The organism is Flagellimonas iocasae (assembly GCF_042682725.1).
GTDB lineage: Bacteria > Bacteroidota > Bacteroidia > Flavobacteriales > Flavobacteriaceae > Flagellimonas > Flagellimonas iocasae.
On the sequence record NZ_JBHUHU010000002.1, the window covers coordinates 1 to 57,671 of the forward strand.

Below are 57,671 nucleotides of genomic sequence, written 5' to 3' on the forward strand. Positions count from 1 at the left end.
GAGCTGACCAATGTGGTCAATGCCACGCTGACTGACGGTTCTGGGCTCGGGACGATCAACAACGACGATGGGGCAGTTGCTACCATTACAGCCAATGATGCCGCCGCGGCAGAGAGTCCTGTTAATACAGGACAGTTTACCGTTAATCTTGGTGCTATTAATAGTACAGGATCTCCAATTACAGTTGGATATACAGTTACGGGCGATGCAACCCCAGTCGATGATTATGAGGCTCTTTCAGGTACTGTCAACATACTTGATGGAGATCAGACAGCCACAATTACAGTGACCCCGGATGACGATGGATTAACCGAATTGGATGAAACCGTAATCGTAACGCTGGACCCTGGTGCAGGTTATACGGTTGGAGCTCCAGATAATGCCACGGTGACCATTGCCAGCGATGATGATGTGCAACCATCGGGCTATATTGTAACGATTGACGATGATCCTATCAATGCGGCTAATCAAAATAATATAAGCTTCTCATTCATAGGGGCGCCTACTTTTTTAACAACATTTGACTATACCTTTTCCAGTAGTGGTGACGGAGATGTCACTACGGTAACGGGTAGTGGCGCAGTGCTTATCGCAAATAGGACAGTGAACAATATCAATTTGAGTAGTTTGCCTGATGGTGTTATTACCCTTCGAGTAACGGTATCCAATGTTTTGGGAACAGAAGGACCAGAAACTACGGACACGGCTTTGAAGCTTACCACTCTTCCAACGGGTTATACAGTCGATATAGACCAAGACCCTATAGACCAAACGAACCAGAATATGGTTAGTTTCACATTTGCCAATGCGGAGGTAGATGCTGATTTCAGTTATTCGTTTACCAGCAGCGGAGGAGGTACTCCTGTGAATGGAACAGGCACAATAGCAACACCTACAGACCAAATAACAGGTGTCAATTTAAGCGGATTGACTAATGGCACCATAACACTAACGGCGTCCTTATCGAACACCAATGGTGATGGTCCCGATGTAACGGATACGGTTCAAAAGGAAACCTGCTTTGCGGGCTCCACCGCACCTGTTGGCAATAGCACGGCCACAGCATTTTGTGATGTGATCAACCAAGATTTAAATGATTATACTGCAAGTGTGGCTCCAGTTGGTTCTACCTTACGGTGGAGTACGAATGCAGATACTTCAGTAACAGGAGCCTTTTTAGGAGGAACTGTGGTTACTTCAGCAGGTACGTATTATGGTTTCTTCTACGATTCAGTCAATAACTGTGCAAGTCCAACTTTGGCGGTGACCTTAATCCAAGGCTCTACCCCTGACCCGGGAACCACCACCAACGCGGCTCGATGTAGCAACTCAGCAGATGGGAACAGTATCTTGGACTTGGATGATACACTTTCGGGTGCGGATCCTGGAACGTGGGCTTTGACCACCGCTCCAGGCGGGGCTTCTATTTCTATTGATGGTAGTAACATTGTCAATTTTAATGGACAACCTATAGGTGCCTATACCTTTACCTATACCACCACTGGCGCTGTTGCACCTTGTACGGATCAAAGCGTTAGTCTTACTGTAACTATACAAGATTGTTCCCTTCCTTGTGATGCGGGAGATACCGCTCCTTTATTGGACACCAGCGAACCTACCATTTTCTGTGACGAGGTTATCGCAGACTTGAACGATTATGTCACCAATACCCCACCTCCCGGAGCAGTATTAACATGGAGCACCGACCCTGATCCGCTGCAAACGGATCAGCACCGAGATAGTGAAGTGACCAACGCGGCATCCTACTTTGGCTTCTTTTATGATGAAGTCAACGGATGTGCCAGTCCAGTACTCACCGTAACCTTGGAGTTGTTCACGAGGCCAGCCATTACAAACACTACTGGCGCTGAACGCTGTGGTGAAGGAACATTGACGCTAACGGCAACTGCCAGCAATGGCGTTTTAAATTGGTACGATGCACCAACAGGTGGAGCCATGTTGGGCAGTGGAGGAACGTTTATTACACCATCCATTTCAACAACAACATCATTCTACGTGTCATCAACGGCCAACGGATGTGTTTCTGACCGGGTAGAAGTAGTAGCAACGATAAACGATACACCTTCCGCAGGAACTCCTTCTGATACGGTAGCTTGTAATACCGTGGGCAATGGAGGCCCAAACAGCATTGATTTGGATGGTACGTTGACCCGCGCGGATGCTGGAACGTGGGCCATTATAACCGACCCATCCGGAGGTTTATTGACTATTGGAAGTGGAAACACTGTTGATTTTGATGGATTACCCGTTGGAGATTATGTGTTTGAATTTACCACTACTGGAGCGGTAGCACCATGTACCAATGACGCAGTGCAAGTGACTATTTCTGTTGGTGCTTGTAATGTGGACACCGATGGCGACGGACTTACCGATGCCGAAGAAAATATATTGGGTACGGATATCAATAATCCCGATACGGATGGAGACGGATTAACCGATGGAGAGGAAGTATTGGTTGTTGATGACCCCAGCACCACTGCTGTCCCTGAAAGTGCTACAGACCCTTTGGATGCATGTGATCCTTTCTTGACCGTGGATTGTAATCCGGCTGATATTGATTTGGGTATTACCAAAACAGTGAATGAGGAGTCACCACTTTTAGGAGAGCAAATCGAATTTGTCATTACCCTTGAAAATGTTGAAATGGCCAGGGTCTTGGATATTGTTGTGACTGATATTTTGGATGATGCTTTTGAATTTGTTTCCAGTGATGCTTCATTGGGAACATATGATGAGGCTATTGGGGAATGGTCCATTCCCGAATTGACGGCAACAACTGCGGAGGCAACACTGAGAATCAGGGTTAATGTCAATACCTCAGGTACTTTCCAGAATACAGTAACATTGACTTCATCGTTGCCCGCTGATGGCGTAGTAACCGATAACAATTCAGATTCGGTTTCCATTCAAGTGAACCGAAGTGCCTGCGAGGATCCAGGAACCATTTGCAACATTTTTTCACCCAATGGGGATGGCAAGAATGATAGGTTGGTACTGGTTGGTCACGAACAATATTCAAATAATACCTTAGAGGTTTTTGATCGCTACGGTAACAGTGTCTTCCAAATGGATGGCTATGATAGTTCATGGGATGGAACAGGAAAGAATGGGGATTTGCCCAAAGGAACCTATTTCTATATCCTGGACCTTAATGGGGATGGAACGGACGTGGTAAAAGGATGGATTCAAATCGTAAGGAACAATTAAAATGCCAAATAAAACAGGTTTGCCCAAATACAGAATTGTTCTCTTCGTGCTTTTTATGGCCATCATAACCGTCAAAGCACAGAAAGAACCGCAATATACCCAGTACATGTACAATATCGGTAGCTTTAATTCGGCCTACGTAGGTACGGTGGAAAGCCCGGAAATCATCGGTTTATACAGGGCGCAGTGGGTGGATATTGAAGGAGCACCTACTACCATTAGGGCAGGGGCAAATATTCCCTTTAGCGATAAAAAAATGGGATTGGGAATCAATATTGTGAGCGATCAACTCGGTCCTTCCACACAAACCTATTTTGATGTGGCCTATTCGTATCAAATTCAATTATCGGATGACACCAAACTTTCATTCGGATTGAATGCGGGAGGTTCTTCGTTGAACATCGATTACTCCAAGGGGACATTCGTAAATCCATCGGATGAGTCGATTTTAGGAGGAAAGTATACCAACTTCTATCCCACCGTAGGTGCAGGTCTTTTTATGTATCATGAAGAGGATTGGTATTTAGGGGTTTCCGTGCCCAATTTTTTAACGAATGCTCTGTACAATGATGAAGTAGCCACGATTGTGGAAGACAATATGCAGTTCAATGCCATAGGCGGGTATGTGTTCCAGATTTCGGACAGGACCAAGTTCAAGCCGGCCTTTTTGGTGAATTACCTGCAGGGTTCCCCGGTAAATGTGAACCTATCAGCCAACTTTCAATTTATTGATGCCCTTACCATTGGTGCTTCCTACAGATTTGACAATGCCGTAAGTGGATTGGCGGGTTTTCAGATATCCAATGCCATGTTTATTGGATATTCCTACGATTACAACACCAATGGCTTGGGCGAGTACAGTGGAGGCTCGCACGAGGCCATCTTAAAGTTTTACATAGGGCGTGGAGGTTTTGGTTCTGGAGGTTCCAAAACAAGGACCAAGGATAAAAAGACAAACAACAAAGGAAAACAGATAGATTCCCCAAGATTCTTTTAATATGAACAAGGCACAAAAAATACAGTTAACGCTTTTGTCAACCCTTTTGGGCGTAGTGTTCTGCTTTGGTCAAAAGAAGTCCAAAGGAGACGATTTGTTTTTTCAGTACCAGTACCAGCAGGCCATAAATGCCTATGAGACCCAATTGCGGGAGGGGACTTTAACGGAACAACAGTTTTTGAACCTGGCCGATTCGTATTTCGAAACCAATAACTTTGAGAAGGCTTCTGAAACGTATTTGGACTTGTACAAAAAAGATACCTTGATGGAAGGGCACCACTTTAATAAAATGTTGCAGAGCTTTTCCAAAACCACCAACAAAGAACGGAAGGATGCCTTTTTATCCACCATGTCCTCAAGCTTTTCAAAAGAACTCATGGAGAATATGGAGTTCAATCAGCAGTTGCTGCAAAACAGTGCGGCTGAACCTGCTTTGGACTATCAAATCTTTAATCTTTCAGGAAATAGCCCTCAAACAGATTTTGCCCCAGCCTTCTACAAGGACCAACTTTTGTTCACCAGTGGGCGTTTACAGCAAAAAGGTAACCGATATGAACCCGGAAACGAGGATTACTTCAATATCTATTCAGCTAGCGTGCAACCCGACGGTGAAATTTCAGGCATCGCACCTTTTACGGAAATAACCAGTTCAAAATATCACAAGGCCACGCCCTATTATTCCCAAGGATTAAAGAGTATTTTTTATGTGCTCTCCAATACCCAGAATGGCGAGCTCTCCTTCGATGATCAGGGTAAAAACGCACTGGCCATAGCCAAGCAGTCGATTGGAGGTTCGTTTCAATTGTTGCTAAAGGATTTAAGCATATCGTTTTACTATCCCTTTTACGATGAGGCCAGTGGCAAACTCTATTTTTCTGCAAATTTTGAGGATGGCTACGGTGGCACGGATATTTATTATGTGTACACCAACAGCGGGCAGGTGATGTCAGCACCCATTAATCTGGGCCCTCGCATCAATACTCCTGGAAACGAGATTGCACCTTTTATTTTTGAAGGTAGTTTTTATTTTGCTTCTGATATATTCTATGGATTGGGGGGGATGGATATCTACAAATCCAATATGGAGGATGGTGGCTTTAGTATCCCCATCAACCTGGGAACAGGCATCAATTCACCTGAAGATGATTTTGGATTGATCATGCGTAACGAGGGTGAAGGTCTATTGGGCTATTTTGCATCCAACAGAGCAGGTGGAAAGGGAAAGGACGACGTGTATGGATTTAAATTGGACGAAAAACCGGGGTTAAAGACCATCACGTTTAAGGGAGTTGTGCAAAAACCGTATGATGCATCCGAAATAGTGGATAAGGCCGTGGTTCGTTTAAAGAGCCCAAGCGGAGCACTTTTGGCAGAGACCTATTCTGATGAGAATGGAAATTACAGATTGGAAATTCCTTGGCAAAATGAAGTGGTTTTGGAATCCACCAAGGACCATTATTCAACATTCTCCAAGGAATTTACGGAAGCCGATTTTGAAGGAGCCGAAAGCAAAAATTTTGATATTGGACTTTCCCTTTACGAAGATTTGGTTGAGGAAAAAGAAGGGCAGGTAGTAGTAAAACTGAAGAAGTTTTTCTTTGGAAACAGCCAAACCCAATTGACTCCGGAAATTGAAACCGAATTGGACAAAGTGGTCGATTTTGTGAAAAGTTTCCCATCAGCCCAACTTCGGGTTGAAACCTATACGGACAGTAGGGGAGGAAGCTCCACCAATTTTAAGTTGACGCAGGATCGCTCCGATGCCATCAAGCGCTATTTGGTTCAGCATGGGGTTCCTGCCGCTAATGTGTTGTATTCCATAGGTTATGGCGAGGATAAAATTTTGAACAATTGTACCAATGGGGTTTTCTGTTTGGAGATGCTCCACAAACAAAATCAAAGATCATTGATTGTTGTGCTTAATGACAACGTTCTTTTTGATTAACTCCAGATCATCCAGCAGTAGTATAGCGCAAAAAGAGATAGGAAAACCATTCCGCACCAAGTAAGTATCTGTAGCCCAATTTTGGGCTGATGGATTTCGGGAATATCCTTGCTCATAACAGTTTTCAGATTCATCCACCCCAACAATGGAGCCAATACAAAAGAGACAAAGGTGGCCAGTGACACCAAATTGGTCATGTTGGCGCTAAAAACGGTGATGACCAGCCAATTGATGACTGCCATAATGATTACGGTAATAGCGAATGCATTCTTACTCTTGAACGCTCCTTGTTCAGGATAGAGCTTGGCTAGAACATCGATACTGACTCTTGAAACCGCATCGTGGGCAGTCATGCAGGTGCTGAACATGGTGGCAAAAGCCGCAACTGCAATAAAAAGATAGGCCCAGTCCCCGATATGCACGGTGAACAGGGTTACCAATTGGTCGGCAAACACTGCGGCCCGGCCACTGAGTTCTGTTCCAGTACCATAGAGGGTCATCCAGCCAATGATCAAAAAGAAAACCGCAAGTAAAGCCGTTAAAAAATACCCTACATTGAATTCTTGAAGCGCTAATTTAAGCGTAGGCTTCTTCTTCATGGATTTTAAATTTTCCATGTTCCACATACTTACCCAGCCGGAGGCTTCAACAGCGGTGGGCATCCATCCTACAAGTTGTATTAAAAAGAATATACCTACTTTGTTGAAAATTTCTGGACGCTGGTAAGAATCTGCATCGGGAACAGGTCCTTTCTGTATGACGAGTATGGTTGTCACCAAAAGTGCCACAAATAGAATGGCAATGACGGCCTTTAAGGAATTTTCCAAAAAGCGGTATTTTCCAATGATGAGCAGAAGACTTATAAACACAAAAAGACACAAAGCAACTCCCCCTGCACCCATGCTGGAAATCTGGAAAAGGTTCATAAAAAGCCCAGCTGTGACTACATAAAGCGCGGCCAAAATGGTGAAAGTGGAAATCAAGGTGACAAAAGCGTAAATCCATAGATAGGTTTTGCCTAAATTCAGATAGCCTTCAACCAAGCTTTTTTCCGTGACTGTGGTATATCGCACCCCAAACTCAAAAAATGGATATTTTAGAAGATTGGCCAATATAATGGGGATGACCATAATCCATCCATATTGGGCACCGGCTTTGGTGGATAATACCAAATGCGAAGTTCCAATGGCCATACTCGCAAAGAGCAAACCTGGGCCCAAAGCTTTGAGAAGCGTTTTCAGTTGTGTCATGTGTAGTCAATAGTGCACAGCACTAAAAGTAGTATTTTTATGGCATTCCATAAAAAGTGGGGGTAACCATTCATTTTTTCGGATTTGCTTAATTATTTCACAATACACATGGCTGGGAAAACTCTTTTTCACAGCTTTGCATAGCCTTGATAATCTCGCTTATTAATGACCGTTTGGATACTTTTTATTGCTGCCGTAGCCCTGTTATTGACTTTTGATTTAGGAGTCCTCAATAGGAGGGCCCATGCCATTTCATTAAAGGAAGCTACCGTTTGGAGTACATTTTGGATAGGCTTGGGACTGGGATTCTCAGTCTTGATCTATTTTATCTACCAAAACCAATGGATAGCCAACCCAAATGGTTTAACGGCTTGGAACGCAACCCTAAAATACATCACGGGATATTTGGTGGAAATGTCGTTGAGCATGGACAATATTTTTGTCATTGCTGTGATATTTTCATCCTTCGCCATACCCGAAAAATACCAACACCGGGTACTTTTTTGGGGGATAGTGGGTGCCATCCTATTTCGGATTACAGCCATTTATTTGGGTGTGGCCCTACTGAATAAGTTTATATGGATCACCTATGTTTTTGGTGGATTTTTGGTCATAACAGCATTGCGATTACTGCGGTCACATAAAAAAGTCTATGAACCAAAAGATTCCATTGTATTCAGATGGGTGAATATGATTATTCCTGTTTCGCACACCATTGATTCGCAGAAATTTTTTGTTCGAAAAGATAAGGTGTTGATGGCCACTCCTCTGTTATTGGCCTTGGTGGTGATAGAATTTACCGATATTCTTTTTGCATTGGACAGTATTCCCGCGGTTTTGGGGATTACTTCGGATACTTTTTTGGTGTTCAGTTCCAACATTTTGGCAGTGATGGGTCTTCGCTCCATTTACTTCTTTTTGAGCCACATGGTATCCCGATTCAAATATTTAAAATACAGTCTTTCCGCTATTCTGTTCTTTGTGGGGGTAAAGTTGATTTTATCACATCATATAGAATTGCCAGAGTGGGTTTCGTTGGCGTTCATTGCTTTGTCCTTGACTTTGGGCGTACTTTTTTCATTGCGAAGTAAAGAAGAGGAGGATGCCCAAGGCAGCTAACCCTTTAATCCAAGCCCGTACCGTTCATTAGGGCGAAGAATGCCATTTTTTAAATGGAACAAGCCGGAAAACGGGTCATTTTTGAATTCCAAGTGGCCATCCAAATCAGCGTATTTTACATTGGACCGAGACAATGCAAAATGCAACCCTGCCGAAATTCCCAGACTGCATTCATCCAAGCAACCTACCATGGCTTCAAGATTAGCGGCTTTGGCCACGGCATTTACCCGCAACCCTTCATGGATGCCTCCAACCTTCATCAATTTAATGTTCACCATGTCTATCCGCTGATTTTTGGCCAACCGGAACGCATCTTTTACCGATTTAAGGCTTTCATCGGCCATGATAGGCATATGGATGCTATCCCTGACTTCGCCCAGATGTTTATCGAATCCCGGCTTAGTGGGCTGTTCCAAGATTTCAATATTCACTTCTTTTACGGCTTTGTTAAAAGCGATGGTTTCTTCAACCGAGTAGCCTTGATTACCATCAAACCGAAGCTGGATATGGGGAAAACATTCCCGTATTTTTTTCAGTTTTTCGATATCCTCCTGCAAAGAGTGGCCGCCCTTAATTTTTAAAATAAAGAAGCCTTGTTTGATGTAATCCGAAGCCAATTTCAAGGTTTCTTCCAAAGGAAGAATGCCAATGGTGATACTAGTGGCAATTTCTGTGCGATAACCTCCCAACAATTGATAGAGCGGTACTTGCATTTTCTTGGCGGAAATATCCAAAAGCGCCATATCCACCATCGCCAAAGCCGACGACTTTTGAGGTAATTGATGTGAAAGTTCCTCCAAAATCAACGAACCCATAAACGGATTTCTTCCTTTAAGAATGGGGATGATGATATTTTGAATGGCATGCTCCACATCCGCTGCAGATTCATGGGTCACTGTAATATCCGGAGCCGCACAGCCAAAACCAACAATTCCACTGTCGGTCTCTATTTTAAGGATGAAATTGGTAGCTTGGGAGATTTCCTCGTAAGCGATGGTATACGGAATCAGGAGTTCCAGTTCCAGACGCTCATAACCCACATTGGTGATAGTCATGACCTCAATTTTGTTTTAAGCAATTCCACGAGGTCTTGAGCACCATAGGCCAAAACATCAAAGGTGGGCAAACCGGTTTCTTTTTCCAAAGCTTTGCAGGCAGGTAGAATTTCAGAAGGCTCCATATTTTCATGATTCACGGTGATGGCAATGACTTTTTTTCCAGAAATGACCTCAATGGCGTTAATTTGCTCTTGGATGGGATGCATTTTGTAGCCTGGAAATCCGTCGTATTCCAATCGTTTGGGAGCATGTTGAAGAATGACATAATCAGGTCGGCCTGCAGCCAAAATCTCAAAACCACCGGGATAGGCAGGGTTCATCAAACTCCCTTGTCCTTCTATGACAATCACATCTGGATTTTCATTTTTGTAGGCGCTTACCACAGCGTGTTCAATCTCCCCTGAAACAAAATCATTGATACAGCTGTCCATGATCATGCTGTATTTGGCGCCCTGCATCCAAGCGGTCTGTCCCGTTCCAATCATTTCAGCTTTAAAGCCGGCATCCCGGAACCCATGGACCACAAACCACGAAGTGGTTCGCTTTCCCAAAGCAGAATCGGTTCCCAAAACTGCCAATTTAAGGCAATCCACTTTTTCAATATCACCTGTAAAAAAGTGCAGCTTATCCCGGTCTGGGGTTTTTCGAACATCTCGAATTGTACAATCGTTTTCTTTGGCCAGTTGTACCAATTCTGGGTCATTGGAAAGAAAATCGTGCAGACCACTATCCACGTTCCAGCCCAGTTGCAGGGCTTTTTTTATGGATTCCTTAGCAATTTTTGGCAGGCGACCACCATCTGGAGCCAATCCAATGACCAAATACGATGGGGTCTGGTTGTTTTTGGAAAGTTCTTTGACTGCTTCATCAATCGTTGAAAATAGGGGAATGTTACTGGTTTTTCCATCCAAAACCATGCCCGCATCTTTGCCGGAATAGATACTATCCAAAATACCGACCACCTCATAGCGTTCTGTAAAGCGAACAAGTCCATGGGCCGTTTTTCCATTGGGAGTGTTGAATGCTCCTTCGCAATAAACAAGTGCTTTTCCGTCTATTTTTTTCATAGCTATCAATATTTGGCGGTGAGAACCGCGACAAATCTGTTGGGTTCAAAATTTAGTTGTTCATCCAGTTCCAAAAGCGCAATCAAACCGGCGGTTGAGGCAGGAAGAATTCGTAAGCCTTCTTTTTTGACCAACAAGGTGCTCATGTCCCTCATTTTTTTGTCGCTGATGTTAAAGGCTTCCCCTTCTGACTGGTTTAAGGCATACAATGCTTCGTCGCCATCAAAACTATGCCAATTGATGAGCGGTTCGTTGTATTTGGTCTCCTTTACTTTTTCGGGTTGAAGGTCCTGACAATGGTCCAGCCCCTTTTTAAACGATTGGATGATCGGATTTTTATGGGTAGAGGAAGCAGCAATCATTTTGGGGATTTTGGAGGTTTTTCCCCGCTTGTACAAACTGGCAAAACCACGATAAATTCCTGCCAACAGGGTACCATTTGAAACGGGCACGGCACAATATTCCGGGGCGTCCCCTAAATCGTCCACAATTTCGGTTGCGATTTGGGCGTAGGAAGCAATTTGCAAAGGTGTGTTGGCCCCACCGGGATTGGCATCGTACCATTCTTCTTCTGCCGCCATTTCACTTACTTTGGTGACCACATCTTCGTAGCTGCCATCAAGGCGCATGATTTTGGCCGAAAGCGATTCCATCTCCTTTATTCTTTCCGTATGGTAGCTGGCAGGAATGGCAATGATACATTCCAATCCGGCCAAATCTGCGGCCAAGGCTACCGCCACTCCGTAATTTCCGCAAGTGGCAAGAGCGATGGTATCAAACCCGCGTCTGAGGGCGTCATACACTTGGGCAAAGGCAATGCGGTCTTTTTGGGTACCCGAGGGATTGTCGCCTTCATATTTGACGTAGAGTTGTCGAATATCAAACTCCCTTTCCAGAGATTTGGCCCGCGTCATGGAGGTGTCGCCCACCTCAATATTGATGATATCCTCAAAACTTTCCAGCCGATCTACCAAGGATTTGCTTTTATCTTTGACAAAGGCACTGAGTTCCTTGGCTTCGGAAGAGACTTTAAGTTCTGCTGTTTTTACACCGTCAATGAGGTTCATACACAATCATGTCATTCGAGTAAACTAAAGGTATAGTTTTATAATGTTTTACAAGAAAGTCATCGACAAATTTTGGAACAAAAAAAGCCCTTATTTTCTAAGGACTTTTCTTTATGATTTGGTTAATAGGTGTAGAATATCAAATTCTCTATTGAAAACTTTTTGCCTGAAGAACTGCTTCTGCCTCTTCAAGAACGGTAACATCAGCCATCCCAGATAGGGTCAATTCATATGTGGTGGGGTTGTTCTCTCCATCTACGGTCAACGAATAGGAAAAGGTAAGGTGGTTGGTTTCATCATCGAATACAATATCGGTAAACTCAACATTGGTAATTCCAGCAGAAGCGTCAGTATAGGATTCATCCAAAATAAAGTATTTATTGTCCTCCCCAACCACTGCATAGTTGGAAATGGCAAAAGTGAAACCCTCCACGGACTGGCTGTTTTCACCAAGATCTAATACAGTAACATTTAAAGATAAATAAGTGTCTTGGTATACGTTGTCAGGCGTACTAAAAAAGCGCACCAAACTGAAATTATAGTCGTTTCCATTGACCTGTACACCAGATGTTAGAGATATTGAATTTGCATCAACATTGGTAAATTTAAAGCTGTTGGAATCTTGGAAAACAACATCATCAATCCGTGTGCCGTCCAATTCTAAGGTCATATACCCATATTGAGTAAGTTCATCAAAGCCAACACCGTTGAGGCCGTCTGTTCCTGGGGTTCCTGGCTCTCCTGGAGTTCCCGGAGTTCCTGGATCTCCATCGCTTCCGGGAAGACCTTGGCAATCCAAAGCGTCCCATTTTTGATCTCCGTTGATGTCTTCGCTTGGGTCATTGTTGCCATTTCCATTTGTATCCCAACAGTTTATGCCGGCATTTCCGGCTGGACCTATTATGGAGTCTCCATCTGCTCCATCCATACCGTCTTCACCGGAGCAAGAGGTTAAACACAAAGCCAATGTAAGGGTGGCAACACCAAAAAATCTAATTAGTTTCATAGTTATTTATTTTACTGATTTGGGCAGGAAAATACCTTGAGTTTTGGGATAAAATGGGCTGCAATTGATGTATGAACCCTGCCAGTTGATGGATTTGGCTTTTGGACTGATATGATGTAGAAGAAATTGTGAAGGGAAACAAAAAAGCCGAATCTTAAGATTCGGCTTTTGTAAGGTGTACTCGAGGCGGGACTTGAACCCGCACGGGCAAATGCCCACAGGATTTTAAGTCCGGCGTGTCTACCAATTCCACCACTCGAGCTTGTCTGCCGTAGGCAAAACAGGACTTAAACAAAAAAACGCTGGCAAGCAGCGTTTAGAGCGAAAAACGGGATTCGAACCCGCGACCTCCACCTTGGCAAGGTGATGCTCTACCAACTGAGCTATTTTCGCATTTTAAAGAACCAACACCTTTTTCAAGTGCGGATGCAAATTTAAAACAATTCTTTAAAATGTAAAGTGTTTTGGCAAAAATAAAGTCTATCCCTTTTCTTTGCCGCTAACAAGGTAAAAATCAGACTCAAGTTTACTTTTTCTTTAAGACTTTATCCTTCAGCACCCTTTCCTGCAGTTGTTTTCGGTAGTTTCTGCTGATGGGAATCGTATGGCCTTGCTCCAAAATCAATTCGTGGTTTTCCAAGGTTTGAATTTTTGACATGGGAACGATGTAGGATTTGTGGGTCCGAACAAATTCAGCGGTGTCCAAATTTTCTTCAATGGTCTTTAAAGGCATCAAGGACAGGTGCTTATCGGTAGTGGTCTGAATCTGAACATAGTTTTCCAAAGCCTTTACAAAAAGAATGTCCGAAGTCACTATTTTCTGATACTTTCCATCGCACTTTACAAAGAAATAGGGTTCTTCCTTGGGCTGTTCGGCAGTTTCAACAGGGCCTTTTTTCAATTTATGGTATTCGGTGGCCTTACTCACCGCTTTAAAAAAGCGATTGAAGGTGATGGGTTTGAGCAGATAATCCATCACATCAAAATTAAAACCCTCCAGCGCATAGTTGGGGTATGCCGTGGTAATAATGACCGTTGGTAGCTCTGACCGCAATTTTAAAAAATCCAAACCGGTCAGGTAGGGCATTTGAATATCCAAAAAAATCAAATCCACGGAATGCTGCCCCAATTGTTGGTCCAGCTCCAAGGCATTTTCAGCAGTGCAAACCAATTCCAGGTGGTCCACAACATGGATGTATTCTTCCAGCACTTCGCGTGCAAGAGGCTCATCGTCAATAATAATACACCTTAGTTTTTCTGCCATTCCAATTTCAATAATATGGAAAACCTATCGCTTTCATCCACAATCAACAGGGAATGCGATTCCGGATAAAGCAACTTGAGCCTGCGGCTCACATTTTTCAGTCCGATACCGCTACTTTCTGCTATTTCTTCTGAAGTCTGTCCGTTTAAACCTTTACTATTTTTAATACTCAATTGAAGTGATTTGTCACTGGCCTCCAATCCCATGTGAATAAAATTGCGTTGCCCTTTTCCTTTGGAAACATGTTTAAACGCATTTTCTATAAAGGGAATAAGGATAAATGGCGCAATATTTTTTTTATGGGTGGTGCGGTCTTGAATGTCAAATTGCATATCAGTGTGTCCATGGTCCAATCGCAATTTTTCCAAATCGATAAAATTCTCGATAAAGTTCAGTTCCTTTTCCAATGCAATGGTTTCATCCTCGCTTTTGTAGAGTTGGTACCGGAGCATATCCGAAAAATTGGCTAGGGATTCCGAAGCTCTATCCGGATTAATATGGATCAACGCGAAAATGGAATTGATGGTGTTGAACAAAAAATGGGGATTGATTTGCGATTTGAGGTATTTGAGTTCGGTTTCCAGATTCTCTTTTTCCAACCGAAGTCGTTTTTTTTCAGTCTGAAGCCAGTTTTTGCCCAATTTTATACTCATTCCCAAGGTCATGCTCGCAACGGTAGATGGCAGGGCCCACACAAAATAGATTTTGAAAACCTCGTTGGGATACACCCCGAAGAGTTCAAACAACGTTTTTCCGGAAGTCAGGGTGGCAAAAAAATAGCCGCTGGTGATAAAGGCATTGCAAAGCAAAATAGTTCCCAAAACAGCCAACACATAGCTGAAATAACGCCCAACATAGAGCAACTTCGGAATAAGATAATAGAGATTAAAGTAGACCCCAATCAGCTGAAAAACCACATAAAAATAGAATTTGGGTGAGGAATCACTAAAGCGTAGATAGTCATATACCTCGGAAAGACTTCCAATATTTATGGTAAGCCAAACCAAGTGGTAGCACATCCAAAAGGGGATATGGTAGAGCTTATATTTTAATATAAAGTCCTTTAAACTACTGATTTTCATCAAAATTTGGGCAATAATGGTACAAGTTATTCTTTTTGCCAATGCGTTTGAAGCAAATTGACATCCTGTTGTAATTAATTGATGACTGACCTATTTTTTCACAGAAAAGGGCTTTGTACCCTTGGTCAATCTTTTGGAGCTCAATGTCAATATCATTTTAAATAAGGTTGATGAAGAACTTCATTTGGAGCAACATTCAAACAATCCAAATGAAAAAAATGACAACCGCTCTGAGCTTAACCCTATTTTTTGGAATGGGAATAAGCTTTTGTTTTGGTCAAATTCAAGGAAAAGTAGTGGGTATTGACGAAGCACCGGTGCCCTTTGCGAACGTAGTGCTCTACCAAGCCGTGGATACTACTTTGGTGACGGGTGCCATCACGGATGAGGATGGAAATTTTTCCGTACGTCCCGCAAACGCAGGCAACTTTTTGGTTCGGATTAGTAATTTGGGCTATGCCGACCGATATGAAGGACCTATTTCGGTGGATTCTGCATCCGATTCGTATAATTTAGGGACTTTGGTTCTCGAAGAGGAATACAACGAATTGGATGAGGTGGTTTTGGCCGCAAAGAAAAATATCATTCAGCGCACCCCGGAGGGACAGGTAATCAATGTGCAAAGTAGCGTAATGACCAAAGGCAGCAATGCGCTACAGGTTTTGGAGCGGTTGCCGGGTGTGATTTTGGACCGGCGCAATAACCAATTTGCTATGAATGGACAAAGTGGGGTGACGGTCATGTTCAATGGGCGAAGGATGCCGATGTCCATGGAAGATGTCATGGCGCTGCTGGAAAGTACCTTGGCCGATAACATCGAAAAGGTGGAATTGATTATTTCGCCCACGGCTAAATATGATGCTGATGGCGGTGCGGGGATCATCAACATTGTGTTCAAAAATAGGGTGGACACTGGGGACCAACTCAATTTCAGCGGAAGTTTGGGGTATGGGTATCGTGAAAAAGCCAGTACATCTTTGAACTATGCACATGGCACGGAAAAATTTCGATTGAATCTGGGATATTCGGTATTCCATGACCATGGTAAAAATGGGTTTGAAGGCTCGGGAACCAGCAATAGTCCCATTTTTGATGCCTTTAGCTATACTGAATTTTCCACCTATTTTGATTACAACAACAATTCCCATAACATTAATTTGGGCTCGGGGTATCAACTGGATTCCAAAACGGAGATAGGGGGGGAGCTCAGCCTTTCCTTGGCGAAAAATCACTCCACCTCTGATGTAAATAACCGAAGGACCATTGAAGGTCAGGATTTTTTTAGGTCGCACTTGGTGACTTCAGGAACCACACAAAAAAATAACCTTATTTCATCACTTTATGTGGCCCGAAAATTTTCGGAGCGCTCCAATATCAATGTTGATGTGGGCTATCTCACCTATAAAAATGACAGTCCGGCCATTACCCAAAGTGCATATTTTGATGCCAATGACGAACCCATTACACCCGAAAACGAGGTTTTTACCGATGGAAATCGCGGTACCAGTGAATCCACCATCCGCTTGGGTGTCGCAAAAGCGGATTATTCCCTAACCATAAATGAGGACCTTCAAACCGAATTTGGGGCAAAGGGCAGTTATTCCACCAATACCAATGACAGTAAAATTGAAACCAATTTCGACGGGGTTTGGGAAGTGGACCCCCGCTCGCAAAGCGTAATTGAGAGTGAGGAAAAATTATGGGCGGCGTACACGCAGTTTCATGTTTCGTTGGGTGAAAAATCAAAAATCAATGCCGGTTTACGATATGAGGATTGGAAACGTACCTTGACCACCGCAGACGATGACTTTGTCATTCGGCAGTTCTTTCCGTCATTTTCGTATCAGTATGCACTTGCTGAAAACAGGAATATAAACCTGAATTACCATCGACGTATAAGTAGACCGGTCTATTCCGATTTGGTGACCAGTTTATATTACAACGACCCCACTGCGATTTTTACCGGGAATCCACTTTTGAAACCCAGCATCACAAACACCATGCAATTGGAGTATGTGAAAAATGGTTTCAGTGTGGGGTTATCCTATCAAAAGGAAATCAATCCCATCATCCGATATCAACTGACCTCCACACCACAGAATGATATTTTGGTGGTTTCACCCCAAAATGCGGATTATCAAAAAAGTTTGAACTTATTCTTCAACCTTCCCCTGCAATGGGCTAGTTGGGCCAAACTGAACCTTTCCACAACCTCGGCCATTTGCGATTATCACATTTCCTATAATCCTGAACCGAAAGGAAAGACCTATTTCTATCAAAGTCTGAATTTCACGCAGACCTTTCAATTGCCGTGGGAAATGGATATGGAATTTTCGGGCTGGTACAATTTTGATCATTACAACGGCACCAACTTCACCGAAGGCTTTGGCATGGTCAATTTTGGCGTGTCCAAACAGTTCACGAAGAACTGGGGCACGCTGCAGTTCAGTGTTACGGACTTGTTCAAATCCTTGGATATTGATACGCACATCAGCGGAATGGCACCTATTGTTTTTGATATTGATACCCGTTCGCGCTACAGGGACGAATCGGCTTTTACCCGAATTTTTAGAATCACGTACTCCCGAAGTTTTGGTGGAAATGGCAACAAATCTTCCAGAAATTTAGAGAAAGAAGAGTTTCGCCGAGTGGATTAGGAGGTCGCTTTTTTCTTTTTGCTCAACAACCGTTTGATTTCATTGAGTTTCATCAAGGCTTCAACGGGCGTAAGCGTGTCGATGTCCAAATGCAGGATTTCTTCTTTGATTTCTTCCAGCAATGGGTCGTCCAAATTGAAAAAGCTGAGTTGCATCTCGTTTTGGGATGACTGTAATTTGTCTGTCATCTCCTCACTGGAATGAGACTTCTCCAATTTTTTGAGGATTTTATTCGCTTTTTGAATGACCTGTTGGGGCATTCCCGCCATTTTGGCCACATGGATTCCGAAACTGTGCTCACTGCCGCCGGGTACGAGTTTTCGGAGGAAAAGCACATTGTCTTCCAATTCCTTCACCGAAACATTGTAGTTTTTAATCCGCGGAAAGGTGGCGGTCATTTCATTGAGTTCGTGGTAGTGCGTCGCAAAAAGGGTCTTCGCCCGTGCCGGATGCTCATGCAGGTATTCCGAAATGGCCCAAGCGATGGAAATCCCATCATAGGTGCTGGTTCCACGACCAATTTCATCCAATAATACCAGACTACGTTCGGAAAGGTTGTTGAGAATGGAGGCCGTTTCGTTCATTTCCACCATAAAAGTGGATTCCCCCATAGAAATGTTGTCGCTGGCCCCAACTCGGGTAAAAATCTTGTCCACCACTCCAATTTTGGCTTCTGATGCAGGGACAAAACTGCCCATTTGGGCCAAGAGCACAATAAGTGCGGTTTGCCGCAATAAGGCCGATTTACCACTCATGTTGGGCCCAGTGATCATGATGATTTGCTGTTCCTCACGGTTCAGAAGAACATCATTGGTCACATAACTGTCGCCTAACGGCAATTGCTTTTCAATCACGGGATGCCGTCCCTCTTTAATATCCAACGCAGTGGATTCCTCCATCACTGGTTCTACGTAGTGGTTTTCTTTGGCAAGCTGGGCAAATCCACAGAGACAATCCAATTTCGCAATAAGATGGGCATTTTGTTGCACTGGGGCGATATATTCCTGCATCCAGACCAACAACTGCTCAAACAATTGCTGCTCCAATAGGTGCATGCGTTCCTCCGCACCCAAGATTTTAGCTTCGTATTCCTTGAGTTCTTCGGTGATATAGCGTTCGGCGTTGACGAGGGTCTGTTTGCGAATCCAATCCTCAGGCACCTTATCCTTATGGGTGTTGCGCACCTCGATGTAATACCCGAACACATTGTTGGAGTCAATTTTAAGTGAAGAAATTCCAGTGATTTCCGTTTCGCGCTCCAACATTTTGTCTAGATAGTCCTTCCCAGAAATGGCAAGATTTCGGAGCTCGTCCAACTCTTCGGAATAACCTGTTGCAATGGTATTGCCTTTGGCAAGGTTTACAGGAGCTTCCTCGTTGAGCGTTTCCTTGATTTTGTTCCGAAGGGCATCACAGGCATCCAATCGCTCGCCAATGGATTGCAGCGACGTATTGGAACTCGATTGCGCCAATGTTTTGATGGGAACGATGGCTTCCAAGGAATTTTTAAGCTGAACGACCTCTTTCGGGTTGATTTTACCCGTGGCCAGTTTGGAAATGAGTCGCTCCAAATCGCCCATTTGCTTGATCCAGTGCTGTGTCTTTTCCAGCTGTTCCGTTTTATCCTTCAAATAGGAAACCACCTGATGGCGCTGCCGGATTTTGTCGATATTTTTCAACGGAAGGGCCAACCAACGCTTCAACAAGCGCCCACCCATCGGAGATAAGGTATTGTCGATAATGTCCAACAAGGTCACCGCATTTTGGTGGGGCGAATGGTACAGTTCCAGATTGCGGATGGTAAATCGGTCCATCCAAACATATTCCTCTTCCGCAATACGCTGAATTTTGTTGATGTGCTGCAGTCGACTGTGTTGTGTTTCGGAAAGGTAGTGCAACACTGCCCCGGAAGCAATAGTGCCGTGATTCAAGTGTTCAATGCCAAAACCCTTTAGGGTTTTTGTCCCAAAATGGTTGTTCAGGCTTTCATTAGCATAGTCTTCCTGGAAAATCCAATCCTCCAAAAAGAAGCTATGGAACTGGTTCCCGAAAAGTTCGGTGAATTCTTTGCGATGACTTTTGGAAACCAAGACCTCATTCGGGCCAAAATTCTGAAGCAACTTATCGATTTGCTCTGCTGAACCTTCCGAAGTAAGGAATTCACCGGTGGAAATATCCAAAAATGAAATTCCCAATTTGTTTCGTCCAAAATGAACCGCGCAGAGAAAATTATTGCTCTTGGCAGAAAGGATATCATCATTAAATGCCACACCGGGCGTTACCAGTTCAGTTACGCCTCGCTTTACAATGCTCTTTGTCTGTTTAGGGTCTTCCAATTGGTCGCAAATGGCAACGCGTTGCCCAGCCTTCACCAATTTTGGCAAATAGGTGTTTAGGGAATGGTGCGGAAATCCGGCCAGTTCAGTTTTGTCGCCCCCATTATTTCGATGGGTAAGGATGATGCCCAAAATCTTGGCAGCCTTGATGGCATCGTCCCCGAAGGTTTCGTAAAAATCACCCACACGGAACAACAACAAAGCATCAGGATGTTTGGTCTTGATGGCATTGTACTGTTGCATCAACGGGGTTACCTTCTTTGTTTTTTTATTGGCTGCCAAAGCGATTTATTTATTTGAAATTATTGGTTCCAAATTGAATTGCACATTTATGTTCAAATAAAACCTTAGAACAGTTTGTCATTCCGCACTTGATGCGGAATCTATTCAATCTTGCCTAAGTGGATTCCTGTTTTCACAGGAATGACAGTTAGTAGGCGATTTTATTCTGTTACTTTTGTCCCAAAATGGGAGGAAGACGAATATATTGTTTTCCCGATACACGCAGAACGATTGTTGATATTTTAGACCCAATGGTTAAAAAAATGAACCGGAAACTGGAAAACAGCGAATTGGAACGATTGGATGTGGAAGCGTTCAAGCAAACGGAGAAATCGCCCATCATTATCATTTTGGACAACATCCGCAGCTTGAACAACATTGGTTCCGTGTTTCGTACAGCCGATGCATTTCTCATTCAAAAAGTCTATCTCTGCGGTATTACAGCGACTCCACCGCACAAAGACATCCGTAAAACGGCTTTGGGCGCCACGGAGAGTGTTGCATGGGAATACCGAAAAGACACTTTGGAACTCCTTGAGGAATTAAAACAGTCAGGTATCCGAACTGTTGCCGTGGAACAAGCTGAAAATGCCATTATGCTCAATGATTTTACCATTGACTCCACGGAAACCATCGCCTTGGTTTTTGGCAATGAAGTAAAAGGCGTTTCCCAAGAAGTGGTTTCAGCCAGCGATACGGTTGTGGAGATTCCCCAGTTTGGTACCAAACATTCTTTAAATATCTCGGTAAGTGCGGGTGTAGTGGTCTGGGATATCTGGACAAAATTTAACCCTAAAAACTAAAAAAGCCCTGTAAAAACAGGGCTGGATATATAGTTTGAGTTAGTTAGTTCCTCCATTAGAGGGCTCTAATAAAATAAAACCATTCGTTATATCCAAACATTTTGTGAAAATTCTCTTAAAGGGTAGCCAAAATAATGTTGTCTTCCAGCCGCTCTAAAATATGTTCATAATCCGAAGGATTATTCACAAAATCCAGCTCGCCCATGTCCAAAATTAGGCTGTTTTGCTCGGGATGGTCCTTGATAAAGTCTAGATAACCGCGGTTGATTTTTTCTAGATATTCAGGTGGTATTTTTTGCTCATAATCCCTTCCCCGTTTTTTAATGTTTTGTAGCAATCGCTCTGTATTTTGATAGAGATAGAGGTAAACTTCCGGTTTTTTCACCTCTTTGTACATGAAATTGAAAACCTTTCGGTACAAATTAAACTCATCATTCTGTAAGGTGATCTTCGCAAAAATGAGCGATTTAAAAATGTCATAATCGCTCACCATAAAGTTTTTGAAGAGGTCAAACTGGGAGGTGTCGTCCGTAAACTGCTGGTATCGGTCCGCCAAAAACGACATTTCCAGCGGAAAGGCATATCGTGACTGGTCCTCGTAGAATTTTGGTAAAAAAGGGTTGTCTGCAAAGCGTTCCAAGACCAACTTGGCATTAAAATCATCCGCAATCATTTTGGATAAGGTGGTCTTTCCGGCACCAATGTTTCCTTCAATGGCAATAAACTGCAATTTGGAAAACAGCTCCGCCCGATCACGATGCAACCTATAGGTTGTTTTCAGCATCTTACTGCGGTCCTTGCATTCTTGCAACAGGTTCCGGATATCTTTGTGCAACACCGGATGGTAAAATTGCGGTGCAATGTTGGCCAAGGGTTTCAGCACAAAATTGCGGTGTTGCATGTGGGGATGCGGAATCTTCAAAAAGGGGAGGTCTATAATTTCCTTCCCATAGAAAATAATGTCGATATCCAAGGTCCGGGATTTGTATCCCTCAGCCCCAGAGCGGTCTCGGCCAAAATGTTTTTCAATCTCCAAAATCGCATCCAGAAGGTCCGATGGTGAAAGTTTGGTCAAGGTTACCAAGCAGATGTTCAAGAAATCATCGCCTTCAAACCCCACTGCCGGATTCTCATAAACTGCGGAAACGGCCAAAACCTTTCCCACTTTTTTATCAATATGAAAAATGGCTTTTTGGAGGGTGGCATACCGATTCCCCAAATTGCTGCCCAGTGAAAGATATACTTGTTGAGATTGACTCATGATGAAAAGAACAAAGTAACAAAACAATGCAACAATGGTTATCTTTGAAACCGAATAAATTTTGTTGCATGAACTTTTTAAGAAACCTACTGGCCTCTATCTTGGGGTCTCTCATGGCCTTTGGAATACTAATGGCGATGTTCTTTATTTTCATTGCATTGGTGAGCAATGTGGATGATGGTGTGGTGGTAAGGAGCAATTCCATTTTGGAGTTTGGCTTTATGGCCCCGGTCAAGGATTACACGGGCAAGGATGATACGGACCCCTTTTTAGGATTGTGGAACAATGAGGTGGGGTTGGATGAAATTCTACACACCATTAAAATAGCCAAAGAGGATTCCAATATTGAAGGAATTAGCTTGACCACCAATTTTTTACAGGCTGGAATTGCCCAGACTCGGGAGATTCGGGAAGCACTGCTGGATTTTAAATCTTCGGGCAAATTTGTCTATGCCTATTCCGATTTCTATTCCCAAAAGGATTATTACTTGGCCAGCGTAGCGGATGAGGTCTATTTGAACCCCGTTGGCGCTATGGATTTTAAAGGACTCTCCACGGAAGTGCTCTATTTTAAGGATTTTCAGGAAAAAACAGGGGTGAAGATGGAGGTGATTCGCCATGGAAAGTACAAAAGTGCCGTGGAGCCGTTTCTTTCCAACACCATGAGTGATGAGAATCGCTTGCAGATACAAGAATTGATTTCGTCCATTTGGAATGTGATCGTTGATGATGTCTCCCAATCCCGAAATATTACTCCTGAGAATTTAAATGTGATAGCCGACACCCTTGGCGGAAGAAGCCCAAAATATGCTTTGGCTTCCGGACTTGTGGACGGAAACCTGCATTTTGATGAATACGAAGACCTCCTCAAAGACAAGACAGGATTGGATACAGGTGAAGACCTTAATTACATCAGCTTTGAAGATTATGCTTTCAGTGCAAATCGCAAAAAAATTCACACAGGAGCGGACAAAATCGCTGTAATCTATGCCCAAGGTGAAATTTTCTACGGAGAAGGCGGTAAGGATTATATAGGCCAAGGGCTGATGATGGATGCCCTGCGAAAAGCCAAGGATGATGAAAACATAAAAGCCATTGTGTTGCGGATAGATTCTCCCGGAGGGAGTGCTTTGGTTTCCGATATTATTTGGCGCGAAATGGAGTTGACCAAGGAAGTGAAACCAGTGGTGGTTTCCTTTGGAAATGTGGCGGCTTCTGGAGGCTATTACATTGGAGTGGGAGGCGATAAAATCTTTGCGGAGCCCACTACCATTACGGGTTCCATTGGTGTCTTTGGAACCATTCCCAACGTGAATGAACTGGCGGGAAAAATCGGAATCAATGCAGAACAAGTGGGCACCAATAAAAATTCCGTGGATTACTCGGTGTTTGAACCCATGGGAGATACTTTTAAAAGCACCATAGAAGAAGGTATTGAAGAAACTTACCAAACCTTTTTGCAACGTGTGGCCACTGGAAGAAACATGAGCGTTGCCCAAGTGGATGCTTTGGCCCAAGGTAGAGTTTGGAGCGGTGTGGATGCCCAGGCCAACGGTTTGGTGGATGAGTTGGGCAACTTAGATGATGCTATTGCCGCGGCAGCTGAAATGGTAGGGTTGGATGGATACAGCATTCGTAAATATCCTAAGTACAAGTCAGATTTTGAACGATTTATGGAAGATTTGGGCGGTATGAAATCCAAAATAGGAGAAGAGGCCATCAAGGAGCAACTAGGTACGGAAGCCTATCAATTGTTTTCAGAGTTCAAGCAATTGTCCAAACAAAAAGGGATTCAGGCCAAAATGCCGTTCAGTTTAAACATTAAATAAGAATGACGCAAACCGACAGAAAAAAAGCGTTTTCCATTTACTTGTACATGGGTGCGTTGTTCATCACCTCTTTGGTGGTGTCCAATCTCATCTTTCAAAAGTTCTTTTATTGGAATCCTTTTGGAGAAGTCACAGTTTTTGGAGCACCGCTTTTTGAGCTTTCTGTTGGGATTTTACCCTATCCCGTCACCTTTTTGATCACGGACCTTATTTCCGAAATCTATGGGAAGAAAAAGGCCAATCAAGTGGTCACTGCAGGTATTTTCGCCTCTTTTTTCTCCATGGGCATTATTTTGATTGCCAATTATTCACCTGCGATTCCTTCATCCCCAGTGGATGATGTTACCTTTACCAAGGTCTTCGGATTATCACCTTTAGGTGTACTGGCATCCATGCTGGCGTATTTGGCCGCTCAGTACATTGATATTTCCATTTACCACTTCTGGAAACGGGTTACCAAAGGCAGAATGCTGTGGCTCAGAAACAACTTTTCCACCTTCTCCTCTCAATTTGTGGACACCCTTACAGTGGTAAGTCTACTGTGCATCTTTGGTGTGCTTCCTTGGGATAAATTCTACGGATTGGTGGTCAGTGGATTTATTTTTAAGATAATTATAGCAGTTTTGGACACCCCTTTCCTCTATCTTTTCGTATATCTAATACGTAAAAGATTTAACTTAAAAATAGGGGAGGAAATAGCTTTGGATTGACGACTTCTCCTTTATTTTGTTGTAAAACATTCATTTATGAAGAAAAAAGTCCTAAAGATTACTGGAATAACCCTACTTGTACTTATTGCCCTGCTTGTTGCCATTCCGCTGTTCCTTCAAGGTAAGATCAAACAGATTATTAAGGATAAGGTGAACAACAGCATCAATGCTACGTTGGATTTTGAGGATGCAGACCTAAGTTTGCTCAAAAGTTTTCCCAATGCCAATGTGGAACTCACGAACCTATCCTTGGTGAACAAGGCCCCTTTTGAAGGGGATACCTTGTTTTCTTCCTCGGATATTGAATTGACCCTATCCATCAAAGAACTTTTTAAATCGGCGGATGAGCCCATCGTGATTCAGAAGTTGAACATTGACAAAGCAAAACTGCACATTTTGGTGGATGAAAATTCAAATGCCAATTATGATATCGCAAAGGCTGATGATGAATCCCCAGCAGAGGCGACAGAAGAGTCCAGCGACAATTTCACCCTGAACATGGATTCCTATGCCATTACCAATTCCGAAATCATCTACGATGACCGTTCCAGCGGGATGCGTTTTTTGTTGGCTGAGATGAACCACTCTGGAACAGGTGACCTTTCTTTGGAGCAATCCGAATTGAAGACCATGACCGATGCTTTGGTCTCCTTTGAAATGGATAGCACCAAATACTTGAACAACAACAAAATTTCCTTGGATGCCCTCATCGGAATTGACCTAAAAGAGAGCAAATACACCTTTTTGGAAAACAAAGCCCTTATCAATCAATTGCCCTTGGTTTTTGATGGATTTGTAAAGGTCAATGAGGATAATCAAGAGGTGGATATCACCTTTAAGACACCATCCTCAGATTTTAAGAACTTTTTGGCGGTGATCCCAGAAGCCTATTCCAAGAACATCGAAACAGTTCAGACTACGGGTAATTTTGAGGTGAGCGGTGAGTTTAAGGGAATTGTGGATGACGAGCATATTCCAGCTTTCCACATTGCCATCAACTCGGATAATGCCTCTTTTAAATATCCAGATTTGCCAAAATCTGTGCAAAACGTATACATCGATACCGAAATCAACAACACTACGGGAATTACCGAAGACACTTTTGTGGACATCAAACGATTGTCATTTACCATTGATCAGGATAAATTCAATTTGGTAGCCAAAATTCGGGATTTAATGGGCAACACCAAGGTAGATGCCGACATGGATGGTAGAATCAATCTGGCCAATATTTCCCAAGCGTATCCGGTACCAGCAGATTATAATCTGAAAGGAATTTTGAATGCTGATATTGCCACCTCTTTTGATATGGAATCGTTGGAGAAAAAGCGCTATCAGAATACAAGGACAACGGGTAAAGCCTCTGTATCTGGATTTGAATATGCTTCGGAGGAGTTGAAAAATCCTGTGGTAATCAATACCGCTGCTGTTTCGTTCAATCCAGATACGGTCACTTTGGATTCCTTCCAAGGAAAAACAGGAAGCACGGATTTTGATGCCAAAGGAACCTTGACCAACTTACTTGGTTTTATGTTCAACAATGAAAATGTGGAAGGGAATTTTAATTTGACTTCCAACACCTTTGCCTTAAACGATTTTATGATGGAGGAAACCACAGAAGCTGAAACTGGTGAAACCGAGACCCCAACTTCGGGTGGAGAAGAGCGTATTAAGATTCCATCTTTCTTGGATTGCACCATTGAGGCCGCGGCCGGCACCGTTTTGTACGACAATCTTAAACTGAAGAATGTAAAAGGTACGTTGACCATCAAAGACGAGACCGCCACAGTAAAAAACTTGACTTCGGACCTTTTTGGCGGTTCTCTAGCTTTGAACGGTTCGGTATCAACCAAAGAAACTGCCTCCACCTTTGATGTGGACCTGGGGATGAGCAATTTTGGTATCAGTGAATCCTTTGCAGCGTTGGACATGTTCCAGGTATTGGCGCCATTGGCGAATGCACTTCAAGGAAAATTAAACTCTACCGTAAAAATTTCTGGAAACTTAAAGGAGGATTTCACGCCGAATCTAGCCACAATTTCTGGAAACTTGTTGGCAGAACTGCTCTCCACCAAAGTGACCACGGAAAAAGCACCATTACTTTCTGCTTTGGACAGTAAATTGAACTTTTTGGACACCAAGGAGATTGATTTGAGCGACCTAAAAACCGCTTTGAGCTTTGACAACGGTTCAGTTAAGGTAAAACCGTTTACCCTTAAGTATAAAGATATTGCCATTAATGTGGATGGAAGTCACACATTTGACAAGCAACTGCAATACAGCGCCACTTTGGACGTGCCCACAAAATATTTGGGGACTGAGGTGAACAAGCTTATCGCCCAGATGAATGACGATAGTTTAAAAGACTTGACCATTCCGGTTACCGCAAATATTGGAGGTAATTATACCAATCCCACGGTGACCACGGACCTCACTTCTGGCGTAAAAACGTTGACCACCCAGTTGGTTGAAATCCAAAAACAAAAATTGGTCAACCAAGGGAAGGACAAAGCCAAGGATTTGTTATCCGATGTGTTCAAAAAAGATGAAAACGATACAACCGCTACCAAGTCTGATGGTGTAAAAGAGGCCATTGGCGGTTTGTTGGGTGGAGAAAAGACCACAACAACTGATACTACCAAGACCGAAACGAAGGAGGACCAAGTAAAAAGTGCTGCAAAGTCCGTTTTGGGAGGTCTTTTGGGCAAGAAGAAAAAGGATACGGTGAACTAAAAATAGGGGCGGGTTAACCGCCCTTTTTTATTCCTTTATTTCCGCATTGATGTTTTCCAATATGGAATTCAAGCTGTACATCAAGGGATTGTAATGGTCAATCTCTGTAGATTGGCTGGTAATGATGAACAGTAGGATATTGTTCTCAAAAGCGACGGATTCCAAGGCGCCTAAATTACTGACCGGATTGTTGTTAGGGGGAATTCCCAATTTTTCGGACATTCCCGTGTAATCCAACAAAGTGCGAATGCTATACCCTTCATTTCGCAACACGTTTACAGAATTGTTACGCTCTTCACCAAGCATTTTTTCCTGATTGGCGATATCATCAATGGTTGATATCCAATTGGTAAGTCGGATGCGTAGGGTGTCGTTGGTAATGTCTTTCAAACTACCCGAATTGATCATCTCATTCAATAGGGAGTTGTTGGGGTTGAAAAAGATATCGTTGGTAAAAGCATCAGAAAGTAAATTGGAAAATGTTTCCTCCGAAGCTTCATTTTCCTTGCCCATCAACAAAACAATCTGTTGGGCAGCTTCATAACTTCTCCGGTTGACTTTGATGAGCTCCTCCAGCTTTATTTTGCTGATTTCAAATTCTTCTTTCAACCCTTTAAGATAAACCTGCTCTTTTTCCCGTTTGATTCGGTTGTCGTTGGCATTATCAATCGCTAAAGCAATCAATATTCCGATAACCACCAGAAAAATTTCGCCAATGGCGTAAATAAGATAATTGCTGAATTTTTTCTCGGCAATCAGTTGTTTTCTGACTTTTCTAAAGAGCTTTAACATGGCTATTGGTTGATTGTTCTGGTTGGTTTTTGAAAACTAAACTAACTATTTTTTGCACATCATTTGGATTCAAGCTTATTGGTAACCTATGGCTACGGCTACAACCAAGGCAATGGCAGCAATCAATAAAAGCAACAAAGTTGGTTTGATGGCAAACTTTAACCATTTGTTATAAGGAATATTGCAAAGGGCCAAAACGGCCATAAGTGCCCCGTTGGTAGGGACAATCATATCGGCCATGACCCCTCCATATTGAAAGGCCAAGACACAAATTTGTCGGGAGAGACCTATTAAATCGGAGAGGGGAACCAAAATGGGCATCGTCAATACGGCTTGCCCAGAATAACTTGGGACCGGAAAGTGCAAAAATGCATGAGCGACCATCATGGATACGGCAGACAATGAGGGTGAAAGATATTTCAAAGGGCCAAAAAGTCCATACACAATAGTGTCCATGATCATGCCTTCTTTTAGAATCAATGAAATGCTATTGGCAAATCCCAGAATAACACAGGCGAACATCATCTCTTTGAAACCTTCCACGTACGATTCGCCAGTGCCATTGATTCCAAGTTTGCCAATAAGTCCGACTATAATGCCCAGCGCAAAGAATGAGGCGGACATTTCATTGAAACCCCAATCCAAATAGAGAATGCCATAAATGACACCACAAAAGGTGAGTACAAGTAGCGACAGTATAATTTTACTTCGGGCCGTCATGGATTCATGGGCGGTGGGCATCTTAATTTTCTCAATCCGATTTTTGTTGGCATACCGAATCAGAAATAAGAGCCAAACCAAGAAGGCCACGGCCAAGACCACCAATCTCAATTCGCTTCCGGAAAGTAGTGGAAGCCCAGCCTCTTTTTGTGCAATCAGCACCGCAAAGGGGTTGGATGGACTAAAGGAACTGCCCATAACCGTAGACCCATAACTCATAAGTATGATGGTGAAGGTGTTGTAGCCCAGACTTTTCCCAAATAGAAGTAAAATGGGAATCATGGCAATGACTTCTTCTTGCATTCCAATGGAGACACCTCCTGCGGTATAGAGTGTAGCGACTAAAACAAGGGCCAAGGTCTCTTTTCCGTCCAAAACTTTGACCAGTTTTGCGAGTCCTTCATTCAGTGCCCCGGTTTTTTCAATCACGTAAAAGCAGCCTCCAATCAAAAAGATAAGTACAATGGTCTCTGCCCCTTCAATAAGGCCCCTAGGAATGGAAAGAATCAAGTCCAATATTGACAGACTTTCAGAATTGATTTGTTGATAGGAGTTGTTTAGGACCCTTGTTGTTCCTGTAGCCTCATCAAGTATCCGTTCATAGCTTCCTTGGGGAATGATATAGGTGAGAATCCAAGCAAAAATGATGACAGCAATGAGTATGACGAAAGCATTGGGAAATTTTTTCATCCGGTTTGGTTTTGGTTATCTAAAAGAAAAGACCTTTAGGTCTCTTTTATACTGTCAAGACTTTTGAAGGCTTATTGGATGCTTATCCCGACGTAATAGCCTTCATTCCCACGAACATTAAACACGGTGCTATCCTCAAAAATCAAATATTGTCCCTTTATGCCTTTGAGCACACCTTTGTAACTTGGCGTTTTGTCCAAATTGAGACTTTTTACTTTTTCTGGGTACTGCAACACTGGGAATTCCAAATTGGTCTCGGTATTATCCTCAATAAAATATTGAGCCGCTTCCTCGGGGATGTAAGGCTTCAATTTGGCCCTCCATTCGGTCAGGTCGAGGTCTTCAATATCATTTTTCAGCATTTTCTGCCAACTGGTTTTATCACTTACATGGTCTTTTAGGGCAACCTCCGTGATTCCGGCCAAATAGCGGTTGGGCACTTCGGCAATTTCAATGGCCTCGTGTGCTCCTTGATCTATCCATCGGGTGGGTACTTGGGATTTTCGCGTGACGCCCACTTTAACATTGCTTGAGTTGGCCAAATACACAATATGGGGCTGCAACTGCATTTTTTTCTCATATTCGAGGTTCCGGTCCTCTTTATCCAAATGAGCGGTGCTCAATTCGGGTTTCATGATCCAATCCCCGGCATGTGGAGTTTCGTAAAAACACTTTTTGCAGAATCCTTGACGGTAAATGGGTCTGTCTTCCCCACAATTAAGGCATTGGTATTTAATGAAATCAATCTGGAGTTCCCTGTTCAAGGCTTGGTTCACATTCAAAAAACCGTTGTCAAAAATCATAAAATATTGAATGGGATGACCATTTTCAGTTTGCATCTTGCGTAGAACTCCTTCGTAAAGCATGTTGGAATGAATGTTATTTATGGATTTGAAAATGAAGGCGAGAAAAGCTATTTTAGCTATGACGCCAAACTCTGTTTCTTGGTTAAATATACCTAAAATGCCAATACCATTATTCAACTCCATCGCTTCTTGGCTTTTGCGAAAGCGGTATCATCAAATTGAGCTCTTTTTGAAGTATCCGTTGGATGTTCAAGATGAGGTTTTGCGGCATTTGATTGATTTTTCACAAGACACTATGATTGGGAAGCAATACGGATTTCAAGATGTTCCCAAATATGAGGAATTTCGTAACCGGGTGCCCATCGTGAGTTATGAAGATATTGCACCCCTGATAGAGCGAACGCGTAGGGGAGAGCAGAACTTGTTTTGGCCTACCACCATAAAATGGTTCGCCAAGAGCAGCGGCACCACTAATGCCAAGAGTAAGTTTATTCCGGTGAGTATGGAGGCTTTGGAGGATTGCCATTATAAATCGAGCAAGGACTTGTTGTGCCTCTATCTGAACAATAATGAAAACTCCCAATTATTTACGGGTAAAAGTCTGCGTTTGGGCGGAAGCAAGGAACTCTATGAGGATAATGGTACTTTTTTTGGCGACCTCTCTGCTATTTTGATTGATAATATGCCCCTTTGGGCCGAATACAGCAGCACACCTAGCAATAAAGTGTCCCTAATGAGTGAGTGGGAATCCAAGTTGGAGGCTATTATTGAGGAGAGCATTCGCGAGAATGTAACCAGTTTGGCCGGAGTGCCCTCTTGGATGTTGGTTTTACTCAATCAAGTGCTGGAAAAAACAGGAAAGAACCATCTTTTTGAGATTTGGGAAAATCTGGAGGTGTATTTTCATGGAGGAGTGAGCTTCACACCGTATAAAAATCAATATAAAAAGTTGTTACCCCGCAAGAAGTTCAATTATTACGAGACCTACAATGCCTCGGAAGGTTTTTTTGGAATTCAGGACCGAAATGATTCCGATGAACTTTTACTGATGTTGGACTACGGCATTTTCTATGAGTTTATGCCGATGGATTCCCAAGGAGCCGAAACGGAGGCCATTCCGCTTTGGGAAGTGCAAACGGGGGTCAATTATGCCATGGTGATCACTACTAATGCTGGCTTGTGGCGCTACAAGATTGGCGATACGATACGATTTACCTCAAAAAATCCATACCGCATTCGAATTACAGGAAGGACCAAACATCACATTAATGTTTTTGGCGAAGAGTTGATCATTGAAAATGCAGAGGAGGCTTTAAAGCAGATTTGCCAAAAGACGGATTCGGAGATTATGGACTATACTGCAGCTCCCATTTTTATGAACGGAAGTGAAAAAGGGGGGCACGAATGGATTATTGAGTTTCGGAAACCGCCGGAGGATGTGGCCTATTTCACGGAGTTTTTGGATAATGCCCTAAAGTCGCTCAACTCAGATTATGAAGCTAAGCGATATAACAACATTACGTTGAGAATGCCCAAAGTGCATGTGGCACGGAAGAATCTATTCCATGACTGGCTAAAGTCCAAAAACAAGCTGGGCGGACAGCATAAAATTCCAAGGTTGTCCAACAACCGTGATTATATTGATGAATTGCTTCAGATGAATTAAACCCAAGAATGGGGCTTTTCTTCCAAATATAGGGTTGCTACTTTTTCAATTCTGCCCATAATCCAACCATTTATATAGGGATTTACACCTGTTGTACAATTAAACTACAGGTTGCGAAAACGTTTTCGTAGGTTTGAACGCTTTATCGAACAAACATTTCTTTTAAACAAATAAAAGAGGTGGTTCTAGCCTAAATAATGAAATTTCCCTCATCAAATCTTTGTATAAACACTAAACCGTTAACATCATGGCAGAAAAATTAGTCGTCATCTCAGACATGTGGGGCGTTAAGAAAGGTCTCTGGATCGCGTCTTACTTTGGATACCTACAACAGTATTATGATATTGCTTTTTACGATTGCCAACAATTGGGCAATGTTGATGTACCTGTATCCACTGAGGAGAATATCCACAAAGCCTTTGTAGAAGGAGGAATTGACACTGCGGTGGCACATTTGCTCAAAATAGAGAAAAAACCAAGCCACTACCTGGCGTTCAGTATTGGAGGAACCATTGCGTACAAAGCAGCTTTAAAGGGACTTCCCATGAAATCGTTGACGGCTATCTCATCAACCAGAATACGATTGGAAGACCAAAGGCCAAATGTGCCGATGAATCTAATTTATGGCGAACATGACCCCTTTAAACCGGAACTTGATTGGGCTGCAGCAGTAGGAGCAGACCTTAACGTTGTTTCCAATTTTGGTCATCACCTGTACACTGATGAAAAAATCATCTCACAAGTGTGCTTGGATCTATTGGAGCAAGTAACCAAAAAGGCGGTTTAGCCTTAGGATACCACTTTTAATTTTTTGATGGTCTCGTAGGAAAGTTTTTCCTCAGCATAGGCCTTGGTCACCTTGAACTCATTTTCATCACTGCTGGGCAATGTAAACATGGCATCGGTGAAAACAGCCTCACAAAGTGAGCGAAGTCCACGAGCACCAAGTTTGTATTCAACAGCCTTTTCAACGATATAGTTCAATGCCTGTTCGGTAATGGTAAAGGTGATACCGTCCATGGCAAAAAGCTTTTCGTATTGCTTGATGATGGCATTCTTGGGTTCCGTTAGTATGGCGCGAAGCGTTTTGGCATCCAGAGGGTTCATATGAGTAAGTACGGGAAGCCTTCCGATAATTTCTGGAATCAAGCCAAACTCCTTTAAGTCCTTTGGAATGATATATTGAAGGATATTCTGGTTGTCCAGTTTATCCTCGGCTTTTGAGGCGGCATATCCTACGGCCTGCATGTTCAAGCGTTTGGTGATGATGCGCTCAATACCATCAAAGGCACCTCCGGCCACAAAAAGTATGTTTTCAGTATTGACTTCGATGAATTTTTGGTCTGGGTGTTTACGACCTCCTTTTGGTGGAACATTCACCGTAGTGCCTTCCAACAATTTAAGAAGTCCTTGTTGCACCCCTTCACCAGAAACATCACGGGTTATGGATGGATTGTCGCTTTTGCGGGCAATCTTGTCAATTTCATCAATAAAAACAATGCCCCGTTCCGCTTTTTCAAGATTGTAATCGGCGGCCTGCAACAAACGGGTCAGGATACTTTCAACATCTTCACCTACATAACCGGCCTCTGTAAGTACGGTAGCATCAACAATGGCCAAAGGAACGTTTAACATTCGAGCTATAGTTTTAGCAATCAGGGTTTTACCTGTACCTGTTTGCCCAACCATTATAATGTTACTTTTTTGAATCTCTACATCGCTATCCTTGCTTTTAGGTTGCAGGAGTCTTTTGTAGTGATTGTAAACGGCAACGGACATTACTTTTTTGGTACGTTCCTGTCCAATAACGAAGGTGTCCAGGAAATCACTGATTTCCATGGGTTTCTTCAATACCAGCTCTGATGATAAATCTTGATTTTTAGATTGTTTGGACTCTTCCGCAACAATGCTATGGGCTTGTTCAATACATCTGTCGCAGATGTGGGCGTCAAGACCGGCAATCAATAAATTGGTCTCTGGCTTCTTTCTTCCACAAAATGAACATTCCAAGTTTTCCTTTGCCATATATCTCTAGCTCATGATTCTTCAACCACTAATAACGCAAAAAAAATGATTTTGGTCTAAAAATAAGTAGTTGATATTTAATTAATTGTACTCTTAGGAGGATTTTTCCCTTACTAAAATTTCATCGATCATACCATATTCTTTGGCTTCATCTGCCTTCATCCAGTAGTCACGATCACTGTCCTCATACACTTTGTCGTAAGACTGGCCAGAATGTTTCGCTATGATCTCATATAATTCCCCTTTTATCTTAAGCACCTCTTTTGCTGCGATTTCAATATCGCTAGCTTGGCCTTGTGCACCAGATAATGGTTGGTGGATCATTACACGAGAGTGTGTCAATCCACTTCGTTTTCCTTCCTGTCCAGCGCAAAGCAATACGGCGGCCATAGAAGCGGCAATACCGGTACAGATGGTAGCAACATCAGGTTTTATAAATTGCATGGTATCGTAAATACCCAATCCTGCATAAACACTTCCTCCGGGGGAGTTGATGTATATTTGGATGTCTTTGGAAGCATCCGAACTTTCCAAGAAGAGCAACTGTGCTTGAACGATATTGGCCACTTGGTCATTGATGCCAGTTCCCAAAAATATGATTCGGTCCATCATCAATCTGGAGAAAACATCCATGGCGATAGCGTTCAACTGGCGTTCCTCAATAATATTGGGGGTCATGTTCATGGGGTACATGGTACTCATGATCTTATCATAGTACATGCTGTTTATTCCATGATGCTGGGTAGCGTATTTTTTGAATTCTTTTCCGTAATCCATAGGATTTCTTTGAGATTATCTTAAAAAAAAGGTGCCGAAAAATTAGCTTTTCGGCACCGTAAAGATACTTAATATTTCTTTTAGCCCAAGGCTAGCTGTATGCCTCTTTGACAAAGTCATCATAAGTGACCTCTTTTACCTTAAGATTGGCCTTTTCTTTGTAAAGATCCAATAGCTTTTGGCTCATCAATTGTTCTGATAGGCGTTTTACCTCATCCTGATTCCCCAAAACGCGGCTGGCAATGTTCTCCAACTCTTCTTCTTTTGGGTCTAGATGACCGTATTGGGCCATTTGGGATTTAATGAAACCTTTTGCAAATTCCTTCAATTCATCAAATTGTACCTGAAGGTTGTTGTCTTGAATGATTTTACCTTCTATAAGTTGGTAACGAAGTCCTTTTTCGGATTTCTCGTACTCATCTTTGGCTTCATCTTCAGAAAGAACATTTTCTCCACTGATTTGAATCCATTTTTTCAAGAAGTCCGCAGGAAGCTCAAATTTGGTCTCGTCAATCAGCTTTTCGGTGATATCGTTCAACAATTTTTGGTCGGATTGCTGCTCGAATTGTTTTTCAGAATCTTCTTTGATTCGGTCCTTCAATTCTTTTTCAGAGGACACTTTGCCTTCCCCAAAAAGTTTATTGAACAATTCTTGGTCAAGTTTTGCAGGTTCCCGTTCGTTGATTTCCTCAATGGTGAACGTCACATCCACACTCAATTTATCAGCCTTGTCGCGGGCAATGCCCAAAGCGCTTGATAATAGGTAATCCTCTTTAAAAAGACCTTTGGTGGCAAGGGTCACAATGTCACCGACTTTTTTACCAACAAGGGCGTCAACTGCTTTTTTACTCTTGATTTTGCTAAGTTCAATTGTGGTTTTGTGGTCGATGTCTTCTGCTTCATTGGCAAAGGAACCGGTTACCTCATCATTCTTGCCTACTTCATCTTTGGAAACCAGTTTCCCGTATTGCTTTTGAATACGTTCCACTTGCTCGTCAATCATTTTTTTGTCGGCCACAATTTTGTATTGGGTGACGGCCTTTTTAGTCTTCAATTGCACATCGAAGTTAGGGGCCAATCCCAATTCAAATTCAAAATCGAGATTTTCGTTTTCCCAATCGAAATTATCTTGTTGTTTGGGAAGTGGATTACCCAAAACATCCAATTTTTCTTCGGTAAGGTATTTGTTGAGATTGTCTTGCAATAATTTGTTCACCTCATCCACCAAAACGGCTTTACCGTATTGTTTTTTGATAAGTCCCATGGGCACTTGTCCTTTTCGGAACCCTGGAATATTGGCTTGTTTTCTATAGTCTTTCAGGATTTTTTCTACTTTGTCCTGATAGTCCTCTTTACTGATGGCGACTTTTACAACTGCATTAAGATCGTCAATCTGCTCTTTAGTAATGTTCATCTCCTACCTAATTTGCTATTCAAAAATGGGTGGCAAAAGTAATGCATTTTTGGTTTGGCAGCAACTTTTTAAAGCCTTGAATGTCAAACAAAATACATTCTATGCATCTTCTTTGAGGATAGAGTGCAAAATGGATTGCAAAAAGGAGAGTAAAAGGCTAAAAATTAGGGCCCACCAAATGTTCACTACTTGAAAGCCATCGATGACATTGGCGGCAATCAAAATAATGATTGCATTAATGATCAAAAGGAAAAGCCCGAGCGTGACAATGGTGATGGGGAGGGTTAAAATGACTAGGATGGGTTTTACGATAAAGTTGAGAATGCTCAAAACCACGGCAACTATAATGGCGGTAAGCATGGAATCAACACCTACACCAGGTAGAATATAGGATAGAATGACTACTGCCAAAGCATTTAATAAGAGTCTTAAAATTAGCTTCATAAATATATTTTTAAGGTTGTTATACTAAAAAAGGCACCGTAAAAACGGTGCCTTCAAGATAATGAAATAAAACGTTGTTTAGTTAATGTACAGTCCTGTATAATTCAATGGTTCAACATCGGGCAATACGGCACCGTATTTGTCTTCAATTGCTTCTAAGAAGGCATTGGCCAGAATAGCGTAGCCTCTGGGCGATGGGTGTACACCGTCAAGGGAAAAACCACCACCTGTAGCAAAATCTGCAGTGACAAGACTTCCATCAGCCTGCACAAATCCAGTCGCTTTTAATTCGTTCAAAAGGGAATTGGCATCAACAAAAGCCAAATCGTAGGCAGTTGCCAAAGCCTGAATGGTTTGGTTGTAAGCTGCCAATGCGTTTTCAACCAATGTTTGCTCCTCGGGAGTCAACACCCATCGGTCTGCTAAAGGAACCGCAACACCATTTATGGAGGTTGGATCAGCTGGATTGGCCAAAGTGCCTATAAAAGTACTTGCGGTAAGGACCAATAAATCCTCTGCGGTAGCCTGTCGCATATTGATTAAAGCGGGATTGAATCCTGTTAAATCGGTAAGGTCTTCATCTATGATCACCACTGCATTTCCTTCACCTGGTGAAAAGGTAATGGTTCTTTGTGTCAATTCATCTTCGGTGATGACGCTTAATTGTTGTAACTGGGCCAATCCTGCGTTGTAAGCACCGTAGGCACCGTTTAAAAGGGTAGCGGTGGCTTCATCCAAAGGAACAGGGTTATGTGGAACGGTTGTAAAATAAGGTATGTCTGTGACGTTGGGCAAATTGGCAATAACCCCATCGGCTCCATTGGCGGTCAAAGCTTGCAGAATGGCATCAAGCGATCCAGCAAAAACCATAGGGTCCGTAAGGTCATTTCTAGCATAGCTACTTGGGTCAGGATTTCCAGCTTGGTCAATTCCAGCCCCTCCACCTGTGGCATACAACAATACGTCATTGGCTCCCGTCCAAAGGGAAAAAAACGAGGGGTTTTGCGCTGCGGCATCACCAATTACGGTTGCACTTTCTCCTGATGAAAACCGAACAAAATACGGGTTTGCGGCACCTATGGCCAAACCGGCCAAGCTACCATATCCGGGAGCAAGAAGCTCATAGCTTTTAGAACCAGGTACTCCCATATTGTTGAAAGGCCCGGAAAGTTTGTTGGTGATTTCGGTACTGCCCGTTCCAGCTACCGGAGTAGGAGCAGGACCACTGGCAGCAAAGGCCAAAATCAATCGGTTGCCGATATCTGGTGAACCATCCATGTTGGCATCGGTCTCTCCACCAATGGTTGCGCCTCCCAAGTTATCCGCCATAAAGGGGATTTCAAAAGAGCCACCACCAACTTGTGCAAAACTGGCTGCCAGCATATTGGGAAATGACGCTTCCTGGCCCGCTCTAAAAAGCGCATTGTCAGAGAAACCTGCCGTTAGGGAGTTTCCTACGGCAACATAATTTGAAAAGTCTGCGGTTCCAGCAGTGTACTCTATGGGGTCTGGTGTGTTGTCAATTGGGGTGGAATCTTCTTCACATGCAATCAAGAATAAGCCTAAGAAGGGAAGTAAGGCATACAACTTTTTCATATCCAAAATCTGTTTGAGTTAAGTTTGTGTTTAAACCAGAATTAACCAAAACTAGGTCAAATTTGTTATACAGACAATAAAATGGACAAAAAAATTATGCATGCATAATAAAAAGGTGGAAATTTTATGAATTTAGGAAGTTGAGGGTCTTTTCAAAAAACTGCTTTGGATTTTCTGCATGCAACCAATGCCCGGCCTTATCAATGGTTTCAATTTCAGCTTTTGGGAAATGGCGACGGATTTCCGGGAAGTCATTCGGTTGGATATATTCAGAACGATCCCCGCGAACAAATAGGGCAGGGCCATCATAAATGGCGTTGGAAACGATGTTCTCCCCAATCTCTTCCATGCGGTCTTTCAGCACGTCATAATTGAAACGGAATCCCAACTTTTCTTTCTCGACCCAATATAGATTTTTGAGTAAAAACTGTCGAACCCCTCTATCCTTTATGTAGTTTGAAAGTTCGTCATCCGCTTCCCTTCGGTCCGTTATTTTGTCAAAATCCAAATGGGAAAGACCATTGAATATAAATTGATGATGGGGTGGATAAAATTTTGGAGCGATGTCGGCCACAATCAGTTTAGTGACCCGTTCTGGATGTGAAGTGGCCAGTTGCATTGCTGTTTTTCCACCCATGGAATGACCCAAAACAAAGGCAGAGTCTATATGGTGATGGTCCATGTAATTGATGACATCTTCACTCAACAGCTCATAGTTGAACGCTTCGGAATGAAAGCTTTTACCGTGGTTACGTTGGTCCACTAAGTGCACTTGAAGTCCATGCTCCGCATATTGGGAGCCAAGGGTCTTCCAATTGTCCGACATGCCCAAAAAGCCATGTAGGATGATGAATGATTTTCCTTCGCCCTCTATTTTGGAATGTAAAATCTCCATTATTTCAATTTGTTCAAGTACATGTTGATGACATTTTCTATCCCCAAGTAAATGGACTCACAAATAAGGGCGTGGCCAATGGAAACTTCCAATAGATGGGGAATATGCTCCTTAAAGAACTTGATGTTGTCCAGACTAAGGTCGTGTCCCGCATTAATGCCCAAACCTACTTCGTGTGCCATGTTGGCAGCATCAATAAATGGTTGAATGCTTTCTTTTGTTTTTCCTTGGTCGTACAAATGGGCAAAACTTTCTGTGTAGAGCTCAATGCGGTCCGTTCCAGTTTCCGCAGCACCTTTCACCATCTCAACGTTGGGGTCTACAAAAATGGAGGTGCGAATACCATTTGCTTTGAAGGTTTTAATGACATCCACCAAAAAATCCTTGTGTTTCAGCGTATCCCAACCCGCGTTGGAGGTAATGGCATCTTCGGCATCGGGCACCAAGGTCACTTGGGTGGGCCTTACTTCCAGCACTAAATCGATAAAACTGGGAATGGGGTTGCCTTCAATATTGTATTCTGTAGTGACCACCTTTTTAAGGTCACGGGCATCTTGGTAACGGATATGGCGTTCATCCGGTCTTGGATGAATGGTAATGCCCTGTGCGCCAAAAGACTCGATATCTTGGGCCGAAGTGATGAGGTTGGGTACGTTGCCGCCCCTTGAATTTCGTAAAGTTGCCAGTTTATTTATGTTGACACTTAACTTTGTCATGAAGTTCTTTTTTAGATTGGCAAAAATAAGAATTAGGCATGCCTTTTGCGATTTAAAATTAGTATTTTGCACCTAATAGCGTTTCTATGCAGATTCAAAGCCAAATTGTAACTACCGTTCCTGTATATGAGGTGTCCGAAACCTTAAAGGATGTTATTCAATTTTTTGAAGAGACCACGTATTCCCATGTGGCCATTACGGAAAATGGGGTCTATTTGGGCTTGTTGTCCGAAAATGACCTACTCTGTTTTGAGCCCGATAAAAAGATTGAGGAGTTCAGGTACGAGCTGGAAAGCTTTTTTGTGACCAAGGAAACCTCTTGGTTGGACGTACTTGAAATGTTCTCGCGAAATGAAGCCAACATCTTGCCCATTTTGGATGAGAACCAAATCATTACAGGGTATTACGATCTGGAAGATGTGGTGAGCGTGTTCATAGATACGCCTTTCTTTAAAGAACCCGGGGCCATGCTTGTGGTTTCCACCGGAATCAAGGATTATTCCTTCAGCGAGATTGCACAGATAGTGGAAAGTAACAATGCCCGTCTTTTGGGCGCTTTCATTACCGATACGGAAAATGACATTGTGGAAATTACCTTAAAAATAGGTTCCCAAAATTTTAATGAAGTGGCCCAAACTTTCAGACGATATAACTACAGCATTGTCTTTGGAAATAGTGATGACCAGTTTTTGGAAGATTTAAAGCAACGGTCAGATTATTTGGAAAAATACCTTAACGTTTAGCATGAAGGTCGCTATTTACGGTCAAACATTTCTGGACGATGACAGAACCTGTATGCTGGAACTTTTGGATGAACTCCAAAAGATAACCGCAAAGGTTTATATTGAAGAAAAATTTGTTCAACTGGTCTCTGGATTTTCCAAGGAACTTTTTAAGGGTACGTTTTCGCAATCCGAAGGATTGGATTCCACTTTTGATATGTTCGTGAGTTTTGGGGGTGACGGAACCATGTTGCGTGCCGTTACTTATATTAAGGACTATGGTATTCCTATTGTGGGGGTGAACACAGGTCGACTTGGATTTTTGTCCACCTTTAAAAAGGAAAGTGTACGAAAACTGGTCACTGAATTTGTGGCCGGACATTATATGGTAGAGGAACGGACCTTGGTAGAGGTAGAGCTTAATTCCGATTTGGATGAATTCAAAGGACTCAACTTTGCCCTGAATGAAGTCACGGTAAGCCGGAAGGATACCACCTCCATGATCACCGTTGAAACCTATTTGAATGATGAATACCTCACATCGTACTGGTCAGATGGTCTTATTGTTTCCACGCCAACGGGGTCTACAGGATATTCGTTGAGCTGTGGTGGACCTGTGATTGCGCCATCGGCAAAAGCCTTGGTGCTCACTCCAATTGCCCCGCATAATTTAAATGCACGTCCGTTGGTCATTTCAGATGATACCGAGATACGGTTACGGGTTTCCGGTCGAGAGCAGACCCATTTGGTATCCTTGGATTCCAGAATAGCGGATATTCCCAACGGCAAGGAAATCAAGATAAAAAAGTCCAATTTTACCATCAAGATGATTGAGTATACATCAGAGAGCTTTTTAAAAACACTTCGGAATAAATTACTTTGGGGGGAGGATAGAAGGAATTGAGCACTTCAACAACAATAAATGAGAGTAAAAACTGTTTAACAAAGGAGAACAATCATAACGGAATACTTATTGACCTTCCTTTACTCTTAATACGTGAAATTTTTTGGATAGTATGCGAATAGTTTTGGCTATTTTTTTGTGCTGCGTGCTCAAGGTCAGTGCACAGACCTATGAGATTGGAGTCTTTGCAGGTGGAGCCAACGTAATTGGAGATGTGGGAAGGACCAACTATATCTTGCCCTCCGGACCTGCGTTTGGCGGTATCTTTAAATGGAACAAGAGCAAAAGGTATGCTTGGCGTGCCAGTGTTTTGTATGGCGATGTAAAATTGGACGATACAAAATCTCACATGCAATCCCGTCAACAAAGGGGCTATGTTTTGGATAATTCCATCCTAGAGACTTCTTTGGGGTTGGAATTTAACTTTGTGGAATACAATCTTCATAAGCTCGGACCCGCCTTCACACCCTATCTTTATACGGGTTTGACCTACTTCCGGTATGATTTTATGTATTTTGATGCCCTTCAAGTGCAGGATATTAACCAAAAAGAAGGTAGTTTTGCAATTCCAATGACGGTTGGGGCAAAGTATCGGTTAAATCAATTCCTGATTCTTGGCGCCGAAATTGGAGCCAGGTATACATTTACGGACAATTTGGACGCAAGTAACCCCGAAGGTTCCAATTTTGAGCAATTTAGATTCGGCAATATATTGAGCGATGACTGGTATGTTTTCACTGGGTTTACATTAACGTACACCTTTGGACGCAAGCCCTGCCAGGATTGTTTTCAATAAAATGCACACGCTAGACGAGGTCAACAAAGAGAAATTGCCAAAACACGTTGCCATTATTATGGATGGTAACGGTAGATGGGCCAAAGAACGGGGCAAGCTTCGTATTTTTGGACATGAAAATGGGGTTGAGGCCGTACGGAACACGGTTGAGAACTGCGCCAAACTCCAAATAGAATGTTTGACCCTCTACGCATTTTCCACCGAAAACTGGAACCGTCCCAAAGTGGAAGTACAGACCTTGATGAAGCTTTTAGTGGCCTCATTGCGCAAGGAATTGGAAACCCTCAACAAGAATAACATCAAACTTATGGCCATTGGCAAAATAGATTCTTTGCCCCAAAAAGCCCAAAAGGAACTTTCCGAAGTTATTTCAAAAACAGCAAAAAATACAGGCATGATCCTTACGTTGGCGCTCAGCTATGGCTCTAGGGATGAGATAAAAAGCGCTGTAAAAGAGATAAGTATCAAAGTTAAAAATAATATAATTTCACCAGAAAATATTGATGAAGCCGTTATAAATACACATCTTTACACGCATTTCTTGCCAGATGTGGACTTGCTTATCCGCACTAGTGGTGAACGAAGGATAAGCAATTTTTTATTATGGCAAATTGCATACGCCGAATTATATTTTATTGATGTATTTTGGCCTGATTTTAGAGAGCATCATTTGGTAGAGGCAATATTAAGTTACCAAAATAGAGAACGACGATTTGGAAAAACTAGCGAACAACTCAATTAAAGGTATAAAAAACTGCATTAAACCATACCTGAAGTTACTTCTCCCCTTATTATTCTTTTCCGGCCAGGGCATAGCCCAGGAAATTCCCTTTGAGAACGGAAAGCAATATATCTTGGGAGGACTTACGGTCACCGGTCTGCAAAGCTACAATGAGCAGACGGTAAAGACCTATACCGGACTGCGTGTGGGCCAGCCCATTACTATTCCGGGTGATGAAATCAGTGAGGTAATCAAAAAGTTATGGGGTCTGGAGCTGTTCAGCAATGTGGAGATGTACTACACCAAGATCGAGGATGACAAGATTTTCTTGGAGTTGAACATCACCGAACGTCCAACACTTGCCAATGTAACCGTTTATGGGGTCAAAAAACGTAAGGTTGAGGACATCATCAATGATACCGACCTTAAAAAAGGTAAAAAAATCACTGAAAGTTTAATAGCCAACACCAAGAACTTTCTTCAGAACAAATACAAAAAGCAGGGTTACCTCAATGCCAAGGTTAACATAGCAACCTCACCTGATACATCGGCCACCAATACCGAAAATATGGTGATCAATGTGAACAAAGGAGATAAGGTAAAGATTAGAAGCATTGCTTTTGAAGGAAATGAAATGCTTTCCAACAAGCGACTAAGAAAAGCGCTCAAAAATACCAAGAAGAAAAAATTCTACCGATTCTGGAAAAAGTCCAAATACATTCAGGATGATTATGAGGAAGACCTTTCCAATTTGGTGGACGCCTATGCCGAAAGAGGGTACAGGGATGCTCGAATACTCTCCGATACTTTTATTAAGGTCGATGAAAAGAACATCGATTTGAAGATTAAATTAGAGGAAGGCGACAAATACTATTTTGGGGACATCGATTTTGTAGGGAATACCGTGTATACGGATCGGCAGCTAAGTCAAGTTCTGGGAATTAGAAAAGGTGAGACCTATAATGGGGTGTTGCTTAAGGAGCGTATTGCTGACGATTCCAAACCCGATGCTAACGATTTGACCAATTTGTATCAGAACAACGGATACCTGTTTTCCAGTATCAACCCTGTGGAGGTTTCCGCAGTGAATGACACCATTAATTTTGAGATTCGAATCATTGAAGGGAAGGAAACATTCCTAAACCATGTTACCGTAACTGGAAATGACAAGACCAATGACCACGTAATCTTTAGAGAATTGCGCACCAGACCAGGGCAAAAATATAGCAAGGACGACTTGGTAAGAAGTATCCGGGAATTGGGTCAGTTAGGATTCTTTGATGCTGAGAACATAAAACCAGACATTCAAAATCCTAAACCCAATGAGGGGACAGTAGATGTAAACTACAGCCTTGTTGAAGCAGGGTCAAGCCAAATTGAGCTGCAAGGTGGTTTTGGTGGAGGTGGTTTCATTGGAACATTGGGACTTTCATTCAGTAATTTCTCTTTAAAGAATATTTTCAACGGAGAGGCCTACAAGCCGGTACCTATGGGTGATGGTCAAACCTTTGCCCTTCGTCTGCAGGCCAGTAGAACCTTCCGGGTTTATAGTTTGAATTTTGCCGAACCATGGTTGGGAGGTAAAAAGCCGGTGAGGTTCAACCTTTCACTTTCAAGGACCCAACAGTTTGCCACGAATTATACCAGTAGAGGTAGGATTGATGTCAACAAGGATAGGGGATTCTCCATAACAGGGGTGTCCGCCGGTTTGGCTAAGAGGGTGACCTGGCCAGATGACTTCTTTACCGTATCACATTCGGTTAGCTATCAGTTGTACGATTTCAATGACTTTAACAACGGACTCTTCAATTTTGGTAACGGTAGTTCCAATTCCTTAAGTTATACTTTCGGTATATCACGAAGCTCGCAAGGGCCAAATAGAATATTCCCGATGTCTGGGTCCAACTTTGAGCTTACAGCAAAATTTACTCCGCCTTACTCGCTGTTCAGCTCGAAGGACTATAAGCAACTGAAAAATGACATCAGGACAACCACAGAACGACTTTTGGAAATAGGACAAAACCCTTCCGATATTGAAGAACAGCTTGAGTTTGCCCAGTTGAGTGACAATTTGGAAAGTATGGAGGAGGAGCGTTTTAAACTGTTGGAATTCTATAAAATTAAATTCAAAGGAGATTGGTATACCCCAATCGTGGATAAATTGGTATTGCGTACCAATGCAGAATTTGGATTTTTAGGCGCCTACAACCACGATATCGGTGATGTTCCTTTTGAGCGCTTCTTTGTTGGGGGTGATGGTCTTGGAAACTTTACCTTGGATGGTAGGGATGTTATCCAGTTGCGCGGTTATGAGAACAGCTCCCTAACCCCGTATAGCACCAATCCCATTACTGGAAACGCAGAACGGGATGGGGGAACCATTTACAACAAGTTCTCTTTGGAATTGCGTTATCCGCTTACGCTTAAGCCCTCCGCATCCATATATGCACTGTCATTTTTGGAAGCTGGGAACGCGTTCAACAATTTTAGTGAGTTTAATCCGTTTGAATTAAAAAGATCTGCCGGAGTGGGGCTACGTATTTTTATGCCGGCATTCGGTCTCTTGGGGATTGATTTTGGGTACGGGTTTGATACCGATGCCCAGCCAAATTCAACAGGACCCAGTGGCTGGCAAACGCACTTCATCATCGGGCAGCAGTTTTAATCAAAGGAAAATAGTATCGTAGTGATTTATAAATAGCTCATTTTAAATTAATTAGTTATTTTGGCACGATTTTTTCTATGTAAAAAGCGGATAACGATGAATACCAAGGTTCTTTTGTCATTACTAGTGTTGATGACATCCTTTTATAGCTTTTCCCAAAGTAGGGGAGTGCGCATAGGTTATGTAGATATGGAATATATCCTCGAGAATGTAGAGGAATATAGAGATGCTACAGAGCAACTTGAAGCCAAGGCGCAAAAGTGGAAAAAGGAAATTGAGCTGAAGCAAAGCGTCATTGAGCAGATGAAGAAGGATTTAATGGCGGAAAAGGTTTTGCTGACTGATGAACTGATCACCGAGCGTGAAGAGGAGATTCAGCTATTGGAAAAGGAAATGTTGGATTACCAACAAGACCGTTTTGGACCAAGAGGAGATTTGGTGCTGCAAAAACAGCAACTGATTCAGCCAATTCAAGACCAAGTGTTCAATGAAGTCCAAAAAATCGGAGTGAATAAAAGATACGATTTTATTTTAGATAAATCAGCAGATGTTGTAATGTTGTACTCCGAAAAAAGACACGATATCAGTGACTTGGTATTAAGGGAGATAGGACGCACGCGAAAAATAAGCGCATCCAACCGAAAACAAGAAGAGCGAAACAGGTTGGAGCAGTTCATTGAAGAGGAAGAAGGTGAGGACGAAATCAGTGATGCGCTAAAAGAAAGACAAGAAAGAACAGATTCCATTCAGCAGGCCAATGCCCAAGCAGTGGAAGATAGAAGAGCAGAGCAATTAAGGCTTAGAGAAGAACGAAAAAAAGCCTACGAAGAACGAAGAAAAAAATTACTGGAAGAGCGCGACGCCAAACGCAAAGCCAAATTGGAAGAGCGTGAAAATGCGCTAGAACAACAAAAGGATTCCATACAACAATAAATAGTGGAGCACTAAATTTAACATCAAAATAGTAACTTAGAATCATGAAAAATGTAAAAAGAATCGCTGTAGCCCTTGTATTGTTTGTAGCGGCTACTGGTTTTGTAAATGCTCAGAGCAAAATTGCCCACGTTAACGTACAGCAATTATTGTCTGATATGCCGGAGATGAAGGCTGCCCAAGCCGAGTTGAAAAAATTACAAGAAACGTACAGAGCCGATATACAAGGCTCCATGAAAGAACTTCAAAACAAGTTGACACAATACCAAAATGAAGCCACTTCCAAAACTCAGGAAGAAAATGAGCAACGTGCCCAAGAGCTTCAAGGGTTTGAGCAAAATATTCAAGAAGCCGAACAAGCTGCTATGCAAGAATTGCAAAAGAAACAACAAGAACTTTTCGCTCCTATCACAGAAAAGGCAAAGAATGCCATTGAAAAAGTGGCTGCTGCCCAAGGATTCGATTATGTTGTTGATGCTAGCCCAGGAGGGAGCTTGATCGTTTCAAAAGGAAAAGACCTATTGCCAGCCGTTAAGCAGGAATTAGGCTTCTAAGAACAATAGTTTAAAACGTTACGAACCGCTTTTTTCAAAAGAGAAAGCGGTTTTTTTATTGAGTGACACTTTAAGTATCTATTTTTGGATATGCAAGGACCCATAGGTATTTTCGATTCTGGTGTTGGGGGCACCTCCATTTGGAAGGAAATCAAAAAAATGCTGCCCCATGAAGATACCATATACCTGGCCGATAGCGCCAATGCTCCGTATGGCGAAAAATCAAAGGAGGAAATCCTAGCCCTGAGCATCAAGAACACCGAGTTTTTGATTCAGCAAAACTGCAAGATGATTGTTGTCGCTTGCAATACGGCCACCACCAATGCCATAGATTACCTTCGAGCCAACTACGGCATTCCATTCATTGGAATAGAGCCCGCCATTAAACCGGCCGCGCTTCATACCAAGACCAAAAAAGTGGGCATTCTGGCCACAAAAGGGACTTTGTCCAGTAGTTTGTTCCACAATACCTCCAAACTCTTCGCAGAGGGGATTACTGTGATTGAGCAAGAGGGGAAAGGTCTAGTGGAATTGATTGAAACGGGCCAGATAAACTCGGTGGTCACTCGCGGATTGCTCCTGTCATTTTTACGGCCTATGTTGGAACAAGATATCGACTGTTTGGTTTTGGGCTGTACCCACTATCCGTATTTGATTCCTTTGTTGAAAGATATTCTGCCTGAACACATCACTATAATTGATTCTGGCGAAGCCGTTGCGAGACAGACCAAGGCAATTCTGGAAAAAAATGGACTGTTGAACCCGTCAGACCATGAGGGACAGCATGTTTTTTACTCCAACCAAGAAATAGAGGTGCTCAAAAATTTAGTGGACGATTCCAATGCGCAAATTTCCTACTTGGATTTCTAATCCTTATTTTTTCCGGTAGGTACGATACGTGAAGCTGTATTGGTGCCTATCATCCTTTGGATGATGCTCTTCCTTGATCAAATCCCATTCATCCTTATTGATTTCCGGAAAAAAGGTATCCGCTTCAAAAATTCCGTGCACACGCGTAAGTTCCATATCCGTAGCAAGGGGCATGGATTGCTTGTAAATTTCGCCTCCACCAATGATAAAGGCAGTTTCCCCATCGTTGACCAAATCAATAGCCTTTTCAATGGAGTGCACCACCGTACAGGGAAATTTTGGCGTATACTCCGTATCTCGGGTGATTACAATATGTTCACGGTTGGGTAATGGCTTTGGGAAGCTCTCCAACGTCTTTCGACCCATAATGATCTTATGTCCCGTGGTGAGCGCTTTAAATCGCTTAAAATCGTCCGGAAGGTGCCACACCAAATCGTTGTCCTTCCCCAAAGCATTGTTCTCTGCGGCGGCGGCAATAATAATCAGTCGCTTCACAGCTCTTTTTTTTTATTGATGTTGGATAAGGGGAAATCCGTGTCGATTTCCTTTTGAATTTCGGCAATCCGCTTTTTCTGTTGTGCTACCAAGCGTTCCCGTTGTCTTCGTTCCCAATCCTTCCCCATGAATTTGTGGGTGACAAAGACATTGAAGGTGTGAAGTATCAGTAAAAATGCCCAAAAGAGAATCACCCAAACAGACCAATCATACGCTTCGCCGTAGTTCAGGATTTTGTTCGCTAGGACCAAAAACAAACTTCCTATCAAGAAAATGACCAGATGGGAGAACAACCGTTTCTTCTGCTTCACACGCCTTTGTGCATTTTCCAGAAGCTCGTGCTGCTGCAAGTCTATTTCTGTTTTTTTCTTTTTACCAAAGGACAACATGGAATGGCTATCTTTAGCAACAAATATAACTGAATTGTACCCAAAACTTCGGTAATGCAAAGTCTAAGAAAAAAATTTCCCGTCCTAAACCAATGTATTTATGCCAACACTGCCTCCGCCGGACTTCTAAATGAAGATTTGATGGAATGGCGTCAAGGGCATGACCTTGATTTTCTTATTGGAGGTAGTGATATGAAGGCCAAAGGCTTTGCACACATGCCAGAGATTAAGAAAACCGTTGGGAAGTTTTTCCATTGCAAGCCTGAAAATGTGGCTTTGGTGCCCAATTTTAGTTTGGGACTCAATCTACTGTTGGAAGGACTCTCCAAGGACAAAAAGGTGTTGCTGTTGGAAAATGATTACCCTTCCGTGAACTGGCCCTTTGAAACCCGAAATTTCAATAGGGAATATGTCGCCATCGATGCGAACATGGAAGAAAATATCCATAACAAGGTAAAGTCTGGAGGAATTGACGTTTTTGCCCTGAGTCTGGTGCAGTGGGTGAACGGGATAAAGATTGATCTTGACTTTTTAAAACAATTGAAAAAGGATTTTCCAGATCTAATCATCATTGGCGATGGCACCCAGTTCTGCGGTACGGAACCCTTCAATTTTGAAGCATCTGGAGTGGATATTTTGGGAACAAGTGCCTATAAATGGCTACTGGCCGGCTACGGAAATGGTTTTTACTTGGTAAAGGATGCGGTTATGGACCAATTTGAACTGAAAGGCATAGGCAATGGTTCGGTGGATAATGATCAATCCAAGCGAAACAGTATTTCATTCTGCAAGTTTTTGGAGCCAGGACATTTGGATTCCTTCAACTTCGGAAGTTTGGAATTTGCACTTGATTTTTTGGACGATATCGGTCAAGAACACATTCAGGCACATTTAGATAAATTGTCCAACAAGGCCAAAAATGTCTTTTCAGATCTAGGGCTTTTGGAACAAAGTGTACTCGATAGAACACAGCACAGCACCATCTTCAATATAAAGGGCGACCAGAAGTTGTTCCATAAGCTTACCGAGGAAAATGTGGTTACTTCACCTCGTGGCGGAGGGGTGCGTTTTAGCTTCCATTTTTACAATACCGAGGAAGAAATAGATGTTATTGCAACACTTTTAAAGCGCTGGGCACCAAAAGCCTAATCGATAAAAAACGCAGATTTAAATTGATAAAAGTAACCCAATTGTTAGGGGCATTTTATCAATATGATAAATCGAACTTAACTAATTGTAAATAAACACTTTTATGTATTGCTTTGTACCGGAATTAAAATTTTTTGGTACCATGGCAATTAAAAAACAATACCTGAAAAGCAAGCCTATTTGCAAGGTAACTTTCACTGTTCCTGCAGAGGAGGCTGACAAAGTTGCTGTAGTTGGTGATTTCAACAATTGGAACCCAAAAGGCAGTACTTTAAAGAAATTGAAAAACGGAACCTTTAAGGGAACTTTTGAACTTCCCAAAGAGAACTCGTATGAGTTTAGGTACATCATCGATGGTGCTTACACCAACGATGAAGAGGCTGATCGTTTCCAATGGAACGAGTACGCTGGAACCGAAAACGCCGTTCTGGAAGTATAATAGTTAGAATCGCCATTGAAGCACCCCAACTTCAATGGTGGTTTTTTTTCTGGAGAGTTTTGGTCTTCAGGAATACTACTGCATTATCTTCTCCAATTCCACTGTGTCCCAGTCTGGGTTTTTATCTATAAAATTCTTGATCATGGCAACATGGCTGGAACCGAGGAGCAACATTATCCGTTTATCATTGGGTTGGGTGGCTTTTTGGGCCAAGGCCCACATGTACAAATTTCTACGATACCATTCCGAAGCAAGATAGGCTCCCACAAAATTGTCCCGGTCTCCTACCAAAAGCGGCACTTGGGTATGAAATTCATTGCTGAACTGTCTAAGTTCTTCCGTATTGAGGTAATAGGTCATGTCCAGCAAAGAGGCACCGGACTCAATCTTTTCATCAAACTCTTGTGTAAAACGCTCTATGCCCTCCGTGAACTTCTTTTGCAAAGTGGTCTGGTTTTGTTGAGCGGTCACGGTCATTAAACTATCAAAAGGGAAGTCGGTGTTGCGGTAATCCACGGCTTTAACGGATGGTAAACCTGCTTTTTTAGCCACCCGAAATGCCAATTGGAAGGTTTCACTTTTTTGGTAATAACTGGAAAGGTTATCGTTGGTAAAATAATTGTCTGCCAAATACAACTGATAGAGCGAGTCCAGTTCCTGTTGTTCGTTATAAGGCCATTCCACCAAAACTTGGTCTGGCTTATATTCCTTTATTTTTTCTGAAATCTCTTCCAATTCAGCTTGGGCACTTTCGCTTAGAATGTCAAAACTTTTGGTTTGAGCCACATCTGCCCCAGGATTGTTGTAGTGGAAGGTGCCAATGAGTAATACTTGTTTCGTGTTCTGGGATTCTTGAGATTCAGGTTGGTTGGTTTTTGGGCTACAGCTCAACAATACGAAGAATACTGCAAAGGCCCATACAGTTTTGTATATCATGGTTTGGTATCGTTTTAAAAAAGACAGAAGAAACCATGGTTTGTTACAGTTGCGACAAGAAATGCATGTTACCATAACCATGTTGGTCATAGTTTAAAGAAGAATTTCAGGAAAGATCTACTCAGCAGTAGTGGGGTCAATAATCGTGGCCACTTCACTTACTGAATTTGCAGGGAACCCTCCCTGTTTGGCATGTTCGCGAACCATGTCTTCGTTAGGTGCTATGTACACACAGTAGATTTTACCACCGGTTACATAGCTTTGTACCCATTGAATTTCTGGCCCCATGTTGCGCAATACTCCACAGGAAGTCTGTGATATTCCTTTGAGCTGGTCTGCGGTTAAATCTCCGGCACCCGGAATTTCCCGCTCAATGACATATTTTGGCATGACGTTAAAATTAAGTTTCCTACTCGTTTGGCTTTTGGGTTACGCCCCGTTTTGTGTGGTTTCTGGACTCCACTTAAAGATATTCAATAAAAGTGGGGTTTTGAAGGATTTAGGAGCCTAATTTAAGGTCTGTTTTAGGTCAAGAAACAAAGCAAATGGCCCAGGCCACATAGAACCATCCCAATCCAAACCAGCTGATTATATGTATTCGCTTTAAGATCTTCCAGTCATAGATGAAAAAGGAAATAAAAAAGGCATGCCAGACCAGAATGTAAAAAAGTTCCCAGTTGTCATAAATATGGAACACATCACATAATCTTCCCATAATGGGTTCTATCGGCAGTGCAAAGGCCCAAAAAATGAATCGTTTGTGATAGTACTTGTTTTTTCGGTATCGATAGGCCAATACCAGAAAGACCGCAAAGCTCAACATGAAAAACCGATTGGCCCTGACAAAGGGTTCCATGGCATCCCATCCTTTAAAAACGGCTACAAAAACATAGACAGTGCTGAGGAAAACACCAATGGCGATAAGAAACCCAATTTTCCCCCATTTCATGTGGGCTTAATAGTTCTTTTTATAAATAAAAAAGGATTGAACCACAAAGGTGATAAACCAGGCCAACATAAATAGACCGTGAACTATAAACTTAGGGTCGCTGTTGCTTTGCTGGCCTATATCCCAAAACAGATTGTCCGAAAAAGCAAGAACGGAGAGCACCAGAAGCAAGGAGCTTACTATGGGGTAATAATACTTCTCCATATATTATCAAATACGAGTCTGGAGTTACTACTATAAAAAAAGCATCCTTAAAAGATTAAGGTAGAGCACATGTTCTAGTTGGCCCAGTAGTCCACTACAAGCACATCGCCTATGTGCGGACCCGCCACTTCGCCAAACGCTTTGTGGTCTGGGTGGATAAGATACGCATCCCTGTCCGCCTCACTGGTAAAGGTGAGGAAATAGCAATGGGTAAGCCCCCTGTTCAGGTTTTCTGGGCTGTTGTTGAGGCCCCATTCGTAGCCTTTGATCTCGGATATTTTGGAAGGCAGTGCATTGAACGCCTCTTTTACTTCTTCCACCTCGGCTTCAGAAGAGGTGTCTTTAAATTTAAACAATACCACATGGCGCAATAGCGGTTGGGTGGTCTCGGTCGTTACCGTTTCGGTTTTTTCCACAGGTTCTTCTTTTGTTGGTTCTTGGGTTTTATTGCCACAACCCGACAGTAAAAATACGGTTAAAACGGCGAAGGCAAGGTTTTTCATGAGGGTCGGTGTTTAGAAAAAGTTTATGGTCAAGTAAGGTAAGATAAAAATGAATAGTGTCATAATCTGGTATGACCCTTAATCCCAAGACCTTATTTACTTTTGGTATATGGCACAAAAAGGGGATAGGTTGAACGCATTTATCAAAGACAGCTACGGCTCTCCCGAAGAACTGGCCAAAATTTTGGACTTGGGGGTGGTGATGCTGTTCTATTTGGAAGAAGACACCTTTTCCCGTAGGGAAGTGCAAAGTGTGGTGGAAGCACTAAAAGGAATTGGGGAGTGGTTGAGGGAGGCACCGAGTAGCAAATGCCAATGTTGTAAGCAGTAATTTTTTAATTTATCATTGAACGTAAAACGATTTGTCAAAAAACAACCTTCTTTCATAACCTTTGCCGCTTAATTTTCCTCTTTCAATGATTACTCCTCGAACTCTTTTCATACCTGGTTTTTCATATTCAATACCAAACTCGATTATGTGATTCAATGGTAAATCTAAATCTGACAATTCAGGATGGGGTATGCCATCATTTTTTAAACTTTGAATTGTGTCCAGTTCAATTTCAAAAATATTTGAGAAATCTTTTGCTAACTTTTTATCGTCTCGCGGAAGAAGTATAAATAAATCAGACACCTTACTTATGGATGGTTCAATTAATGCAAATCTTAATCGTGTTATTTCTCCCAATGAGGTCGTGTCATTAATAAGAGATTTAAAATAGTTCCCTCCAATTGTGTCCTTGCTCTCATTAACCAACCATATTTGATTGGCATATTCCTTTCCGCCAATTTTGATGTATTCAACAATGCTATCCCTTACATCGCTGGCCAGTATGACAAATTTTTTCCTATTTTTTCCGACCAAAGAATCGGTCTCGACCTGCATGCTAATTCTTTCTTCAATTTTTATTTTTTCTGGTTTAGAATTACATGATAGAATAAAAAGAAAAAAAGCAAATATGAATGCTTGTTTCACTTGTTTATTAATTGTCTCGACTATAAATAGTTTCATGTTTTAACACTCAGTTTTTTTCAATCTCCCTTATCATTTCTTTGGCCACCAACGTGGAGGAGGGGAGAAACATGGTGGTTACAATTCGCTGGTCAATGACCACATCGTGTTTATCGGCCAGATCTTTTTTGGTCTGGAACAACGCTCCATTTTGTCGTAGTTGATCCTCTAACATAATGGGCAACAAAGTCCCCTCTGCAGCCCAACTTTTGGTCACCTCCGTGGAATTTGGGAATCCGGTCAATTTCACCTCTTTGACCATATACTCTCCATTGCTGAGTTTTACATTGGCAAAAGCACCGGGGCCGTGTCCGCAACCGCCCACTATGCCACCATTTTCATAAATTTTGGCTATGAGTGGTAAGATAGCTTCGTTTTTGGCCACATCAAATAAAGGGCCGTATCCACCGCCAATAAAAGCGGCTTTGTACTTTGTATGATCCACTTGATCGGGCGTCAATGAATTTTTAACCTTACCAAAATTCTCATACTTGATGGTATAACTACTAATACCTAGGGTATCCATGGAGAACGGCACTTTTCCACCGGTTGGCGAAACAAAATCCACTTCGTAGCCGTGGGAAACAAAAATATGGTAGGGAGGCGCCACCTCCCAGAGATTGTTCCCGGCAAAGTGTTTTTCGGGGTCTCCCATATCTTCCGTGTTTGAAACGATCATGAGTATTCTTCCCTTTTCATGCTTGTCATGGTCACACGAAATACAAATTAATAGGGCCAACAAGGCCAAGAAACCTTTTTTCATTTTTTTGATTGATTTTAGAGTAGGTCTCGCAATGGAGGGGAATGTTACAGATTTTCTTAAAAGTAAGGAATTTAGTTTGGGGTGGGAGCGGACAATGGATTATAGCTAGTGTAGTGTTTAGGCTTTTATTTTTTTATTCGTTTCTCTTTGACAAATCCAATCACTAACAGTGGCAGAGTAGTCAGAAAGCCTGAAATCATAAAGCCCAAAAAGTAGGGGTCAGGGTCTCCGCCTTTATCGTCCCATAAAAAGGTCAAAAATGAGTTTAAAAAGAATACAGTCAAGATTGCCCAAAGCAATTTAAATTCAATTTTTTCAGCTTTGTAGAACCCGTAAACCGTTAAAATTCCACCAACTAGATGCATGAAGTTTAGAACCTTAAAGTTTTCAATTCCCAAAATGTTCTCGAAGGGGTATAGATAAATTGCACTTCCGTGAAGTAAAATAATTTGGATTATTGGCGCAAACGATCCGAGAACCAAGATTCCCATTAAAATTAGCGGTATTACAGTGTTCTCCGTTTTCATTTTTAGTTTACACACAACTTGTTTATATAGATATGTTTACCCCAATTAGGTGCTAAACGATGTTAAAAGATACACTAAATTTTTGTGTTCATTTTTCCTGTAGAGAAGTGCAACCTGTGATGGGAAAGTAACGGTTTCTTCTAACCGACAGTTATGGGCATAAAAAAAGTGGTTTTCATCTTCCCGTAAAAGAATAGACGAAAACCACTAAGGTTTGTACTGGCTTAAAAGGGTTATTCCTCGATTAAAGGATCGTTCTCCACCTCTATGGATTCCTCGACCGTTTCTCCGCCCAATGCAATGGAAACAATATAGTTCCCTTCATCAATGGAAAATTTAGGTTTTGGTCCAAAGAACGTTTCACCACCCGCGTAGCTGGCATACCCCGTGACCAAGTCACTGCGCACTGCATTGAGTTCGTCAATGGTGGCTGCTTTTGCCAATTTGTCGGAGATAGGTTTTAACCCGGCGATCAACTCTTTCTTTTTAACCCGATTTTTGAGTTCGTTGATGACCCATTGTAGGTGAGTTTTGTAAGTATACATCGTTTCTTGTGAAACAGGATAAAAACGCTCCATACCTCTTCCGCTCAACGGCCAAATGGTTCTATTGATGCCTTGGTGCACCGCGATTTTTTGTTCGAACACCTTTTCACCCTGTAACGTCTTTACCGCTATGGTAGCGGAATCTGATGTTTGCTGGCCCACATAGAAATTGACAATGGCGCCACTGGGTGGGTTTTCGCCTCGAAATTCAAAAGCGGGTTGTTTACGGCCTGTATCAATAGTGATCCATTTGGTGGCTTCTTTGGGTTTAAAGAGATGAAGCTGCTTTTTGGCGACTTCGGCACTCATTTGGCGCAATGGCGAAAGATCGTCCATGATCCAGATGCTTCGGCCATGCGTACCTGCGATAAGATCGCCATCACGAGGGTGAACCACCAAATCGTAAATAGCGACGGTAGGCAGGTTGTTTCGCATATTGATCCAGGATTTACCATTATCCAAGGACGTATACACGGATTCCTCGCTGCCCAAATAGAGCAAACCTTCCTGCTCTGGATCTTCTTTGATCACATAAACGGAATATTTTTCGGGCAAATTGCTGCTGATATCTTTCCAATTTTTACCGAAATCATCACTCACAAAAACGTAAGGCTTGTTATCATCAAATCGGTGGTTGTCGAAGGTCACATAAACCCTGCCTTCCACGTGGTGTGATGCTTCCACCCGGCTTACCCAAATTTTTTCAGGAATACCCGGAAAATTCTTCTTCACATTCGTCCAGCTTTCACCGCCATTGCGGGTCACCTGCACATTGCCATCATCCGTTCCTACCCAAACCACCTGATCATTGAGCGGTGATTCGGAAATGGTCATAATGGTAAAATGATTTTCCCCACCGGTGTTACTATTGGTCAAACCACCTCCTTTGGAGGTATTTCTAAGCTTGGGATCATTGGTGGTTAGATCCGGGCTGATGATTCGCCAGCTATCCCCTCTATCCGTGGAGCGGAACAAATGATTGGAACCGAAATAAACGGTTTGGGGATGATTGGGTGAAATAATGAAAGGCGTACTCCAGTTGAACCTAAATTGTGGAGGAAGCAATGGACGTTCAGGGTCTTCCCTAAAGAACCATCTTTCCCCGGGATAAATGGAATACCAGTTGTGTGTTTCAGGATAGTTGGGGTCAAAATAATCCTTGAAGTTCACCACAGTTTCAGGCGTAGGAGTGATGAATGCATATTCACGTGTTTCTACATTTTGTCGAGCCACGAAGCCTACGTGATTCACGGTGTAGATGGTTCTCCAGTCGGTGGGGTCAATCTGAGCGTGGAACCCATCCCCTTCAGCGACCCAGGTATTGTGCTCATTTAAGATGCCCCGGCGTTCCCGGCTGTTA

The 57,671-nt window shown here is 42.5% G+C and carries 52 protein-coding genes and 2 tRNA genes (1 of these 54 running past the window's edge); 22 read left to right on the forward strand and 32 right to left on the reverse strand.

Annotated features, from left to right (window positions below; all coding sequences use genetic code 11):
• The 3 genes from ACFSJE_RS05810 to ACFSJE_RS05820 all read left to right on the forward strand — a co-directional run.
• The coding region (locus ACFSJE_RS05810) for a T9SS type B sorting domain-containing protein (protein WP_379830047.1) at positions 1-3,228 on the forward strand (3,228 nt) is incomplete at its 5' end.
• A gap of 1 nt (position 3,229) precedes the next feature.
• Entirely contained in the window at positions 3,230-4,225 is a 996-nt protein-coding gene (locus ACFSJE_RS05815) for a PorP/SprF family type IX secretion system membrane protein (RefSeq protein ID WP_379830048.1), read from the forward strand.
• 1 nt (position 4,226) lies between these two features.
• A complete protein-coding gene (locus ACFSJE_RS05820) occupies positions 4,227-6,170 on the forward strand; it encodes an OmpA family protein (protein WP_379830049.1) in 1,944 nt (647 codons plus the stop codon).
• On the opposite strand, the gene ACFSJE_RS05825 is transcribed toward ACFSJE_RS05820, so the two are convergent.
• Positions 6,167-7,420 carry an NRAMP family divalent metal transporter gene (locus ACFSJE_RS05825; RefSeq protein WP_379830050.1) on the reverse strand — a complete coding sequence of 418 codons (1,254 nt, stop codon included), beginning with the start codon at positions 7,418-7,420 and terminating at the stop codon, positions 6,167-6,169. The two genes, ACFSJE_RS05820 and ACFSJE_RS05825, sit on opposite strands and share 4 nt — an antisense overlap.
• Before the next feature lie 165 nt (positions 7,421-7,585).
• On the opposite strand from ACFSJE_RS05825, the gene ACFSJE_RS05830 reads away from it, so the two are divergent.
• Positions 7,586-8,539 carry a TerC family protein gene (locus ACFSJE_RS05830; RefSeq protein ID WP_379830051.1) on the forward strand — a complete coding sequence of 318 codons (954 nt, stop codon included), beginning with the start codon at positions 7,586-7,588 and terminating at the stop codon, positions 8,537-8,539.
• Here ACFSJE_RS05830 and ACFSJE_RS05835 read toward each other — a convergent pair.
• From ACFSJE_RS05835 to ACFSJE_RS05870, 8 genes are all read right to left on the reverse strand, one after another.
• Entirely contained in the window at positions 8,536-9,594 is a 1,059-nt protein-coding gene (locus ACFSJE_RS05835) for a mandelate racemase/muconate lactonizing enzyme family protein (RefSeq protein ID WP_379830052.1), read from the reverse strand. The genes ACFSJE_RS05830 and ACFSJE_RS05835 overlap by 4 nt on opposite strands.
• On the reverse strand, positions 9,591-10,664 hold the full coding sequence (locus tag ACFSJE_RS05840; protein WP_379830053.1) for a DUF1611 domain-containing protein: 1,074 nt from the start codon (positions 10,662-10,664) through the stop codon (positions 9,591-9,593). Before ACFSJE_RS05840 ends, ACFSJE_RS05835 begins: the two co-directional genes overlap by 4 nt.
• A gap of 5 nt (positions 10,665-10,669) precedes the next feature.
• Positions 10,670-11,731, reverse strand: coding sequence for a pyridoxal-phosphate dependent enzyme (locus tag ACFSJE_RS05845; protein WP_379830054.1), 1,062 nt, complete (start codon positions 11,729-11,731; stop codon positions 10,670-10,672).
• 148 nt (positions 11,732-11,879) lie between these two features.
• On the reverse strand, positions 11,880-12,737 hold the full coding sequence (locus tag ACFSJE_RS05850) for a collagen-like triple helix repeat-containing protein (protein WP_379830055.1): 858 nt from the start codon (positions 12,735-12,737) through the stop codon (positions 11,880-11,882).
• 178 nt (positions 12,738-12,915) lie between these two features.
• Positions 12,916-12,999 (reverse strand) — tRNA-Leu (locus ACFSJE_RS05855).
• Between the two features lie 58 nt (positions 13,000-13,057).
• A tRNA-Gly gene (locus ACFSJE_RS05860) sits at positions 13,058-13,130 on the reverse strand.
• 133 nt (positions 13,131-13,263) lie between these two features.
• Positions 13,264-14,001 carry a LytR/AlgR family response regulator transcription factor gene (locus ACFSJE_RS05865; protein WP_379830056.1) on the reverse strand — a complete coding sequence of 246 codons (738 nt, stop codon included), beginning with the start codon at positions 13,999-14,001 and terminating at the stop codon, positions 13,264-13,266.
• Complete coding sequence (locus ACFSJE_RS05870) at positions 13,986-15,125, reverse strand: sensor histidine kinase (RefSeq protein WP_379830057.1); 1,140 nt, start codon at positions 15,123-15,125, stop codon at positions 13,986-13,988. Before ACFSJE_RS05870 ends, ACFSJE_RS05865 begins: the two co-directional genes overlap by 16 nt.
• 167 nt (positions 15,126-15,292) lie before the next feature.
• On the opposite strand from ACFSJE_RS05870, the gene ACFSJE_RS05875 reads away from it, so the two are divergent.
• Positions 15,293-17,740 (forward strand): TonB-dependent receptor, encoded by a 2,448-nt coding sequence (locus ACFSJE_RS05875; protein WP_379830058.1) that lies wholly within the window; start codon positions 15,293-15,295, stop codon positions 17,738-17,740.
• On the opposite strand, the gene mutS is transcribed toward ACFSJE_RS05875, so the two are convergent.
• Complete coding sequence (mutS, locus tag ACFSJE_RS05880; protein WP_379830330.1) at positions 17,737-20,319, reverse strand: DNA mismatch repair protein MutS; 2,583 nt, start codon at positions 20,317-20,319, stop codon at positions 17,737-17,739. The genes ACFSJE_RS05875 and mutS overlap by 4 nt on opposite strands.
• A gap of 302 nt (positions 20,320-20,621) precedes the next feature.
• Between mutS and ACFSJE_RS05885 the strand changes: the two genes are divergently transcribed.
• Positions 20,622-21,161 carry an RNA methyltransferase gene (locus ACFSJE_RS05885; protein WP_379830059.1) on the forward strand — a complete coding sequence of 180 codons (540 nt, stop codon included), beginning with the start codon at positions 20,622-20,624 and terminating at the stop codon, positions 21,159-21,161.
• A gap of 115 nt (positions 21,162-21,276) precedes the next feature.
• Here the strand turns inward: ACFSJE_RS05885 and folK are convergent, their stop codons facing one another.
• On the reverse strand, positions 21,277-22,422 hold the full coding sequence (folK, locus tag ACFSJE_RS05890) for a 2-amino-4-hydroxy-6-hydroxymethyldihydropteridine diphosphokinase (protein ID WP_379830060.1): 1,146 nt from the start codon (positions 22,420-22,422) through the stop codon (positions 21,277-21,279).
• 68 nt (positions 22,423-22,490) lie between these two features.
• Here folK and sppA point away from each other — a divergent pair, with 68 nt between their 5' ends.
• From sppA to ACFSJE_RS05905, 3 genes are read left to right on the forward strand one after another with little or no spacing between them, the layout of a single operon-like run.
• Positions 22,491-24,251: a signal peptide peptidase SppA gene (sppA, locus tag ACFSJE_RS05895; RefSeq protein ID WP_379830061.1), complete on the forward strand. Its 1,761-nt coding sequence runs from the start codon at positions 22,491-22,493 to the stop codon at positions 24,249-24,251.
• A gap of 2 nt (positions 24,252-24,253) precedes the next feature.
• A complete protein-coding gene (locus ACFSJE_RS05900) occupies positions 24,254-24,961 on the forward strand; it encodes a queuosine precursor transporter (protein WP_379830062.1) in 708 nt (235 codons plus the stop codon).
• A gap of 36 nt (positions 24,962-24,997) precedes the next feature.
• On the forward strand, positions 24,998-27,694 hold the full coding sequence (locus ACFSJE_RS05905) for an AsmA family protein (protein ID WP_379830063.1): 2,697 nt from the start codon (positions 24,998-25,000) through the stop codon (positions 27,692-27,694).
• 27 nt (positions 27,695-27,721) lie between these two features.
• On the opposite strand, the gene ACFSJE_RS05910 is transcribed toward ACFSJE_RS05905, so the two are convergent.
• From ACFSJE_RS05910 to ACFSJE_RS05920, 3 genes are all read right to left on the reverse strand, one after another.
• On the reverse strand, positions 27,722-28,486 hold the full coding sequence (locus tag ACFSJE_RS05910) for a DUF6090 family protein (protein ID WP_379830064.1): 765 nt from the start codon (positions 28,484-28,486) through the stop codon (positions 27,722-27,724).
• 75 nt (positions 28,487-28,561) lie between these two features.
• On the reverse strand, positions 28,562-29,896 hold the full coding sequence (locus ACFSJE_RS05915) for a YfcC family protein (RefSeq protein ID WP_379830065.1): 1,335 nt from the start codon (positions 29,894-29,896) through the stop codon (positions 28,562-28,564).
• 71 nt (positions 29,897-29,967) lie between these two features.
• Positions 29,968-30,762 (reverse strand): DUF2797 domain-containing protein, encoded by a 795-nt coding sequence (locus ACFSJE_RS05920; protein ID WP_379830331.1) that lies wholly within the window; start codon positions 30,760-30,762, stop codon positions 29,968-29,970.
• 97 nt (positions 30,763-30,859) lie between these two features.
• Here ACFSJE_RS05920 and ACFSJE_RS05925 point away from each other — a divergent pair, with 97 nt between their 5' ends.
• Positions 30,860-32,368, forward strand: coding sequence for a GH3 auxin-responsive promoter family protein (locus tag ACFSJE_RS05925; protein WP_379830066.1), 1,509 nt, complete (start codon positions 30,860-30,862; stop codon positions 32,366-32,368).
• Between the two features lie 247 nt (positions 32,369-32,615).
• The gene (locus ACFSJE_RS05930; protein ID WP_379830067.1) at positions 32,616-33,155 is read left to right on the forward strand and encodes an alpha/beta fold hydrolase; all 540 of its coding nucleotides are present in this window, start codon (positions 32,616-32,618) and stop codon (positions 33,153-33,155) included.
• Positions 33,156-33,157: 2 nt separating this feature from the next.
• On the opposite strand, the gene clpX is transcribed toward ACFSJE_RS05930, so the two are convergent.
• The 7 genes from clpX to ACFSJE_RS05965 all read right to left on the reverse strand — a co-directional run bounded on the left by clpX (position 33,158) and on the right by ACFSJE_RS05965 (position 40,235).
• Positions 33,158-34,393: an ATP-dependent Clp protease ATP-binding subunit ClpX gene (gene clpX / locus ACFSJE_RS05935; protein ID WP_379830068.1), complete on the reverse strand. Its 1,236-nt coding sequence runs from the start codon at positions 34,391-34,393 to the stop codon at positions 33,158-33,160.
• A 93-nt stretch (positions 34,394-34,486) separates the two neighbouring features.
• Positions 34,487-35,170, reverse strand: a complete 684-nt coding sequence (gene clpP / locus ACFSJE_RS05940) for an ATP-dependent Clp endopeptidase proteolytic subunit ClpP (protein ID WP_379830069.1) — start codon at positions 35,168-35,170, stop codon at positions 34,487-34,489.
• A gap of 91 nt (positions 35,171-35,261) precedes the next feature.
• A complete protein-coding gene (tig, locus tag ACFSJE_RS05945; protein ID WP_379830070.1) occupies positions 35,262-36,584 on the reverse strand; it encodes a trigger factor in 1,323 nt (440 codons plus the stop codon).
• Positions 36,585-36,683: 99 nt separating this feature from the next.
• On the reverse strand, positions 36,684-37,028 hold the full coding sequence (locus tag ACFSJE_RS05950) for a phage holin family protein (protein ID WP_379830071.1): 345 nt from the start codon (positions 37,026-37,028) through the stop codon (positions 36,684-36,686).
• 78 nt (positions 37,029-37,106) lie between these two features.
• Positions 37,107-38,624, reverse strand: a complete 1,518-nt coding sequence (locus ACFSJE_RS05955; protein WP_379830072.1) for a G-D-S-L family lipolytic protein — start codon at positions 38,622-38,624, stop codon at positions 37,107-37,109.
• Between the two features lie 124 nt (positions 38,625-38,748).
• The gene (locus ACFSJE_RS05960; protein WP_379830073.1) at positions 38,749-39,519 is read right to left on the reverse strand and encodes an alpha/beta fold hydrolase; all 771 of its coding nucleotides are present in this window, start codon (positions 39,517-39,519) and stop codon (positions 38,749-38,751) included.
• Positions 39,519-40,235 carry a pyridoxine 5'-phosphate synthase gene (locus tag ACFSJE_RS05965; protein ID WP_379830074.1) on the reverse strand — a complete coding sequence of 239 codons (717 nt, stop codon included), beginning with the start codon at positions 40,233-40,235 and terminating at the stop codon, positions 39,519-39,521. Before ACFSJE_RS05965 ends, ACFSJE_RS05960 begins: the two co-directional genes overlap by 1 nt.
• An 86-nt stretch (positions 40,236-40,321) precedes the next feature.
• Between ACFSJE_RS05965 and ACFSJE_RS05970 the strand changes: the two genes are divergently transcribed.
• From ACFSJE_RS05970 to murI, 8 genes are all read left to right on the forward strand, one after another.
• Entirely contained in the window at positions 40,322-40,978 is a 657-nt protein-coding gene (locus ACFSJE_RS05970) for a CBS domain-containing protein (protein WP_379830075.1), read from the forward strand.
• A 1-nt stretch (position 40,979) separates the two neighbouring features.
• Positions 40,980-41,861: an NAD kinase gene (locus ACFSJE_RS05975; RefSeq protein ID WP_379830076.1), complete on the forward strand. Its 882-nt coding sequence runs from the start codon at positions 40,980-40,982 to the stop codon at positions 41,859-41,861.
• Between the two features lie 112 nt (positions 41,862-41,973).
• Positions 41,974-42,657, forward strand: coding sequence for a type IX secretion system protein PorG (gene porG, locus ACFSJE_RS05980; protein ID WP_379830077.1), 684 nt, complete (start codon positions 41,974-41,976; stop codon positions 42,655-42,657).
• 1 nt (position 42,658) lies between these two features.
• Positions 42,659-43,399, forward strand: a complete 741-nt coding sequence (locus tag ACFSJE_RS05985; protein ID WP_379830078.1) for an isoprenyl transferase — start codon at positions 42,659-42,661, stop codon at positions 43,397-43,399.
• Positions 43,371-46,043 (forward strand): outer membrane protein assembly factor BamA, encoded by a 2,673-nt coding sequence (gene bamA, locus ACFSJE_RS05990; protein ID WP_379830079.1) that lies wholly within the window; start codon positions 43,371-43,373, stop codon positions 46,041-46,043. The genes ACFSJE_RS05985 and bamA overlap by 29 nt, the downstream gene beginning before the upstream one ends.
• Before the next feature lie 96 nt (positions 46,044-46,139).
• The gene (locus ACFSJE_RS05995; protein ID WP_379830080.1) at positions 46,140-46,976 is read left to right on the forward strand and encodes an OmpH/Skp family outer membrane protein; all 837 of its coding nucleotides are present in this window, start codon (positions 46,140-46,142) and stop codon (positions 46,974-46,976) included.
• A 44-nt stretch (positions 46,977-47,020) separates the two neighbouring features.
• Positions 47,021-47,530 (forward strand): OmpH/Skp family outer membrane protein, encoded by a 510-nt coding sequence (locus tag ACFSJE_RS06000; RefSeq protein ID WP_379830081.1) that lies wholly within the window; start codon positions 47,021-47,023, stop codon positions 47,528-47,530.
• Between the two features lie 90 nt (positions 47,531-47,620).
• Positions 47,621-48,400: a glutamate racemase gene (gene murI / locus ACFSJE_RS06005; protein ID WP_379830082.1), complete on the forward strand. Its 780-nt coding sequence runs from the start codon at positions 47,621-47,623 to the stop codon at positions 48,398-48,400.
• Between the two features lie 3 nt (positions 48,401-48,403).
• Here the strand turns inward: murI and ACFSJE_RS06010 are convergent, their stop codons facing one another.
• Together ACFSJE_RS06010 and ACFSJE_RS06015 are read right to left on the reverse strand one after the other, a co-directional pair.
• Complete coding sequence (locus tag ACFSJE_RS06010) at positions 48,404-48,895, reverse strand: dihydrofolate reductase (protein WP_379830083.1); 492 nt, start codon at positions 48,893-48,895, stop codon at positions 48,404-48,406.
• Positions 48,892-49,284, reverse strand: a complete 393-nt coding sequence (locus ACFSJE_RS06015) for a 2TM domain-containing protein (RefSeq protein ID WP_379830084.1) — start codon at positions 49,282-49,284, stop codon at positions 48,892-48,894. The genes ACFSJE_RS06010 and ACFSJE_RS06015 overlap by 4 nt, the downstream gene beginning before the upstream one ends.
• A 54-nt stretch (positions 49,285-49,338) precedes the next feature.
• Here ACFSJE_RS06015 and ACFSJE_RS06020 point away from each other — a divergent pair, with 54 nt between their 5' ends.
• Positions 49,339-50,433 (forward strand): aminotransferase class V-fold PLP-dependent enzyme, encoded by a 1,095-nt coding sequence (locus ACFSJE_RS06020; protein ID WP_379830085.1) that lies wholly within the window; start codon positions 49,339-49,341, stop codon positions 50,431-50,433.
• A gap of 142 nt (positions 50,434-50,575) precedes the next feature.
• Complete coding sequence (locus ACFSJE_RS06025; RefSeq protein ID WP_379830086.1) at positions 50,576-50,872, forward strand: isoamylase early set domain-containing protein; 297 nt, start codon at positions 50,576-50,578, stop codon at positions 50,870-50,872.
• 75 nt (positions 50,873-50,947) lie between these two features.
• On the opposite strand, the gene ACFSJE_RS06030 is transcribed toward ACFSJE_RS06025, so the two are convergent.
• From ACFSJE_RS06030 to ACFSJE_RS06050, 5 genes are all read right to left on the reverse strand, one after another.
• The gene (locus tag ACFSJE_RS06030) at positions 50,948-51,808 is read right to left on the reverse strand and encodes a DUF5694 domain-containing protein (RefSeq protein WP_379830087.1); all 861 of its coding nucleotides are present in this window, start codon (positions 51,806-51,808) and stop codon (positions 50,948-50,950) included.
• A gap of 117 nt (positions 51,809-51,925) precedes the next feature.
• On the reverse strand, positions 51,926-52,198 hold the full coding sequence (locus ACFSJE_RS06035) for a DUF4242 domain-containing protein (RefSeq protein WP_379830088.1): 273 nt from the start codon (positions 52,196-52,198) through the stop codon (positions 51,926-51,928).
• Positions 52,199-52,337: 139 nt separating this feature from the next.
• Positions 52,338-52,757, reverse strand: a complete 420-nt coding sequence (locus ACFSJE_RS06040) for a hypothetical protein (protein WP_379830089.1) — start codon at positions 52,755-52,757, stop codon at positions 52,338-52,340.
• A gap of 6 nt (positions 52,758-52,763) precedes the next feature.
• Entirely contained in the window at positions 52,764-52,961 is a 198-nt protein-coding gene (locus ACFSJE_RS06045) for a hypothetical protein (protein WP_379830090.1), read from the reverse strand.
• Between the two features lie 74 nt (positions 52,962-53,035).
• The gene (locus tag ACFSJE_RS06050; RefSeq protein WP_379830091.1) at positions 53,036-53,464 is read right to left on the reverse strand and encodes a Dabb family protein; all 429 of its coding nucleotides are present in this window, start codon (positions 53,462-53,464) and stop codon (positions 53,036-53,038) included.
• 109 nt (positions 53,465-53,573) lie between these two features.
• Between ACFSJE_RS06050 and ACFSJE_RS06055 the strand changes: the two genes are divergently transcribed.
• Positions 53,574-53,795: a hypothetical protein gene (locus ACFSJE_RS06055; protein ID WP_379830092.1), complete on the forward strand. Its 222-nt coding sequence runs from the start codon at positions 53,574-53,576 to the stop codon at positions 53,793-53,795.
• Positions 53,796-53,807: 12 nt separating this feature from the next.
• Here the strand turns inward: ACFSJE_RS06055 and ACFSJE_RS06060 are convergent, their stop codons facing one another.
• From ACFSJE_RS06060 to ACFSJE_RS06075, 4 genes are all read right to left on the reverse strand, one after another.
• Entirely contained in the window at positions 53,808-54,476 is a 669-nt protein-coding gene (locus ACFSJE_RS06060; protein ID WP_379830093.1) for a hypothetical protein, read from the reverse strand.
• Between the two features lie 10 nt (positions 54,477-54,486).
• On the reverse strand, positions 54,487-55,239 hold the full coding sequence (locus ACFSJE_RS06065; RefSeq protein ID WP_379830094.1) for a type 1 glutamine amidotransferase domain-containing protein: 753 nt from the start codon (positions 55,237-55,239) through the stop codon (positions 54,487-54,489).
• 125 nt (positions 55,240-55,364) lie between these two features.
• A complete protein-coding gene (locus tag ACFSJE_RS06070; RefSeq protein ID WP_379830095.1) occupies positions 55,365-55,766 on the reverse strand; it encodes a hypothetical protein in 402 nt (133 codons plus the stop codon).
• A gap of 233 nt (positions 55,767-55,999) precedes the next feature.
• Positions 56,000-57,671, reverse strand: partial view of a WD40/YVTN/BNR-like repeat-containing protein gene (locus tag ACFSJE_RS06075; protein WP_379830096.1) — the 3' portion only. The gene runs 1,271 nt beyond the window's last position; 1,672 of the gene's 2,943 nt are visible here — the last part of the coding sequence; the start codon falls outside the window, past its right edge — the gene reads right to left on this strand; it ends in the stop codon at positions 56,000-56,002.

What these genes read in the sequence shown, in the direction of transcription:
- ACFSJE_RS06000 (WP_379830081.1), top strand. Translation starts at nt 47,021, where the DNA reads ATGAAAAATGTAAAAAGAATCGCTGTAGCCCTTGTATTGTTTGTAGCG.
- ACFSJE_RS06070 (WP_379830095.1), bottom strand. Translation starts at nt 55,766, where the DNA reads ATGAAAACGGAGAACACTGTAATACCGCTAATTTTAATGGGAATCTTG.
- ACFSJE_RS05905 (WP_379830063.1), top strand. Translation starts at nt 24,998, where the DNA reads ATGAAGAAAAAAGTCCTAAAGATTACTGGAATAACCCTACTTGTACTT.
- ACFSJE_RS05900 (WP_379830062.1), top strand. Translation starts at nt 24,254, where the DNA reads ATGACGCAAACCGACAGAAAAAAAGCGTTTTCCATTTACTTGTACATG.
- ACFSJE_RS05845 (WP_379830054.1), bottom strand. Translation starts at nt 11,731, where the DNA reads ATGAACCTCATTGACGGTGTAAAAACAGCAGAACTTAAAGTCTCTTCC.
- ACFSJE_RS05950 (WP_379830071.1), bottom strand. Translation starts at nt 37,028, where the DNA reads ATGAAGCTAATTTTAAGACTCTTATTAAATGCTTTGGCAGTAGTCATT.
- ACFSJE_RS05970 (WP_379830075.1), top strand. Translation starts at nt 40,322, where the DNA reads ATGCAGATTCAAAGCCAAATTGTAACTACCGTTCCTGTATATGAGGTG.
- ACFSJE_RS06035 (WP_379830088.1), bottom strand. Translation starts at nt 52,198, where the DNA reads ATGCCAAAATATGTCATTGAGCGGGAAATTCCGGGTGCCGGAGATTTA.
- ACFSJE_RS06040 (WP_379830089.1), bottom strand. Translation starts at nt 52,757, where the DNA reads ATGAAATGGGGGAAAATTGGGTTTCTTATCGCCATTGGTGTTTTCCTC.
- ACFSJE_RS05975 (WP_379830076.1), top strand. Translation starts at nt 40,980, where the DNA reads ATGAAGGTCGCTATTTACGGTCAAACATTTCTGGACGATGACAGAACC.
- ACFSJE_RS05915 (WP_379830065.1), bottom strand. Translation starts at nt 29,896, where the DNA reads ATGAAAAAATTTCCCAATGCTTTCGTCATACTCATTGCTGTCATCATT.
- tig (WP_379830070.1), bottom strand. Translation starts at nt 36,584, where the DNA reads ATGAACATTACTAAAGAGCAGATTGACGATCTTAATGCAGTTGTAAAA.
- ACFSJE_RS05920 (WP_379830331.1), bottom strand. Translation starts at nt 30,762, where the DNA reads ATGCTTTACGAAGGAGTTCTACGCAAGATGCAAACTGAAAATGGTCAT.
- ACFSJE_RS05875 (WP_379830058.1), top strand. Translation starts at nt 15,293, where the DNA reads ATGAAAAAAATGACAACCGCTCTGAGCTTAACCCTATTTTTTGGAATG.
- ACFSJE_RS05995 (WP_379830080.1), top strand. Translation starts at nt 46,140, where the DNA reads ATGAATACCAAGGTTCTTTTGTCATTACTAGTGTTGATGACATCCTTT.
- ACFSJE_RS05820 (WP_379830049.1), top strand. Translation starts at nt 4,227, where the DNA reads ATGAACAAGGCACAAAAAATACAGTTAACGCTTTTGTCAACCCTTTTG.
- ACFSJE_RS06060 (WP_379830093.1), bottom strand. Translation starts at nt 54,476, where the DNA reads ATGAAACTATTTATAGTCGAGACAATTAATAAACAAGTGAAACAAGCA.
- clpP (WP_379830069.1), bottom strand. Translation starts at nt 35,170, where the DNA reads ATGGATTACGGAAAAGAATTCAAAAAATACGCTACCCAGCATCATGGA.
- ACFSJE_RS06015 (WP_379830084.1), bottom strand. Translation starts at nt 49,284, where the DNA reads ATGTTGTCCTTTGGTAAAAAGAAAAAAACAGAAATAGACTTGCAGCAG.
- ACFSJE_RS05885 (WP_379830059.1), top strand. Translation starts at nt 20,622, where the DNA reads ATGAACCGGAAACTGGAAAACAGCGAATTGGAACGATTGGATGTGGAA.
- folK (WP_379830060.1), bottom strand. Translation starts at nt 22,422, where the DNA reads ATGAGTCAATCTCAACAAGTATATCTTTCACTGGGCAGCAATTTGGGG.
- sppA (WP_379830061.1), top strand. Translation starts at nt 22,491, where the DNA reads ATGAACTTTTTAAGAAACCTACTGGCCTCTATCTTGGGGTCTCTCATG.
- ACFSJE_RS06045 (WP_379830090.1), bottom strand. Translation starts at nt 52,961, where the DNA reads ATGGAGAAGTATTATTACCCCATAGTAAGCTCCTTGCTTCTGGTGCTC.
- ACFSJE_RS05930 (WP_379830067.1), top strand. Translation starts at nt 32,616, where the DNA reads ATGGCAGAAAAATTAGTCGTCATCTCAGACATGTGGGGCGTTAAGAAA.
- ACFSJE_RS05965 (WP_379830074.1), bottom strand. Translation starts at nt 40,235, where the DNA reads ATGACAAAGTTAAGTGTCAACATAAATAAACTGGCAACTTTACGAAAT.
- murI (WP_379830082.1), top strand. Translation starts at nt 47,621, where the DNA reads ATGCAAGGACCCATAGGTATTTTCGATTCTGGTGTTGGGGGCACCTCC.
- ACFSJE_RS05850 (WP_379830055.1), bottom strand. Translation starts at nt 12,737, where the DNA reads ATGAAACTAATTAGATTTTTTGGTGTTGCCACCCTTACATTGGCTTTG.
- ACFSJE_RS05840 (WP_379830053.1), bottom strand. Translation starts at nt 10,664, where the DNA reads ATGAAAAAAATAGACGGAAAAGCACTTGTTTATTGCGAAGGAGCATTC.
- ACFSJE_RS05955 (WP_379830072.1), bottom strand. Translation starts at nt 38,624, where the DNA reads ATGAAAAAGTTGTATGCCTTACTTCCCTTCTTAGGCTTATTCTTGATT.
- clpX (WP_379830068.1), bottom strand. Translation starts at nt 34,393, where the DNA reads ATGGCAAAGGAAAACTTGGAATGTTCATTTTGTGGAAGAAAGAAGCCA.
- ACFSJE_RS05985 (WP_379830078.1), top strand. Translation starts at nt 42,659, where the DNA reads ATGCACACGCTAGACGAGGTCAACAAAGAGAAATTGCCAAAACACGTT.
- ACFSJE_RS05830 (WP_379830051.1), top strand. Translation starts at nt 7,586, where the DNA reads ATGACCGTTTGGATACTTTTTATTGCTGCCGTAGCCCTGTTATTGACT.
- ACFSJE_RS05925 (WP_379830066.1), top strand. Translation starts at nt 30,860, where the DNA reads ATGCCAATACCATTATTCAACTCCATCGCTTCTTGGCTTTTGCGAAAG.
- ACFSJE_RS06050 (WP_379830091.1), bottom strand. Translation starts at nt 53,464, where the DNA reads ATGAAAAACCTTGCCTTCGCCGTTTTAACCGTATTTTTACTGTCGGGT.
- ACFSJE_RS06025 (WP_379830086.1), top strand. Translation starts at nt 50,576, where the DNA reads ATGGCAATTAAAAAACAATACCTGAAAAGCAAGCCTATTTGCAAGGTA.
- porG (WP_379830077.1), top strand. Translation starts at nt 41,974, where the DNA reads ATGCGAATAGTTTTGGCTATTTTTTTGTGCTGCGTGCTCAAGGTCAGT.
- ACFSJE_RS05825 (WP_379830050.1), bottom strand. Translation starts at nt 7,420, where the DNA reads ATGACACAACTGAAAACGCTTCTCAAAGCTTTGGGCCCAGGTTTGCTC.
- ACFSJE_RS05910 (WP_379830064.1), bottom strand. Translation starts at nt 28,486, where the DNA reads ATGTTAAAGCTCTTTAGAAAAGTCAGAAAACAACTGATTGCCGAGAAA.
- ACFSJE_RS06020 (WP_379830085.1), top strand. Translation starts at nt 49,339, where the DNA reads ATGCAAAGTCTAAGAAAAAAATTTCCCGTCCTAAACCAATGTATTTAT.
- mutS (WP_379830330.1), bottom strand. Translation starts at nt 20,319, where the DNA reads ATGCAACAGTACAATGCCATCAAGACCAAACATCCTGATGCTTTGTTG.
- ACFSJE_RS06055 (WP_379830092.1), top strand. Translation starts at nt 53,574, where the DNA reads ATGGCACAAAAAGGGGATAGGTTGAACGCATTTATCAAAGACAGCTAC.
- ACFSJE_RS06030 (WP_379830087.1), bottom strand. Translation starts at nt 51,808, where the DNA reads ATGATATACAAAACTGTATGGGCCTTTGCAGTATTCTTCGTATTGTTG.
- ACFSJE_RS05865 (WP_379830056.1), bottom strand. Translation starts at nt 14,001, where the DNA reads ATGGCAGAAAAACTAAGGTGTATTATTATTGACGATGAGCCTCTTGCA.
- ACFSJE_RS05835 (WP_379830052.1), bottom strand. Translation starts at nt 9,594, where the DNA reads ATGACTATCACCAATGTGGGTTATGAGCGTCTGGAACTGGAACTCCTG.
- ACFSJE_RS05960 (WP_379830073.1), bottom strand. Translation starts at nt 39,519, where the DNA reads ATGGAGATTTTACATTCCAAAATAGAGGGCGAAGGAAAATCATTCATC.
- ACFSJE_RS06065 (WP_379830094.1), bottom strand. Translation starts at nt 55,239, where the DNA reads ATGAAAAAAGGTTTCTTGGCCTTGTTGGCCCTATTAATTTGTATTTCG.
- ACFSJE_RS05815 (WP_379830048.1), top strand. Translation starts at nt 3,230, where the DNA reads ATGCCAAATAAAACAGGTTTGCCCAAATACAGAATTGTTCTCTTCGTG.